A 57,671-nucleotide genomic window follows, 5' to 3' on the forward strand; every position below is an offset into this window, starting at 1 on the left:
AAATCTCAAACTCCAGCCAAATCTCAAACTCCAGCTAAATCTCAAACTCCAGCTAAATCTCAAACTCCAGCTAAATCTCAAACTCCAGCCTCTCCCCCAGAAATCAAACCCGATCGCCAATCTCTCGATCTCAAACCCATGCTGGGGGAATTAGAAACCGCCGCCAAATCTTTAAGCGAAGAAGATATGACGCGACTGCACGGGACAATTGAGGAATTGGAAGATAAATTGGCTGCCCTCGAGTATCGGGTTGACGAACCTACTGAAGTGATTAACCCCCTCGTGCCTCTGATGGTACAACTGCTGAAAATGAAGGTAGGAGTCTCTCAAGAAGCAGTTATGGAAGTGGTCGTCCCGATTATTGACGAAGTGATTCAGAGGCGTACCCAACAAAATCCCGATGCAATGAGTTCTGCGATCGCCGATCTGATTCCCGAAGCGATCGCCAAAGAAATTCGCAATTCTCCCCAAGAAGTCGCGAAAGCCTTGGGACCCGAAGTGGCCTCTGCTATTTGTGAACAAATCAAAGTGGATAAAGATTCCATCTCCGAAGCCCTCGGACCCGAAATGGGACGGGCGATCAAGCAACAAATCGAAGTTGAAAAAGATGCGATGGTGGATGCCCTATACCCCGTCATTGGTTCTACCGTTTCAAAATATATGGGAGAAGTCGTTGCAGCGATCAATGACAAAGTGGAAAAAACCCTCAGTCCAGAAGGCATAATCCGCAAATTTCGCGCCAAACTCCAAGGGGTATCCGAGGCAGAATTAATCCTGCAAGAATCCATGCCCGTCACGGTGCAGGCAATTTTCCTCATTCATAAAGCCTCGGGATTAGTTATTGCAGAACTGCAACCCGCCCTAGAACAGCGCCTCGAAGCGAATATGCTGGCAGGAATGCTCACAGCAATTCGCAGTTTTGTCAATGACTGTATCGCCCAATCCGGAGCAATTGCCGAACTGAACGAGATCGAGTATGGAGATTCTCGTATTATTTTAGAAGTTGCCGGGTATTGCTATCTCGCCGTTGCTGTTAAAGGTGAAAACCCCAAATCCTTTATCAAGCAAATGCGGCGTACCCTCGGTCAAATCGTCCAGAAGTACGATCGCGAAATTGAGGAATTTGAAGGAGATTCCGACACCATTCCCGCAGCCATCCCCGAGTTACTAGAAAAATTAATTCCTACTCCCTCCTCAGAACAGCAAAAATCACCAACAGCATTGCTGGGTTTATTGGGAGCAATTGTTTTCTTTATCCTTTTACCGTGGGGTTATTTTCAAGTTCGCGGTTACCTCGATCGCCGCTTAGAAACTCGCATTGAAGCAGCATTAGTAGACTTAGAAGCATCGTCTTATACCGAACTCTCCTCCGAGGTTCGCGGCAAAAAAGTTGCCCTCACCGGACGAGTTCCCTCAATGGAAATTAAAAGTAATGCGACGACGATGGTACAAGGAATCAACCCCAAACTTGAAGTTGACAATCAAATTGCTGTCGTACAAGTCCCTCCCGATCCGGCTTGGGTGGCCACTTCGATCGAATTGGTAACTTCTTTGCTCAACCGCGATCGCGATATTGATATTACCGCAGCATATTCCCCCGGTAAAGTCATTTTGCGCGGTGGTGTCGCTCGGTTGGAAGATTACGGTATGATTCTCAATGCCTTCCAAAAATTACCGGGAATCGATATTGTCGATCGCTCCCAATTGCTTCCGGAGGTATTGCAAAAGCGCCTGTACTTTGAAGAGGCTTCTTCTCGATTGACCTCGCAGGAGATATCGGGAACTCTCGTTCCCATTCAACGGTTTCTTAACGAACATCCTGAATTGCGTTTGAGGATTATCGGTCATGCAGATCCCACGGGACAATCGGAAAATAATGTCGTTCTTTCATCAGAACGCGCGATCGCGGTACGACGGGAATTAGAACGTCGCGGCATCGATGCCGAACGCCTCGAACACCTTGGCGTTCCCGAAGCACCTCCGGACGTTGCTGCCGAACAACCGTTAAAATGGAGTCGCTGCGTTCGTTTTGAATTGGCGTTCTCGGAAGACTAATTATAATCTCTAGAGGAATCTTGCGGTTAAGCAATCTATGGGTAACGTTGTCAGAAAAATTTGTTTGGTTGGAGATTTCAGCGTTGGCAAAACCAGCCTCATTCGTCGGTTTGTAGACGATCAATTCAGCGATGAATATCTATCGACCGTAGGTGTAAAACTGTCACAAAAATCCGTGAATCTGAAAGGAGAAGAGGGACAAGATAAACCCGTCACTCTTTTCATTTGGGACATTGAGGGGCAAACTCAATTTAAAGGGATCGCCCCGAGCTATCTTCAGGGTGCCAAAGGTGCAATTATTGTTGCTGATGTCAAGCGTCAAGAAACCATCGAACATTTACGGGCTCATCTGGATTTATTTTTTAAAATAAATCCCAAAGGATGGGTCATTGTGGCTTTGAATAAATCGGATTTGGTCAGTGAAGAGAAAATTGAAAAGCTCTTGAGCTTAAATCAATTTCAAGCTGATTATCCTCAAACGATTGGGACTTATGCCACTTCAGCAAAAACAGGAAAAGATGTGAATGAAATTTTTCGAGAATTAGCATCCAGCATGATTTTTTCGACTTAGTTGGTTATTAGTTATTGGTTATTAGTGATTGGGTGTCGGTTGTTAAAACAACTTTAAGAATAATTACTAATAGCGAGTAAAAAATAAAACGTAACTAGTATATTTCTCATGTACGATATTATCGTTCCTCATCACATTCATTATCTGGTTCTCGCGCCAGATTTGACAATTCTGGCGCGATCGCAAGGCGTTTGTCAATTTGTTGATGAAGCCGATGCGATTGAGATTGGGAGAGAGATTCAAGACGGATTTCCAGAATTATTTGGCTGCGAGGAGGTTTTAGAGGAAATTTTAGCAGGGGAACGAGAAAATTTTGCCCTGCAAGGAATTACCCGCCTTAGCGATCGCGGCACAAATTTATATATTGATTTGTATTTTCAAGCTGAGGAAAAAAGCGAGCAATCTCAACACGCCTTAATTTTGTTTGTTGAAGATGTCACCGCAAAAATGGCCCTCGAACAAACTTTAGTACAAGCCACCAATGAAACAAAATTACTTAATTCGGCACTGACTGCTTCGCGCAATTATATCAATCGTATTGTGACTTCAATTGCAGATGCTTTGATCGTTACCGACACCCAGCAAATTATTCAAACCATTAATGGAGCAACGGAACGGTTATTTGGTTATGAAGAACAGGAGTTAATCGATCGCCATCTTTCTTTGTTAATTGAAGAAGGAGAGCTGATTTTTGCTCAATTGCAAGAAAAAATTGCTCGATATGGAGAATTAAACAGTAATATTGAGGTAATTTGCCGGACTCAATCCGAAGCAAAAATTACGGTTGCTTTTTCTTGTTCGCTGATTCAAATTGGCTCAGAAAATGAAGCACAAGATTTAACATTAACGCCAGAAATTGTTTATATTGGGCGAGATGTTACCGAACGCAAGCGAACTCAACAACGACTGGCCGCTCAATATGCGATCGCGAATATTTTATCGGAATCTTCTTCTTTAGAGACCGATACTCAACGGATTTTAAAAGCGATCGGGGAGATATTAGAATGGGATGTGGGAGAATTATGGCGACCCAATTCGGAAGAGGAGAATCAAACAATAGCAACGCCTAATTTTGCTGCTACATCTCCCCTTGAGATCGAGGAATTATCCCCGCATTCCGGTTTGCGTCGCGTGAATTTATGGACGAATCCTGAAGCAACGGTGAGTGAGTTTATTCAGATTACAGAAACCGTAGTTTTACAGGTCGGAATGGGTTTGGCTGGACGCGTGTGGGAGAATGGATACCCGCAATGGATTGCCGATCTCAGTGGCGATACCGATTTTGGTTTGCATTCTTCGGCGGCGCGATCGGGTCTGCGATCGGCATTTGCTTTTCCCATTCAAAGTGGCAATGAAATGTTAGGAGTCATGAGTTTTTTCGGTCGAGAAAAATTGCCTCCCGATGAAAATTTGCTGCAAATGATGGCCGCAACGGGAAATCAATTGGGGCAATTTATCAAGCGAAAACAAGCGGAGGTCGCACTCCGAGAACAACAGGAAAAAAGCGAAATGTTGCTTTTAAATATTTTACCCGAACCCATTGCCGATCGCTTGAAAGAAAACCAGACTATTGCCGATAGTTTTGATGAAGTAACGGTATTATTTGCCGATTTGGTCGGGTTTACGGAGATGTCAGCCCAGTTATCGCCGATTGAAGTGGTCGAACAATTAAATGCGATTTTTTCAGAGTTCGATCGCTTGACCGAATGTTATCAATTAGAAAAAATTAAAACCATTGGCGATGCTTATATGGTAGTGGGAGGATTGCCGGAAGTGAGGGGGGATCATGCAGAAATTGTGGCAGATATGGCCTTAGGAATGCAGGCTGCGATCGCGACAATTAACGAGGAAAATCAACAAAATTTTGCTATTCGCGTTGGCATCAATACTGGGTCAGTAGTAGCGGGAGTGATCGGCATGAAAAAATTTATTTACGATCTCTGGGGTGATACAGTCAATACAGCCAGTCGGATGGAATCCCATGGGAAAGCAGGGTGCATTCAAGTTACCGAACAAACTTACGAACGGTTGCGCGATCGCTATGAGTTTGAGGAACGAGGTTTGATTCCTATTAAAGGGAAAGGGGAAATGAAAACTTATTGGTTAGTCGGTAAGATACACAGAATCTCTCAATAATTTAGCATTTCTTGAGTGAATTTCCGATCGCGTTGCGATCGGAAAAACTTCTCTCGATTTTATCTGGATTCCTCACAAAATAAAGAGATTGAATGCGATTATCGACAATTTCCATAGCAACAATGGTTTGAACCACTCCTTCAACAGAGTAGACGATACCCGATTGACCATTAACTCGTACCAACTCAGCTTGGGAAACCTTGCCGAGTTTGCCCTCGAGTCGATAGATAGCCCGCAGAAAGCCAGCGACTTTCCTTGCACTCTGTAGAGGTTTGAGGAGTGCGTTAACCTTCCCACCACCATCCGACCAAAGCACGACATCCTCAGCAAGAAGGTCGATAAATCCCTGTAACTCCCCTTGACTAAAGGCTTGCATAAATTTTTGCGTTAATTGCTCCTGCTTCTGAGGAGTTGTCGGAAAGCGCGATCGCTGGCTTTGAATATGTTTTCGGGCGCGTCGGGCAATTTGACGACAGTGAGTCGGATTTTTCTTCACAATCTCTGCGATCGCGTTGTATTCGTACTCAAAAACCTCTTTTAAAAGAAAAACCGCTCGTTCGACCGGAGATAAACGTTCCAATAAAATCAGAAAGGCGATCGATAAAGAATCTGCTAATTCTTCCTTTGCCATAGGTTGGATTGATGCTTCTGTAACAATAGGTTCGGGTAACCAAGGACCTACATACTGTTCCCGTCGAACCCGTGCCGATCGCAAGTAATCGATACAGAGACGAGTGACGATTGTGGTGAGATAGGCTTTGGTAGACTCGATCTCTTGCTGGGAGGTTCGTTGCCAGCGCAGAAAGGTTTCTTGGACCATATCTTCGGCATCCATAACACTTCCCAACATTCGATAGGCGATCGCAAATAATAACGAACGATAGCGATCGAATGTTTCCAGAGAGTTTTTTTGCTGTAAAGCCATCTCGCGCATTATCGTCTCCTCTTTCTATGCAGCTTGGTTCACTTGATAGCTACCCGGAACTGAATGAGTGGTTTTCATAATTCGATTCCAAGCATTAATTGTTGCGATCGCCATAACTAACTGTACGATCTGCGCGGGGGTAAAGTAGCGGCTAACTTCTTCATAAACGGCATCCGAGACTTCATTACCCGCAATTTGTGTCACTGCTTCAGTTAAGGTTAAAGCAGCCCGTTCTTGAGAGGTAAAAAAGGGAGTTTCGTGCCAAGCACTGAGGGCATAGAGACGCTGTTCGCTTTCCCCTGCTTGTCGGGCATCCTTGGAGTGCATATCGAGGCAGAAAGCACAGCCGTTAATCTGAGAGGCGCGCATTTTAATCAATTCAAGGATGGTTTTATCGATGCCACTGTTACGAACATAATTCTCTAATGACATCATAGCTTGCATTGCAGCCGGTTCAACTTTGCCAAATTCAACTCGTGGGCTCATGATTGATACTCTCCGTTTGAGGTCTTCTATAAAGGAAGACGAGATCGGAGCGTCTGGCGTGACAGATAGAGAATATTTTTTTCGCACTCTGTTTTAACAACTTGCGATCGCACTTCCTCCAAACTCTGCAAAAAAGCAAGTAGGAGACTAGCAGTTTTTCTCGATCGTCCCATCACCAATATATTTAAATTGTACCTCTCCAGACCTAGACCAAATTTAAGCAATTTTCGTTTTCTGATGTGAGATGAGAAGCAGTTTGCGATCGCCAAAAACTAACGATTTTTCGTCCCACAGGGTGTGGATGGAAATAGTGGAAAAAGTGGCGACCCTCTGGATATTCCCATAGCACATCAGAAGATTTCAACAAAGGTTGCCATCGTCGCAGGGCATTAATATCGGTGATAATATCATTGGCACTGCCACAAATGAGTAAAGGTGATTTGATTCCTCCTTGAGGAATGCCAACTCGCTTGTAGAGGGAGTGGGGCGAGGGAGAAGAAGCGAGATCTCCTTCGAGGAGAGTAATTAAGCGATCGGCAGTATAACGATCTTGATGCCCAAACATATTCCACACCATTTGCCTTAACAGTGTATGACGGCAACAAGGTAAGATTTCTTGTAAGGAAAAATAGTGAGATTGCCAATCTACCGCCGGATTGACTCCAATGCCCAAGAGTGTTAGAGATTTTACTCGTTCTGGATATCTTCGCCCATAAAGCCAACCCAGTAAACCCCCTGTTTCATGACCGATGAGATGAATGGGGCGATCGCACTGTTTTAAATAATCGTGAAGGAAGGTGAGGGCAATTTCTAAAGAACTAGCCTCGTCTTCATCTTGATGATACGACCATACAGCAGTCGTCGTATACTTGGCAAGATACCGCACCAGAGGAGCATGAAAGCGAGAAAAACTCGGATTAGCATCGAGCCACAAAGCATGAGGAAATATTGTCATTGTCTTGAAGAATTGAGTGTAATTGCCTAATAATTAGTTTTAGTTTTTGACGATCGATCGCCGATCGCGATTCATTGATAATTGTTCAATCGTAATGGGTTCAAAATCGCGACAGCCGATCGCTTCTTCGGATAAGGCTGTATAAGGATGAACTGTACATTTCAGTCGATAATCCCCCGTACAAAAAGTACAGCGAGAACAGGGAATTTGATGAAGTCTTTGAAGATAAGTAAAACCCTGTAATGTTGTTTTAAAACAACTCCAGCCCAATAAAGCAACAAACGACCAAGCGAAAAAGAATCCACAAGAAATAATGAGAATTGACATAATTCGATTTGAAGTGTGGGTTATTTGCGATCGGCTATTACTGAACCGATCGCGAATGTTTAGAGTGCGATAGCTACAAAGATGAATTTGTTTTCAGTACGCTTTTAAATTGAGAATTCAGATTTTAATTGAGTTGCCCATTTTTGAATGCGATCGCTTGTTTTTTCTGATTCATTATCGTCATCTAAAGCCAAGCCGACAAATTTGCCATTTTTAACTGCTTTTGAGGCTTCGTGTTCGTAGCCATCCGTCGGCCAGTGACCGACTGTAACACCACCTAATTCGGAAATTTTTGCTTCTAAAATTCCCATTGCATCTTGGAAATTATCGGCATAGCCAACTTGATCGCCTGTGCCAAAATAAGCAACTTTTTTACCGCTAAATGAAATCTCATCTAGCTCATCATAAAATCCTTGCCAATCGGCTTGTAATTCACCAATATCCCAAGTTGGACAACCAATAATGAGATAATCATATAACTCAAAATCACTCGCAGAAACCTCAGAAACTTCATGGAGCATCACTACAATCTCTCCACCCAATGCCTCCTGAATTTCTTCAGCAGCCGTTTCTGTTTTTCCAGTAGTTGAGCCGTAGAATAAGCCAATCTTTGCCATCGTTATCTCCTTAGCTTGATAGTGTTGGAATAGCAGTATTGCTCTGCTTTAGATAGATCGAGGGTTACAATCCTTCTCTCTTCTATAACTGGCATCTCAAAATGACAGGAAGGACAAAAACAATTGAGATGAGTTCCTCGGAACTGGCGGACTAAAGCATGAGAACAGCAAGGACAGTTTTTAAGCTGATTTTTTATCATTGAGTTTTTCCTCTTCAATTGTTTTTTGTTTTGCGATCGCATGGCGATCGCATCCATTTCCAGTCAAAAGTTTCCGAAATGCCGATTTTACTTTTCTTGTCTGCGATCGCAGGAATTAAAAAATGAAGAAAAGATTGAGAGTTGAGGTTTCTTCCAATCTCAACTCTCAAGTTTTTGAGAGAAGAACACACTAAATATAGATTACCGCTTATTGAGATAAATTGTCAAGTAAGAAACAAGATTATTTTTGTCAAATTTAGAAAATCAATAAACAGGAAAAATTAAGTAGTTGTAACAAACTACTTAATTAAAATTAACTGAGTAAAAATCGTTATTTGACCGAACGAAAAGCAACGTTTTCTGTTTCAGTTACAGAAAGATTTTATCCATTATTTAGAATGGTCTGCAACAGTTCTAAATTATTGAGAATCAAGTAGGCAAAAATTGCCCCGCCGACTCCACCAACCAGAAAAGTTGCTGAAAATTGACTCCAGCCGTCTATTGTTTGCAGAGATTCGGGAACATTAGGAACAGTTGTTGTCAGGCGCGGCCGAGGTAAAGTTTCAAATCCTTTTTTAAAGGTCGCCGTCCCATAAAGAGATAAACCAACCGTGAGGATAATCACTAAGCCGATCGCAGATAATAGTCCAGCCAAATTAGCAAGTTCCGAATCCCGCAAAGGTCCTAATTTAACAAAAGGGCCAATTAAGAAATAACCGTGAGCCATACCGATTTCTAATCCCCTTGATAAAGGCGAAAGTCCGGGGCGGTAAATTGGTAAATTCTTGAGGAAAAGTAGAGTAAAATCCGAGGAATTAATAAAGGTTGCTAAATTCCCCACTTCTACATTTCCTACATAAGGAGTCACCAGTTCACCTTTGCGAAGATCGAATCCGGCTGCCGTTGCACGAGCGCGAAGGGCATGCCAAATGTGACCGCTTAACACCAAAACGGCAAAGACAAAGTGAAACCCTGCCAACCAACCCCGAGGCGTAACGATTCCTGTTGCCGTTTCAATCAGTCCAGTCGGACCATAGAATACTTCTGGGTAGGCAGTATCGTTAACTAGGACAAAATAAGCGGCAAAAAAGCCCATATAAGCCAACGCCCCTAAACTGTAGGAGAGATAAGCCTCTCCCGAATAAACGAGAAGTCGTCGCGCCCAGTCAAAAGGTTGCGTGAGAATGTGCCAAATTCCTCCACCAATGCAAAGTAAACCAACCCAAATATGACCGCCGACAATATCTTCAAGATTATCTACCGCAGCCATCCCTGCATCCCCCGATGCACCAACGAGATAGCCAAAAATAGTGACAGGGTTGAGTGTTGGTTGGGTAACGGTGCGGATATCTGCGATCGCAACATCGTACAATCCTCCCCAAAACATCGCTTTAGCGACCAATAACCACGCACCTATCCCTAAAAAGATGAGATGAATACCGATAATCGAGGTCATTTTTTTGCGGTCTTTCCAGTCATAGCCAAAAGACCCCGCAAATGTGCCATTGTTTTCTAAAACATCAGGACCTAAAAGTGCGTGATAGAGTCCCCCTGCAGCTAAAACAACAGAAGAAATGAGATGCAGCACCCCAACGACAAAATAGGGATAAGTATCAGTAATAGCACCGCCAGACCCGACACCGATACCCAAACTGGCAAGATGAGGCAGCAAAATCAACCCTTGTTCGTACATCGGGATATCAGGGTTTAAGCGAGAAATTTCAAACAGAGTAAATGCCCCAGCCCAAAGCGTAATTAACCCTGCATGAGCCACATGAGCGCCGAGTAATTTCCCCGACAAATTGATAAAGCGACCATTTCCCGCCCACCAACCGAGAGGGGGAATTTTATCCTTGTACGGATTTTCAGCAATAATGGCTGTCATTGTTTGACCTCCTTAAGAATTATTTGCAATAATTTGAGAAAAGAATTAGAGAGACTATTCTCTAAATAAGAAAGATTCTCAATAAATTGAACGATCTGCCCTCAATATTGAGAGAATTTAAGGAGCAGATTGAACCCGTCCCGTGCGGAAATCAAATCCGGCGGCTTTGAGAGCGTGCCAAATATGACCTTGTAGGAAAAAGAAGGCCAGCCAGAAATGAGCGTTAGCTAACCAAGTGCGACTGGTGAGGGCATGAGGATCGGGAGAGGCAAAATAGGGGAAAAGCCCAAATTTAATCTGCAACGCTTCTCCGTAAAAGGCTTCCGGATAGACAAGGGTATTCACGGCAACGAAATAGGTGGCAATAAAGCCCATGAGTGCCAAAGCACCCAAACTGTAAGATAAATATGCCTCTCCCGACCAAACAAAGAGGCGTTTTGCCCAAGGGAAAGGCTCCGTGAGAATATGCCAAATTCCCCCAGCAAGACACAACACACCGATCCAAACATGACCGCCAACGACATCTTCGAGGTTGTTAACTCCTGCGAGCCAATCTCGTCCTGAAGCTCCGAAGAGATAGCCGAAAATAGTCGCGGGGTTGAGGGTCGGGCTATCAATGATTCTGACGGCACTCAGAGATGGATCGTACAAGCCTCCAAAAAACATGGCTTTTGCAACCAGCAGCCACGCCCCAATGCCCAAAAGCATGAGATGAATGCCGATAATACTGGTCATTTTCCGCGCATCCGCCCAACTGTAGCTGAAGAAAGCAAATTTTTCTTCCAGGACTTCGGGACCGAAAATAGCATGAAAGATGCCACCAAAACCGAGAAATGCGGAGGAAATCAGATGAATTGCGCCGATCGCAAAATAGGGATAGGTCGCGATCGCGCCATCGTCCCCAATCCCAAAACCCAAGGTTGCCAAATGAGGCAGCAGAATTAACCCTTGGTCGTACATGGGTTGCGTCCCGTCAAAGCGAGACACTTCAAACAGGGTCATCGCTCCTACCCAGAAAACAATTAACCCCGCCTGAGCAACGTGCGCCCCGAGTAATTTTCCCGAAAGGTCGGTCAACCGGGCATTGCCCGCCCACCAAGGGATTTTGGCTAGATTTGCTGCGATCGCAGTCATTTTTTCGATCCTCCTTGACAATTATTGAGAATAATATGCAATAATCATTTCAATCCAGCTTACACGATCGCTTTCTTTATTGAGAATTATTTTCATTAAAAAATGTTAACGTGGGAGCAAGGAAATCAATCTTGATGTTGTAATCAGAAACAGCATCAAAACCCTCTGAGGGAGTCTTCCTCCAGAGGTCGATTAACACGACCCAAGATAAAAAACTATGCAAGCATACGGAAAATCTGTCGTGAAATACGACTGGTGGGCAGGAAATGCTCGCTTCGTCAAACTTTCCGGCATCTTTATCTCGGCTCACGTTGGCCAAGCGGCCTTAACCACCTTGTGGGCGGGAGCGTTTACCCTGTTTGAACTTTCCAACTACGACCCAGCTTTGCCGATGGGAGAGCAAGGTCTGATTTTGCTGCCTCACTTGGCAACTTTAGGTTTGGGTGTCGGGGCTGGTGGTGCGGTAACGGATGTTTATCCTTACTTTGTTATCGGTGTCATTCATCTGATTTCTTCGGCAGTTTTAGGCGCAGGCGCTTTGTTTCACTGCTTCAAAGGCGAGACAAATTTACAAAATGCCCAAGGAATGGCTCGGCGCTTTCATTTTGATTGGGACGATCCGCAACAATTGGGGATGATTCTCGGACATCATCTATTATTCCTCGGAGCTGGGGCATTGTTGCTCGTCGCTAAAGCGATGTTTTGGGGCGGACTCTACGATACAAACATCGAAGATGTGCGAATTGTCACCGAGCCGACTTTAAATCCTTTAACGATTTATGGCTATCAAACTCACTTTGCTCAAGTTAATAACTTGGAAGATTTAGTGGGCGGTCATGTTTATGTCGGGTTAATGCTCATCGGCGGCGGAGTTTGGCATATTCTTGTACCGCCTCTCGATTGGGCAAAGAAAGTTCTCACTTTTTCAGGGGAAGCAATTTTATCTTATTCTCTCGGTGGAATTGCTTTGGCTGGCTTCGTTGCTGCTTATTTCTGCTCGGTTAATACCCTTGCTTATCCCGTTGAATTTTACGGGCCGGTTCTCGATGTGAAATTGGGCATCACTCCCTATTTTGCCGATACGGTGGAACTGGGACGAGGAGTGCATACGGCTCGCTGCTGGCTGGCGAATGCTCATTTCTTCCTTGCATTTTTCTTCTTGCAGGGTCATTTGTGGCACGCTTTGCGAGCGATCGGCTTTGATTTCAACCGCGTGACCGAATCTTTAAATAATGCGGGAACGCCCCAACCGGTGCGAATGGCTCCCGATCCTTCACCAGCAACGGCTGAATAGTCTCCAAAAAAGATAAGAAATAGGGGTAAAGCACCCTTGAAATATTGGGATTCCTCCCATCTTCCTCGGGTTGGCTTTACTCCTATCAACACAAATATGTTCTAGCCAAATTATAGCGATGACCAGTGCAATTCAAGGAACGACACTGACAAACAATCTAGATTGGCTGGCGGGAAATGCTCGCCTTATCGATCGCTCGAATCGTTTGCTCGGCGCTCATGTTGCCCATGCTGGGTTGATAATGTTTTGGGCAGGAGCAATAACCCTCTCGGAGATTGCCCACTATGTTCCCAGTCTCCCTTTAGGAGAACAAGGATTTCTCCTGCTGCCCAATTTAGCGCGGTTGGGGTGGGGAGTGGGGGCGGGGGGTGAAATTGTCGATCTCTATCCCTATTTTGCGATCGCAATTTTACATTTAGCTGCTTCGGCAGTTTTAGGGGCAGGGGGACTGCATCACGTTTTCAGAAATGAGGACAAGTTAGCAGAGTCCGCAGGGTTGGCCGCGCAATTCCACTATGAATGGAAAGATCCTCAAAAACTGGGGCTGATTTTGGGCAGTCACCTCATTGTTTTGGGGTTGGGGGCAATGCTCCTCGTTCTCAAGGCGGTGAAGTTTGGGGGGATTTACGATCCTCCTTTAGGAGAGGTACGCCTCGTCAGCGAACCCACCTTAAACCCTTTGGTGTTATTGGGCTACCTCTTGGGATTTTCTCCCTCGGGCTGGACGGCTTTAGGGATGGCAAGTGTTAACAATCTCGAAGACATCATCGGGGGACATTTGCTTATTGCTGTGTTGCTTATTGCGGGAGGCATTTGGCATATTACTACGCCTCCGTTTCAGTGGGTACGCGATCGCGTGATTTTTAACGCTCACGGAATTCTATCCTATAGCCTTGCCGGAGTTGCCTTAGCTGCTTTCATTTCTAGCTATTTCGTTGCTTTCAATACGACAACTTTCCCGATTGAATTCTACGGCCAAAGTAGAGAAGCATTTGCCGGAATTCAAGTTCTCCTCGGGGTGGTTTTCCTTGGGGGTCACGTTTGGCACGCTTTGAAAGCGCTGAAATTAGAGGGGCGTTTGTCGAGTAAGTGGGATTATCTCGGCACAGCGATCGCAAGTTTTACCTTTTTAGCGATCGCTTCTGCTTCTTTAGGGCTGTTAGCTCTGTCTTAAAATCTTTCGTTTTTCCGACTCTCCAAGCTGTTGCACTCTCTTGCTGGCAACAGCTTTTTCTTTGGTTTCTCTGTGCGATCGCTTGAGGTGCGATAAATATAGAGATATAAATTCTATAGCTACCGATACCACCATCAATCAAGGCAATTCTGGCGATCCCCTAGTCAAGAACCGCTATTGACCCTTCGGGTGCAATAGCGGCTTGAAAGAATCAGTCTGCAAATCCATTGACGATCTTTCGGAAAATAGACATCGTGAAAGTGTAGGAGTTAATAATCTGGTTGCTGTTGAATAATTGTGCTACTTTAGTACATAATCATTAAATTAAAATTCTATTGTTCACCGTCCCCCAATCTCAACTATGCCTGCTCAATCCGATCCCAATAATTTAGGAACCGATCCGAGCCTTCTCGATACCTCTGCGATCTTGCATCCCGCTTCGGATTTGCACGATCCTTTTACGAATTCTACCTCAGCCGCAAGTAATATCCCTGTCTCACCTCCCAATACTTCTCCCGGAATGAAGCCTGGTGTCGCTCGGGTGCATCGCTTGGGGACGGATCGGAGCGATCGCTTCCTCGATATTGCCTTGAATAATCATTCTAGGTCTAGCTCCTATAGTGTGGGTTATACGATGGGGCAACTGGCAAACTCGACAAGCGGCGATAAAGATGTGGTCATTGCCCACAACGATTACGGTAACATTGATTGGAAACGACAGTATGGCGGTGTGGGAGATGATGTCGCCACTGCGATCGCCTCACCTTCTCCCGGTTCGGAATTATGGGTAGCGGGCTACACTGATGGGGATTTTGCCGGGGTTGGATTGGGAGGTAAAGATGTTTGGTTTGGAAACTTCTCTCATCATGGAGATATCATAGATTCTTTTCTGTTTAAATGGGGATCGGCTGGAGATGATGTCGCGGAAGCGATCGCATTTGACAACAACTACAATATTTATCTGGCTGGCTACACAACAGGTGACCTTGTCGGGAATAATGACGGCGGTAAAGATGCGTGGGTGGCGAAGTTCTCTATAGAAGGAGATCTTGAATGGACTTACAAAGTCGGCACGTCGGGGGATGATATTGCGACGGGGATTGCCGTTGACAATGCTGGCGAAGTCTTTGTAACGGGTTACAGTACCCACGGCTGGAGTGATAATAACACAGGTAATAGCTCATCTAGCGCTTGGGTCTTCAAACTCGATCGCGACGGGATGCGAGAATGGCAAGATTATCTTGTCGATGGCGATACGAAAACCTATGATATTGCCGTCAGCAACTATGGCGATGTTTACGTCACTGGAAGTACCACGGGTGATTTAGACGGCACGAATGCAGGCGGGATCGATGGGTGGGTAGCCCGTTACGATCGCCATTTTTACGATCCCTACCGTCAGAATGAACCCCACTGGATCGAACAATTCGGCACCGCCGGAGATGATATTTCTCACAGTATTGCCTTAGATGAAGGAGGACGCATCTATCTCGCTGGCTCGACTACCGGATCGATGGCTGGTCGTGCCGTTGGCGGTAAAGATGCGTGGTTTGCCTCCTACGATCCCAATTCTAACCCCATGCAGCCCGAATTACGCTGGCAGCAACAACTGGGAACGACTGGAGATGATATTGCGACAGGCATCACGGTCAACAATTATGAGAATAGTTATTTTCTTACAGGCTATACCAATGGACAATTGGGCAATCACGAACACTACGGTTCCGATCCCATTGGTGGCAACCAAAGCGAAGATATGTGGAGTGCAGAATATAAGCGACATAATCGAGCGCCAGAGAATTTACACTTTAACTTGAATCATATCCATTATCAGCAGCAAGATACGTTGGAGATTTACGGTGAAGTTTGGGAACGAGATACAATCTACGATATTTCTCATATTGAATTTAGCTTGATTAAAGCTGACGGGACGGAAATCTCACTGCCCGAGATTACCAATATTACTTCGCGGGATTGGCACAATGAACGAGGAGAATTTACCTATAATCTCAACTTAAATCGCTATGGATTAGAGCAAGGGGATTATACTTTGCGCGGAATTGCTCGCGATCGCGCCGGACATCCCGATGGTGCAACATTCGAGCAAACATTCTCCATTACTTCACCTCTAACCAATCAAGCTCCAGAAGGATTAGAAGTTCATTTCAAAGATGAGTGGCAAGTTTTCACCCCAGGACAAACCCTTGAGGTAGAATATGGGCGAGTTTTCGATTATGATGGTGCTTCTAACTTAACCCGTATTGCCTTTGAACTTATCGATCCCGACGGCAACATCATTCAACTTCCCGACGCAACGCAAATATATACCGAATCAACCTATCAGCACGATCCTCACGCTCGTTTTGATTATAACGTCCAATTGCCGACGGATTTGCAGCGATCGGGGCAGTATCTCTTAAAAGCAACAGCTTATGATGGTTCGGGAGCAACAAGCAACACCTTTGGACGCTATCTTAACATTGATGTTCATGGGAGTTTTTCTCACGGCCCCCACTTCAACCTCGATCGCTACGATTACAAGGCTTACGAAACCATCGAACTCGAAAACGTTCACATCCGCCATCCCGACGGCATTGATAAAATTGAATCCGTGCAGTTCTTCGTGCGTGACAATCGTAACAACGCAGAGATAGCTCTTGGAAAAGTAACGCAATGGACCAATTCCGGCTCTTCCAATGGGAAATTTAATTACAACATTAATTTGGGTGCTTTGGGCTTAGAAGGTGGCGGCTACGAACTCTTTGCTCGTGCTTACGATATCTCCGGACGGACATCAGACCATCCCAATATACAGAGTTTCTACGTGCAGACAAGTCCAAATCATCATCCTTTCCCTTTAAATTTCCAACTGGCCAAAGATCGTAACGAGTACAAAAACACGGAAATCATTAGTATCAAAAATGTTGACATTCACTGGCGTGACGGCATCGAAAATATTTCGAGGGTTGATTTTCGCTTGCAAAAGATAAACGGCGACTACAGGTTGGGCGACTACCAGTTTATCGATCTCCCCGATGTCACAGAATTTACCTTGCAGACAATGCTCAATGCAACTTTTGAGTATAGTGTTAATTTGAGCCAGTACGACTTAGACATCAATCAGCAATATTCTTTGTGGGCAATGGCTTATGATACGTTAGGAAACTCCAATTCTCCTGTTTCCTATCAATTCTACCTACAAGAAAATCTGGCACCGATGGGGATTTCCTTTAATCTCAATGATAGTTATCTTTCTACAGAAATCATTGAGATTAGTGATGGCATTATTCACGATCCCAACGGGAGTGCAGATATCGATCGCATTGACCTCCAGTTATGGCATGCTGACGGCACCATTCTCGATCTGATGGATATTGTTGATTTTACTCCCCATCCCGCTACCTACGAGGAAGCCAGTTTTACTCACAGTATTAACTTGGGGAACTACAATCTCGATCCCGGTTCCTATACCTTAATTGCCACGGGTTACGATATTGATGGGGCAATGGGACATCTATTTGAACAATATTTTGACATTCTTTCTCCCAACTCTAGCCCCGAATCTCTGCGTTTCAGCCTCGATCGCAGTGACTACAAACCCACAGATACTTTACGGATTAAAGATGGCTGGGTTAAAGATTCCGATGGGGCGCAAGATATCTTCAATATTCGCTACGATCTTCGCAAAGATGATGGGACTCTCGTTACGAGTAATGCGATCGGCGATCTGACGGCAGCCGCTTGGGATCCCCTTTGGGTGGGTTTTGCCGGAGAGATTAATCTCAGTGCCTTGAATTTAGCTGATGGGATATATGCGATCTCTGCGATCGCTTACGACATCGCCAATACTGCCAGCAATCTTTTCGAGCGATCGTTTACCGTTACCGCACCTCCTCCTAATGCTGCCCCATCTAGCTTAACCTTTAGCTTGGATCGCAGCACTTACAAACCCACAGACACCATCAATCTCGGCAATGGTTGGGTACGGGACGAGAATGGCGCAAATACCCTCGAATATATCGATCTTCGCATCATTACCGAACAAGGTGACACCATTGAAATTAGTGATGATATCGCCAATTTCAACGTTGCCAGTTGGAATCAAGAATGGGCAAGTTTTCAACATGGTGCGAACTTACAGGGCTTAAACTTACAAGAAGGCTCTCACAAATTGATCGGTATTGCCTACGATGTAGAAGGCGCAGCCTCCGGACAGTTCGAGCGCAGTTTCTTCCTTGAAGTTCCCCAACCCAACCTCAATCCCACGGATTTGAGCTTTACTCTCAATCAAAATACTTATAACCCCACCGACACCCTCACTCTTGGCAATGGTTGGGTTCAAGATGGCGATGGGGCGAATGACCTCGAAAGCGTCTCCTTCAAAATTGTTGCCGGTAACGGCAGCGAAATTGACTTGGGGGCGATCGCAAACTTCACTTATGCCAGTTGGAGTCCGGAATGGGCGAGTTTTGCGGGTAGTTTCGATCTGAGCCAATATAATCTCAGCGAGGGCAATTATACCCTTGTAGGCATTGCGCGAGATCAATCTGGCGGTCAAAGTCAGACCCTTTCTCGCGGGTTTACGATCGAAATTCCCCAAACGAATAATACGACTCCAGCAGGGTTACAATTTGGTTTGAGCGGCAATACTTTCTCAGCCAGCGATACTCTCGAAATTACCAATGGTTGGGTCTACGATGAGGATGGTAATAGTGACCTTGTCGGGGTAGACTTCGAGTTAGTCGCAGAAGATGGGACGGCGATCGCCCTTGAGGATAGTTTCGATTTGAGTGCGGCGACTTGGGATTGGTCGAACCAATGGAGTAGTTTCCGGCATAGCATCGATTTCAGTGTTTTGGGATTGACTTCGGGACGCTATACTTTGCGCGGAAAAGCCTATGACCAAGCCGGAGAGTATAGCAATACCTTCTCTCGCTCCTTTACCTTCGTTTAACGCTCGGCAGGAATGTAACTAACATTTTGTGTCCCTATGTTTTTCAGCGTACAATAGTATAACAACATTCAAACTCGCCTCTACCATCCTCCTCATCTCCCCAATTCAATCATGCCCGATCCATCCAACTCCAATAACCTAGGAACAGATTCGAGCCTTCTTGATTCTGTGGCATTTGTAAACCCTGCTTCAGAATTCGATCTCCCTTTCTCGAATGCCCTTTCGGCTGCGAGTAACAATCCCATGCCACCACCACCGGACGACAATACACTCGGCCGTGCGAGAGTGCATCGCTTGGGAACAGAAAATAACGATCGCTTCCTCGATATTGCCACCAACGATTCATCTGATTTTGGCGCTTATAGCGTCGGTTATACAATTGGGAAATTGAACAATTCGACCCATCTCGATCGCGATATCTCGATTGCCTACTACGACGATCTCGGGAGCAATATTGTTTGGAAGCGCTACTATGGCAGTAATGGCAGGGGAGATGACGTTGCTAATGCCGTTGCTCTCAATCCCTACTATTCCGATTTCTTCGTTGCGGGATACACCGATGGAGATTTTGGCGGAGTCGGTTTTGGCGGTAAAGATGTTTGGTTTGGGCGTTTCAGTCCCAATGGGGAATTGGTGAATTCTTTTCCGCGTAAATGGGGATCTGCGGGAGATGATGTTGCCGAAGCGATCGCGATCGACCGAGAGGGACACATTTATCTTGCCGGGTACACCACGGGGGATCTTGTCGGCCAAAACCAAGGTGGAAAAGATGCGTGGATCGCAAAATTCAATCCGGACGGAGAATTGCAATGGAAGAATAAAATCGGCACATTAGGCGATGATGTAGCTACTGGCATTGCTGTAAACTCTAATGGAGAAGCCTTCGCGACCGGCTATAGCACCAGTGCTTGGCAGGGGGACGACCGGCATAATGGTTCGTCTAGCGCTTGGGTTCTCAAATTTGATAGGACGGGACTGCGCCGAGGTTTTCAGAATACGTCTCAAGGATACGACTATATTGTTGGCGGCGACACGAAAGCCTATGATATTGCGATCGATCCCGATTATCCCAACGCGATCGCGATTGTTGGCAGCACGACAGGAAACGTCGGGGGAATGAATGCAGGGGGAATTGATGCGTGGCTTGCTTATTATTACGATGATAGTTTCCGCGATCCTTATCAGCAAACCAAGCCTGTTTGGATCGATCAAATCGGTACGGCAGGGGATGATATTGCCAATAGTGTTAGTATAGTTGGCAATCGCATCCTTTTAGGAGGCTATACGACCGATTCGATGGCCGGTCGTTCGGTGGGTGGGAAAGATGCGTGGTTGGCAATGTACGAAATCGATTTTAATGTGCAACTCCAACTCCAACAATTAGGAACGGCAGGAGATGATATTGTCACGGGGGTTGACATAAATCGCGATGGCGATACCTACTTCCTTGCGGGTTACACTGACGGACAACTCGGCAACCACGAACATTACGGACCCGATCCCATTGGCGGTTCTCAAAGCGAAGATATGTGGATGGCAACCTATCGCCAATACAACCAAGCCCCAAACCACTTGGATTTTAATTTGTATCGCACCGATTACCAGCAGCACGAGCCTTTAAATGCCTTCGTTTCTGTATGGGATTCCGATACAATTTACGATATTTCCCATATTGATTTTCGTCTGATTAAATCTGATGGCACGGAAATCGATCTTCCCGATGTGACGGCCGGTATCATATCGAATGACCGACAGAACAAACAAGGCTCTTTCAATTACAGGGTTAACCTCAATCGTTACGGTTTGGAACAGGGGAATTATACTCTCACGGGAAGGGTTATCGATCGCGCCGGACATACGGATGGTGCAACCTTCGAGCAAATGTTTTCGATCGTCTCTCCTCTCACCAATCAAGCACCGGAAGAGTTAGATCTCCGCATCAAAGATGAGTGGCAAACCTTTGCCCCCGGACAACTTCTCGAACTGGAATACGGACGAGTTTTCGATAACGACGGCGCCTCGAATTTAACGCATATTGCCTTTGAGTTAATCGATCCCAGTGGCAATACCATTCAACTTCCCGATGCAACGCAAATATACGCGGAATCGGAAAATTTTCAAGATCCGCGCGCTCGTTTTGATTATCGCGTTCAATTGCCGACGGATTTGCAACTATCGGGACAGTATTTCCTCAAAGCCGTTGCTTATGACGGATCTGGCAAGAAGAGTAATATCGTTACGAATCATTTGAACATCTATATTTTCAGAAATTTATCTTACGGTCCGAACTTCAGCCTCGATCGCTATGATTATAGGACAGATGAAACGATCGAACTCAAAAACATCCATATTCACCATCCCGATGGCATCAATAAAATCGAGTCTGTGCAATTCTTTGTCAAGGACTATCGCAACAACGCAGAAATTGCCCTCGGGAAAGTAACGCAGTGGACGGAACAAGGCTTCTCCGATGGAACATTCAATTTTAATATTAACTTAGGCACTCTGGGTCTCGGCTACGGAAACTACGAACTTTTTGCTCGAGCTTATGATATCGCCGGACGGACTGCAGACCATCCCCAAACGCAAACTTTCTCCGTGCGATCGCGGCAATCTTCTGACTTTTTCTTAGATATCCCGGGGAGCGATCGTGAACATAAAAATACCCAAATTATTACCATTAATGACGGTCATTTATTCTATCAAGACAGTATCGAAGGGGTCGATCGCATTGATTTCCGCTTGTCGAGCAATGACTGGACGATCGATGTCCCCGATGTAACGGAATTTGCTCTCCAAGGAACTTCCGATGCAACTTTTGAATATCGTTTTGACTTGAGCCAATACGATTTAGAAGTAGGGCAGCACTATACCCTAGCAGCACTGGCTTTTGATGCTTTGGGATATTCTACCCGTAACTCCATTTCTTATCAATTCGAGTTTACGGAGAATCGCGCGCCGATGGGAATGACTTTCAATCTCGACAAGAATAGCTATCTAGCGACAGATATCCTTGAAATTACTGAAGGATTCATTCGCGATCGCGATGGTCGCGAAGATCTAGACCGGATTGACTTCGAGTTAATCGATGTAGATGGAATGATCGTCGATCTTGCCGATGTTGTTGAGTTTAGCCCGGATGCAGACCGATACGACGAAGTTCGTTTTACCCATACCCTTAACTTGGGCAATTATAATCTCGCCTCGGGTGCTTATACCCTCAATGCAATAGCTTACGATCTCGATGGGGCAACAAGCGATGTTGTCAGCAAGAATATCGAGATTTTCCCCTTTAACTCCAGTCCCGCATCCTTGCGTTTCAGTCTCGATAAAATTGACTATAAACCTACAGATACCTTGCACGTTAAAGATGGTTGGGTGCAAGATCCCGATGGGGCGCAAGATATCTTTAACATTCGCTACGACCTTCGCAAGGATGATGGCACGATCGTCAAGAGTGACATTATCGGCGACCTGACGGCGGCATCTTGGGATCCCCTTTGGGTGAGTTTTGCGGGAGATATTGACCTCGATGCCTTGAATTTAGGCGACGGGATCTATACGATCGCGGCGATCGCTTACGACATCGCCAATACTGCCAGCAATCTTTTCGAGCGATCGTTTACCGTTACCGCACCTCCTCCTAATGCTGCCCCATCTAGCTTAACCTTTAGCTTGGATCGCAGCACTTACAAACCCACAGACACCATCAATCTCGGCAATGGTTGGGTACGGGACGAGAATGGCGCAAATACCCTCGAATATATCGATCTTCGCATCATTACCGAACAAGGTGACACCATTGAAATTAGTGATGATATCGCCAATTTCAGCGTCGCCAGTTGGAATCAAGAATGGGCAAGTTTCCAACATGGCGTGAACCTAGATAGCTTAAACTTGCAAGGGGGTTCTCACAAACTGGTTGGCATTGCTTACGATTGGGAAGGAACAGCCAGTCAGCAATTCGAGCGCGGTTTCTACCTCGAAACCCCTCAACCCAACCTCAACCCTACGGATCTGCGCTTTACTCTCAACCAAAGCACTTATAATCCTACAGATACTCTCACAATTGGTAATGGTTGGGTACAAGATGGTGACGGTGCTAGCGATCTGGAAAACATTACCTTTAAAATTATCGCTGGCGATGGCAGCGATATTAATTTGGGTAGCACGAACAATTTTACTCACGTCACTTGGAATCAAAACTGGGCGGCTTTTTCCGGTAGTTTCGATTTGAGTCAGTATAACCTCAGCGAGGGTAACTATGCTCTTATCGGGATGGCTGTAGACCAATCTGGGGGAGAAAGTCAAACCCTATCGCGCAGTTTTACCATTCAAGCCCTGCAAACAAATAATACCGCTCCGGCTGGATTACAGTTTGGTTTGAGTGGCAGTACTTTCTCGGTGAATGATACTTTGCAAATTACTAATGGTTGGGTGTACGACAATGATGGGAATAACGACCTCTCGGGGGTTGAGTTCAAGTTAGTGACGGAAAACGGTACGGTTATTGATGTTAGCGATGCTTTGGCATTAACTCCTGCTACTTGGGATTGGTCGCGACGGTGGAGCAGTTTCCGTCATAGCTTAAACTTGAGTTCGTTGGGTTTGAGTACGGGACGCTATACTCTGCGCGGCAAGGCTTACGACCAAGCTGGAGATTATAGTAATACCTTCGCACGGTCTTTTACGATTGTTTAAGCGATCGCGATCGCATCATCATCATTTAATCTCGAGTTGAGATAATGGGGGATAGTTTAATTCTATTCCCCATTATTATTCAGGGTAGCTCTGCGATCGCCTATAGCATTACGCAAATACATTAGGACATGAAGAAAATGAACCACAGAGTCACAGAGAAACACAGAGAGAGGGATCAGCCATCGTAACCCTCAAGTGCCTAAAATGTAACGCGACACCCAATTTTCACTTACAACTAAAATTGGTATTGACAATTTTAGTTGTAAGTTGTAAAGTATAAATATGGCAAACTTGCAACATATCGCAAGCAACACCCCGAAATGGTCACTTGACGAATTGGTGGAGATGGCCAATAGCCTTCTCCCTCAATTTCTTCCCTCTCAAAAAAGTCATGGGAGGGTAAAAGAAGGCGTAACGCCTCGTTTAGTGCGCCATTACACCAGTGCGGGCATGCTTGACGAACCCCAAAAAAAAGGCGGTCGTTATGCAGTATATGGCTATCGTCATCTATTGCAACTATTAGTCGTGCGACGACTACTCGCCGAAGGATATGGAACAAATGCCATTGGCGATTTAGCGATCGCCACAGATAACGCACATTTAGAAGCCCTCCTCCAAGGTGGCGTACAACTGACCGTAACTCCTGCGAATCCTGCTTTAGGATTCTTACAAGAGATCAAACAGCGTCGAGGTGCAGCACCCGTAGATTCTCCATCTCTCTCTCCCCAACGCCCGCACAAACAAGAAATTCCCGTGTCTCAGCCCGAAACTCACTGGACGCGCATTGAAATCGTGCCGGGTTTAGAACTTCATATTCGTGAAGACTTTAATCATCCTAAAAGTCCACAAGAACAACAAAATTTATTACAACATATTGCCCAAAAATTATTTAATTTGGGAGGACAAAAACATGAAAACACCTAAAATTGAATTGATTTCCTTACGAGATGCGACCAGCACGGAATCGACCACGACTCTCGATCTATTAGTAAGAATCGTGCCTCCCGAAGCTGATACGATTAACAATCGTCCCCCTTTAAATCTTGGTTTAGTCATCGATCGCTCGGGATCGATGCGAGGACTCAAAATTGATTATGCTCGTCAAGCCGCCCGTTTCGCGATCGAGCAATTACTACCCAGCGATCGCATCAGCGTCACGATTTACGACGAGCGCATCGAAACCATCATTCCCAATACCCTAGCGATTGATAAAGCCAGTATGTTGAGTGCGATCGATCGCATCCATTCTCGAGGTGCAACCTCCCTCCATGACGGTTGGCTAGAAGGTGGAATTCAAGTGAGTCAGCATCTCGATACCGAACGCTTGAATCGAATCATTTTACTTTCCGATGGCTTAGCCAATCGCGGCGAAACCAATCCCGATATCATTGGGACGGATGTAAAAGGATTGGCGCAACGCAGTGTCAGTACGACAACAATGGGCATGGGAGAACATTACAATGAAGATCTATTGGAACTCATGTCTCGTCGTGGAGATGGCAACTATTATTATATTGAATCGCCAGAAGAATTGCCCGCTATTATCCAAAATGAAATGCAAGGTATTTTGGCAACATTTGGGAGAAAAGTAACTTTAAGAATCGAACCTCAAGGTGATGTCGAACTTGTTGATGTTTTTAATCGTTTTGAAATTACCCATCAGGGAGAATATAAATTGCCAAATTTGATGAATGGGAGTCCGTTTACCATTGTTTTGCGGTTAAAAATTCCGCCTCTGGCTCAATCGACTCCTTTGTGTTCCTTCCGATTGACTTGGGAAGGAGTAGAAGGAAAAGAACGACAAAAAATACGCACTTCCTTAGAATTACCCGTTGTCACCGACGAGCAGCTCGAGGCCTATCCCTTTAGCGATCGCGTGCGCCAACAGGTTATGATTATGATGTCTGCGTTGTCCAAAGAAGAAGCCGTTAAATATCTCGATACGGGGGATTACGAGCAAGCTGAGGCGGTTCTCGACAGCATGAAAGCGGAAATAGAACGCACCTCTCAATCCCCATTCCTCGAACCCGAAAAGCAATCTCTTTCCGATTTGCAGGCAGATATTAAAGCTCGGCGAATTCGTCAGGGTCGCAAACGCGCTCGTTATGAATCTCACTATCGACACCGCACATCTTCCGATCCAGAAGCAATGGAAGAATATTACTTGAATCGTTATTTACAAGGGCATGGGAAATATTTGGAAATTGTTAAGGGTGATATTACCGAGCAGCAAGTCGATGCGATTGTTAATTCTACCAATACCGATTGTTTGGGGGGAATTGGCATGGATGCAGCCGTTCATCAGGCTGCCGGACAGCAATTACGTCAAGAATGCGATCGCATTGTCCCCCTTGCTTTAACTGAAGCCAAAATAACCTCGGGGGGCAACCTTCCCGCTCGCTGGATTATCCATACCGTTGCCCCCACTTGGAAAGGCAGTGAGAACGATCGCGAGTTGTTGGTGCAATGTTATTTGAATATTTTGCAAGTGGTTAGCGATTGCGCCCCTCAAATCAAAACAATTGCTTTTCCAGCCATTGGTACGGGAATGCGCTGTTTTCCTATCAGTATGGCCGCTCGGGTCGCCCTCGGGTATGTTTGCCCTCGCTTAGATTTGTTTGAGAAGGTATTTTTTGTTTGCGATCGACCCGAAGTGTACGATTGCTATCGAGCGATCGCGCAAAGATAAAGGAAGGCAAGAGCGATCGCTATCTCTGCAACATCCTTGTTAACCTTACCTTGACCTCAAGCGATCGCAATTCTGTTGGTTCAATTGTTAAAATTGAAGGATTGCGATCGCAATATTCCGAGGCGATCTCGATAATTCTCTACCTTCGTCTAGGTCATTATTTAGGCAGATATTTTCACAGTAGATCATAATTAGATATCTCCATCTTAACTTTTGCCCACTCATGAGTCGTCATTATCAGCCTCGAACTTTTTCCCCACAATCTTCTTCGGAAAACAAACAGCCTCAGTTTAGCGCACCCCCTGTTATTCAACCCAAAACGGTGAAGAAACTAGAGGCACAACTTCCAGAGTGGAAACCGGGAGGAAGCGGCGTATCAAGTGCGTTGGAGCGACTCGGAGATGCTGCCGCAGTACAAGCAAAATTGACCATCGGGCAACCGAATGACCGATACGAGCAAGAAGCCGATCGCGTTGCCCATGATGTGGTGCGACATATTAATTCTCCCACAGGCGATCGTTCCCAGTCAGAAGGAGCAGTACAACGAGAAACAGAAGAAGAATTGCAGATGAAACCTCAACTGCAACGACAGGAGAACCTCGGGGGAGGGGAAGCCTCCTCAGAATTAGAATCGTCCATTAATCATGCCAAAGGAGGCGGACAACCCTTAGATTCTGGGTTGCAACAGTCTATGGGACAAGCGATGGGAGCAGATTTTAGCGGCGTGAAAGTTCATACTGATAGCCAAAGCGATCGCCTCAATCAATCCATTCAAGCGAGGGCATTCACCACCGGACAGGATGTATTCTTTCGGCAAGGAAATTATAACCCGGGCAGCAAAAGCGGACAAGAACTCATTGCCCACGAGTTGACCCATGTGGTGCAGCAAGGAGGAGGGGTTCAACGGCAAATTCAACGCGATGCGATCGCGACTCCCACCTTTACAATTCAATCTGTTGCTCCCAACATTATCCAACGAGATCCAAGCTTGGATCTCGAAAAAAAATGGCCGTACAACGGTAAGAATATCGCAAAATACGATCGAAAGTTTGAGGATGTCAATATGCGCCAAACAGGAGTCAAAAGCGGAGGAGACAAAGGACTGGGAACTTTGGGCTTAGGTCCTTGTTGTGCTTTGATCGTGGCTTGCAAGGTTCAAGGAGAAGGCTGGGTCGTGGGAATGCACCATTACTCCGGCATTAATACGAGTGGGCGAGAAACCAACATTACGGATACCTATAACAATTTGCTGAATGAAGTTACGACTTCTGCTCAGAGCAAAGGAACGATACAATATACTCGCAAATATCTCATTCCCGGTACGGGATCGGCAGCACACACCGAATCAATTGAAGAATTCGAGCAGGCAACTACGTTTGATAATGATTGGCGACAAATGCTCGCGAGTTATGAAACGGACGGCCATGTAGGCTCGATTTCGGTGACGATTGAAGAGGTCGGCCACTGGTTTAAACCCAACGATCTCAACATCAAATATTACTACACCGCATAAACCGAGGCGGACGATTTTGAGAGGAAAGTCATGCGATCGCACCTCTTCTAGCTGAATTCTTGCTGTTGGAAGACGCAACAATTCTATACTTTTGTCTAGGTCATCTTTCTCAATTTGGACTTATAAAGGAAAATAAAGACATCAGTTGTAACCCTTGCTCGCTCATGAGTCGCCAACACCAAACTCGGATTTCTTCCCAGAAATCATCATCGGGAAAAGAACAACCTCGTTTTACCGCACCCCCCGTCATTCAACCCAAAGCAGCAACGAAACCCAAGGCGCAACTCCCTGAATGGAAACCGGGAGGAAGTGGGGTCAATCCGTTGGCACGACTCCAAGAGACAGCAGCAATACAGGCAAAATTGACGATCGGGCAACCGAACGATCGTTACGAGCAAGAAGCCGATCGCGTGGCTCGTAATGTCGTTCGGCGTATTAATGCTCCAGTGTCTGATGCTCCGCAACAGGAAGAAACGGTACAAAGGGAAACGGTAGAACAGGATAATAAATTACAGACTAAACCCATGCTGCAACGACAAGAAGCGGTGGATGGGAGCGAGGCATCCTCAGAACTAGAATTGTCCATCAATCGTGCCAAAGGAAGTGGACAAACTTTAGATAAAAATCTGCAACAATCAATGGGACAGGCGATGGGAGCAGATTTTAGTAACGTCAAGGTTCATACAGACGATCGCGCCGATCGCTTAAATCAATCCATTCAAGCGAAGGCATTTACAACCGGACGGGATGTATTCTTTCGACAAGGAGCGTATCAACCCGGAAGCCAAGGCGGACAAGAATTGATTGCCCACGAGTTGACCCATGTGGTTCAGCAAGGAGAAGCAGGAATTCAGAGAACTTCAGAAATGGTCGAGTCTGAAGGGCATTCCCCGAACAAAACAGGACTGCCTCATAGTCTCAAAGCAGGAGTAGAAGGTCTGTCGGGAATATCTATGGATGATGTAAACGTGCATTACAACTCTCCAAAACCCTTCGAGATTGGGGCTTTAGCCTATACATCAGGCACGGAGATTCATGTTGGCCCCAAACAAGAAGAGCATCTGGCTCACGAAGCGTGGCACGTTGTACAGCAAAAACAAGGTCGTGTTTCGGCGAATGCCCAACTCAAGGGACTTGCACTGAACGATAGTCAATCATTGGAACGCGAAGCCGATGTAATGGGTGAAAAAGCAATTGCTTATAGTACTTCGGAATCCTCTCAATCCTTGCAGTCTAAAACAATTCAGCGCTCGGTCATTCAAGCTCGCGTACCCGAACTTACCTATTTGCAAGTGCAAGAGAATCCAGAAGTAGTGAGAGAAATATTATTACATGGCGTTAGGTATATAAGCGAGGAAGAACTAGGCGTGATGTGGAGAGGCATACAAGAATCAGAAGATGTAGAAGAAGACTACGATTTGACTCCAGACTTACTGATTTATGCGATCCGCACTGGTGGTGTTGACACTCTCTTTCAAGCCTACGAATGCTATAAAGCCTACATGGGATCTGAAAAACAGTTTACAGAAGAGTCAGCAGAAGAGACAGCACCAAGTGTAGATACGACTAAAGCGATCTTGACCCAGTTGCCCGGACTCGTTCGCGAAATCGGTCAATTAGTAGGCCGAGCGGATATTTTGGAAGCCGTATTTGGTGTTGACAGCGTAGGAGGTATTGTTGCTACCTATCAAAAGGCTATGGCTAGTATTTCCGAACATATTACTCACCAAACTTCTCCGATAACCTTAGCTGGAAATAAAGATCACAATCAATGGGTAGGGGTTGGTGGAATGACCAGTTTTGGCTCTCCTACCGTTCAACTCGGTCAGGGACCCGCGCAGAAGCTAGCTGGTGGTAACCTTTCAGGTAAAGGAACGTTGTTACATGAATTTACCCATGCTGCAGGCAATACCCAGGATCATGCCTATGACTTGGCGGGATGTGCAAAACTAGGTCCGAGGCAACGAGTCAATAATGCAGAGACCTACGTGCATGGATATTTAGAATTTATGGGCCAACATAACACTCGGCATATCTACGATGCCGAACTCTCAGCCGGGAAACGTAAAGTAAAGGCGAGTGGGGAGTTAGAGAGTGAAACAGCACAAATTCGGAAGAAAAAATTTGGAGGTGTTAAGGGATTAATTGCGGAAGTCTGGAATCATACCGATGATGCTTACTTGGCAGCCCAGCGCATACTATCCGGGAAACTCAGATTAGAATTAGCTCTAGAACAAAAGATAGTTCAAGCAGCTACCATACCTCATAACTTGATCCCCAATGATAGCAATAAGCAGATGGTTTTGGCACTCATTGAGGATCGAACGTTGGCGTTAAATGAGGTCAAAAAAGAGCTTAAGAATGGAATCAAATCAATTGATTTAAGCGACTTGAAGAAATGGGATGCAGAGGAGATTCTTGCAGAGTTGATGAGAGATAAGTTGAATTTAGACTTTGATACGGCAAGACAATGGGTTTACTACATGACTAATTTAACTCGTATAGATTGGTAAATATAACACGATATACCTCTGGTCGGCTGGATAGAAATGCGAAACCCAGCTTTTTCTGCTGCGATCGTTTTGCGTTCGCATTGAGATCGACAAATATAGCGCTACGTGCTAGGGATTAGAGATTAGAGATTAAAGAAATCGCTATTCCTAACGTTAACTAAGAGACATTCCACCCACAAGTTTCAGTACTGGTGAGCGATCGCCCCAATTTTAAATACTCGGTTTTAGTTGCTGCAAGGATATGTTTCATCATCACGGATTCGTCAGCATTGGCGGCTAAAAAGGCAGCATTGAGGGCAATGGATTTGATATTACCCCCCGTAACATCCAGTTGACCCAACAGAGCGAAATTTAGCCCTTCCGTTGGTGCTTGCTTCGGAAAAGCGCGTTGCCAAATTTGAGCGCGCTGTAGGGCTTTAGGATAGGGGAAAGTAACCACAAAACGCAAGCGACGCAGGAAGGCGCGATCCAAATCGTCTTTTAAATTGGTGGTGAGAATTGCCAACCCTTGATAAGCCTCCATCCGTTGCAGGAGATAGCTCACCTCGATATTGGCGTGGCGATCGTGAGAGTCTTTCACTTGCGTGCGCTTGCCAAAGAGAGCATCGGCTTCATCAAAGAGCAAAATTCCGCCCCCAATTTCTGCTGCATCAAAAATCCGGCGCAAATTCTTCTCAGTTTCGCCAATATATTTGCTCATCACCGCACTGAGATCGATACGAAACAAATCTAACCGAAGTTCATGGGCCAAAACTTCGGCGGCGGTGGTTTTCCCCGTCCCGCTTGCCCCAGCAAAGAGTACAGTTAGACCCAAACCTCGTTGATTTTTATCGGCAAACCCCCAATTTTGGTAAACTTTGGCTTGTTGGTGTATTTGAGCGAGAATTTGTTGCAAAATCCCCGTTTCTCGTTCTGGCAACACGAGATCGTTCCAAGTGGCACGGACATCAATGCGTTGAGCTAAGCCCTCCAATTGCGGTCGCGCTTGCAAGCGACAAAAATCCCAGAGACGTTCGTGCAGCGTGGCTTTAGCCGTATCGCTCCATTCTTCCGGTGAGGTTGGAGAATGCGATCGCACTGCCGCACTGGCGGTTTTAATCATGGTTGCCGATAAGCGAAATTGTGCTGCCAAACGTTCGAGATAATTGTCGCGATCGCCTTGATAATCTTGCCACGCAGCTTGCCAAAGTTCGAGTTGTTCTGCATATTCAAGTCCCACCACATCAAAGGTGACAACGGACGGATGGGATAGTTGCAATCTTTGGTCGGTTGCGATCATCACTGGAACCTGTGCCGACTCTAAAAATGCGTTGAGCAGAGAGGCTTCCTCGCTTTCTCCCACAGAAACCGATTGATTGACCTCGACCAATAATAAACTGGGAGCAAGAGTAAACCATCTCTGCCAGCGCATGACTAAATTCTGGAGTTCGTCGCGCTTTTTGGGAATAGCATTGCTCGAGAGGCGATAGAGAGGAAGTTGAAAAGATTGGCTGACTCGATAGGCGATCGCCCGTTGAGATTCTCTGAGAGTTCCGCACAACTGGGCGATCGATCTTTTCCCTTGGGATGAATGCAAGATCGCGACGACTTGTTCGACAATTTTTTGGTGAGATACTTGCAAAGGCTCTCGAGGGGAAGAATCTGGGTAGCGAGCGAGCGTTTTCGACAGGAGCGGATCTCGATAAGGCTCTCCCATGAGATAGTGCAGAATGGCCTCGTCAATTTGCAGGCAAGCACGGGGTAATTCTGGACTGTTGGCACAATGAACGAGTTGCCATTGGCGCAAAGGGCGACTCTGGGTTAACGCATTCCAATGAGGAGTAGGAAAACACTGATAGGTCAATTGAAAAGTTGGATAGTTCAACTCGGCTTTATTATGAGCGATCGCAAAGAGATTGGGAAACTCTGGATCGATGGCTTGTCCCACGCAGCAGAGCAAAATCTCCCGCTCGAAGGGCGAAAGTTCAAATATCTGACAAATTCCCTCGAGGGCTGGAGAAGCTGGCATTGTACTGGCGATCTCGTCTAATCGTTGGGAGTTAATCTCTATGACCGAATTCTCTTCACCTCGAGATTGGGCAATATGGCGATCGAGGAACGCGCGCGCGATCGCGATCGCCTGTAACAAATATGTAATATTAGTGGCTTGCCAATCTGGATGAGATTGCTTTATCCTGCCTTGGTATTCTGTGGTGTTTGGCTTCAATTTGAGATTTTTCCTCTCTTCTCGATTGCTGACACCCTCAATGGTCATTGATAGTTACTCCGCTATCTTCAAGAGATTACGTCATCGTAATTCTATCTCAATTTTAATCATGCGATCGTTCAATTCGATCCAAGTCATCCACTTAAGGCGATCGCGACAAGTCTTTCTTCGCAAAGTTCTCAAAGGAAACCCGATACTAATCTTTGACCCAATGGCCACTGCAACCGATCGCACTGATTTTTGTTAAATTGGCGGATATTCTACTGGGTAGAGGGTAAATTAAGAATGATCCCTATTGATTTCCCGCAGCGCTTCTTATGACTCCAGATCGAATCCCTGTCAAGCTCATTCTCGACACCGACCCAGGCGGTGATGATATCTTTGCCTTATTTTGGATTCAAAGTTTAGTTAAACAAGGATTTGCCGAATTGGTGGCCGTGACGACTGCTGAAGGGAATGTTCCTGCTGAGCATACCTTTAATGCGGCTTGTCAGATTCTCGAACTCGGAGACTTAGAAAATGTCCCCGTCGGTCGGGGTGTTGATGTTCCTTTCAAACAATTTGACGACGCTTCCCACATTCACGGTCCCGATGGAATGGGCAATCTCTCTCGCACTTTACCGGAAGTCGGGCGGAGTTTTGCCGATGCACCTTCCTCTGACGATCTGCTGATTGAAAAGCTCGAAGCAGAACCCGGCGCGATTACAGTTGTTGCGATCGCGCCTCTCAACAATCTGGCGGCAGCCGAAGCGAAAAGACCGGGGATCCTCACTTTAGCGCGAGAAATCATCATTATGGGAGGCGCTTTTCAAATGCAAGGCAATGTTACCCCTTATGCCGAGTTTAATATGGCATTCAATCCCCAAGCTGCGGAACGAGTTTTTGATTCGCGCAATGATTTGGTGATTTTTCCCCTTGATGTGACGCGGCAATTAGTGTTTACGCGCAATATCATGGAACAGATCGTACAGGTCAATCCTCAAGGACAATTGACCCAATTTATGAAAGAATTGGCGGAATTTTTAACCCAAAGTTCGCTACAATATCGAGAAACAAAAGGTGAATATGGTTTCTTGGTTCATGATGCTCTCACGTTAGCTTATTTGTTTTATCCGGAAACTTTACAGTTTAGCCGCGCTCGCGTCAGCATTGAAACCAAAGGAGAATTTACGACGGGTCAAACCTTGATGGATCTGCGTCACTCCCCTAAAGATACGGCCAATGCTTGGGTGGCGGTTGATGTTGACGTACCGGGTTTCTTTACCTGTCTTTTAGAAGATTTAAAAACCTTAGTTGGGATTACTATCGATTAATATCAATTCGTAATTGGGATAGAGAATATATCTTCATATCATTGCGGGTTCTTTCTCGCTTTCGAGAATATAATTGGGAATGCAGTTTTCCTGCATATAAGTATGGTAATCGCTAACAGCGCGATCGCATCGTTCTCGACTCCAACCACAATAGCGCGAAAGAACCTCGATTGTGACGGGCAACGCATCTAAACCATAATTTTCCTGCATGGCGATCGTGGTGCGACGGCGCAAAATATCGACGGCTGTTTCGGCCATTTCCGACGCGACTGCATAGATGATTTGTGCTTTGATATCTGGGAGATTAGGAGAAATGCGATCGCTCAATTCGGGATTTTCTCGGGTTAGGGCTAAAACGGCTCGTGCTTTTGAGCCGTAAAGACTGAAAAGATGGTAAATCGTGTTTGCAGAGATGCGATCGCCGTATTCTTGCAAGGTTTGTTGCAGGCGAGGATCGGTAGCAAGGATGCAACCGGGAAGCGGAGCATTTAAGGTGGGACAAGTCAGTGCGTTGCGCCCCATTTTTTTCAAGGCTGCATTCACCATTTCTTCTCCGACATGGCGATAGGTGGTGAGCTTGCCACCAATGAGAGAAATCATATTTTTAACGCCTTCTTTTTGGTGATCGTAAAGGATATGTTTGCGCGTCAATTCTCCCGGTTTTTTCCCTTCTTGGTAAGGGAGAGGACGCACGCCACAGTAGGTAAAGATGATATCTTTGCGGGTTAAATTAGCGGTGGTAATAATATTGTTGGTTTCGGTTAACAAATAATCGATCTCTGCATTGTCGGCTTTTACCCGATCTAAATCGCCGTTAAAGGGAAGATCGGTGGTGCCGATTAATACTTTATCCAACCAAGGAATAATAAAGAAAGGGCGACCGTCGCTTTTCGCTTCTACATATAAACTGGTATTGGGAGCGCCGGGGAAGCGATCGACAATGATATGGCTGCCTTTTGTGCCGCCGATCTTGCGTTTTTTCGCGATCGCAACCTTGATTCCGCGTTGGCAAACGCGATCGACCCAAGGCCCCGCCGTGTTAATAATTATTGTATTCTCGCCCCCAAAAACAGTAAATTCTTTGCCGTCTAGAGTATCCTTGCAATGGAGTTGGGCAATGCGATTGCTTTCTCCGACCAATTCTGTGACTTCAACATAGTTTAAAACCGTGGCCCCGGCTTCTTTGGCGGAGAGAATATTTTCCCAACACAATCTTTCCGCCCGAGTCACCTGTCCATCATAATATTGAGCACCTCCCGATAGCCCTTCGGGATCGAGAGAGCGAAAAACCTGTTTGAATTCTGCTCGAGGAAACATTCGATGAGGAGGGACGGTTTTATCGTAACTGAGAAGGTCGTAGAGGAACATTCCCGCCCAGATTTTCCAATAGGGGCGCGATCGCTGAGTATAAATAGGAATGGTTAATAATAAGGGTTTAACGAGATGAGGCGCAGTTTTTAATAAAATTTCTCGCTCCCGCAAAGATTCCCTCACTAAGGGGACTTCAAAAGATTCCAGATAGCGCAAGCCACCATGAATTAAGCGACTCGACCAACTTGAGGTCCCACTGGCAAAATCGCCTTTTTCGATTAAGATAGTTTTTAAGCCTCGCAAAGCGGCATCTCGCGCCACTCCTGCACCGTTAATGCCCCCTCCGATAACAATTAAGTCGTAAGTTTGCTTTTGGATATTATGGAAATTCCGCACGATTGACTCCGCTCGCTACATGGGAAATGCTCCCAATTCCATCATAACCACACTGTTGCGGGGAATTCTTGTCTTCTACAAAAGAAAATACAAAAAAAATTTGCCCCAATTCGGAATAAATGTGTTATTATGAGAAAAGCGCAATTTTTCGCGGGTGTGGTTTAATGGTAAAACCTTTGCCTTCCAAGCAAAAGACACGGGTTCGATTCCCGTCACCCGCTTTTTACAGTTATCAGTGAACAGTTATCAGTTATCAGTGAAGAGTTATCAGTGAACAATTGGTTTCTTTGAGGGAAGAATGTAGAGGAAACCAGAAATTAAGGTTAATGTTACGGCTAGCCAAAAGAGACAGAGGGTGAAAAAGTGCCAAGAGTTGGGTAATGGTGCCATTAAAAAAGAGATGGCAGCAATCTGTACGACTGTTTTGAGTTTGCCCCAGATATTGGCTCCGGAAATTGTGGTTTGATTGATTCGCCAGCCGGCGATCGCGAGTTCTCGTGCCAAGATTAAAAAGACTCCCCAAGCGGGTACGACTCCCCATTGAATGAAGATGAGGAAGGGCGCAAATACTAATAATTTATCGACGAGAGGATCGAGAAATTTACCTAAGTCGGTGATTTGATTGAGTTTGCGAGCTAAATAGCCATCTAACCAGTCGGTTCCGGCTGCGAGGAGAAAAATACCTAGGGCGATGAGACGATGGCGATCGCTGGGATCTTGCAGAAAAAGGAAGAGAAATGGCACTCCTAGGAGTCGAGAAAGGGTGATCCAAGTGGGTAAATTAATGCTTTGCATGGCGATCGCGAGAGTAGGCTGACAAAATTATAGAGGCGTTGCGAACAACGCCTCTAGCAATAGAAAGAGAAATTTGCTTGATAGTAAAGACTCTCTAACGACGAGAAGAGAGAGCCATCAAAATCCGCAGCATATACCAGAATAGTAAGGCAACTGAGGCAAAGAGTTCGAGAGAAGCTGCAACGTAATGCTGGGTTGAATAGTGGTTCATGACTTTGGAGGTATCGTAAAGAATGGCTGCCGAAGCAAAAACAACCATCACCACTGAGAATAATAAGCCTAATGTAAAGCCAAAAATAGCGCTACAAATAATTAAGCCCAGTGCGACAAAGCCTCCTAGTTTTAAGATCCCTCCGAGGAAGGTAAAATCTTTACCCGAGGTAAAAGCGATCGCGGTTAAACCGCCAAACATTAACAAAGTGAGTATCCCCGCCGTCGGAATAACAGTGGGATCGGAGAAGGCCGCAGCAATATATAAAAGAGGTGCAAAGAGGAGGGCTTCACCGACCACATACAAACCGAGTCCCATATATTGAATATTCGGTTCGTTGGCTCGAGCGGCTAATCCTCTCGACATCCAACCCAGTACAGCAAATCCACCCAAAATTAACAGCCAGCTAAATCGGCTGGAAAAAGCAAGTTGGGCCATTAAGCGAGCAATACCGATTTGAAAAAAGATAAATTCGAGGGCGATAAACGCGCCGATCGCTCCGGCTAGATGGGTATAGGTTTTTTGAATAAATTGAGCGCGTTCGTTGGGTCGTGCCTGTGCAACGGTAATCATAATTGTGTTTTTCGAGTCGATAATGAAATGTCAATCTCACGCGATTCCCATTTTAACGAAATTTCCTAGAGAACGCTTACAACAAAAATATTAAATTTCTTGACGAAAAGAGATAAAGAAGGTTTGCGATCGCGTCATTTCAGTTATCAGTTATCAGTTATCAGTTATCAGTTCCGATCGCTAAAGTGGGAGGCTTGAGACCTTATTATTTTGGCTATTGCAACAAGAGTGCAGTCTTTATATCTTCTGATAAAGATAATAAGTAACCATTCTTTTTCTGATTTTTTGTGAATTTTTAAGCGATTGTTGTTAAACCGTCGAGATAATCTTGCAGTTGGCGATCGTGATCGTGACTGAGAGTTCCTAATGGTAATTCTTCTCGGGTAAAGGCTCGAGCTTCGGAAATTTCAATCGTATCCTCAATTTTTAAATTTCCCGTTGCGCGAACTTCTAATAACATACTAATAGAATGAATTCTCGGGTCGCGATCGGGAGCCGAATAAATTCCCACCAAGCGTCCGAATTTATCTAAATCTAATCCTGTTTCTTCTTTCAATTCTCGCCTTGCTGCGGTTGGCAAATCTTCTCCCCAATCAATAATTCCTCCCGGTAGTCCCCATGTTCCTGTATCGCGGCGACGTACTAAAACGATGCGATCGTCCGGTAAAATGGGGATCAGTGTTGCTCCGGCGATGGGATGACGGAAAATAATACCGAGGACGGTCGAGACAAATTGCCAATATTGACGCATGAAAATTAAGAGGCGAAGACGCATTAATTATACGATCGCAACGAACCTAAAGATAGACGCGATCGCTCTCTCTATTATCGTCATTAACTAGGGAAATGATATCTGTTGGAATGTTCTTGAATCATTTTCAAGTTTCCTTGATTTAAAAGTTGCCAAAAATGACGATCGCTTCAGGAATATCTCCTTTTTGCAAGGCATCGATACTTTTACCTTCTTGAACGAGATAGCGATATTGTCGGGTATCATTTTTAAGAAAGTTACATTTAGGCTGTCCCAGTATTGCTTGTAGATCGATTAAGTCTGTAAATTCCAACCCATTAGCGATCGCTTGTCGTAAAGTTTGCGCTTTGGTTAGCGACACTTCTGAAACCGTCGGATCCACAGAACCTTGGGGACAAATTGCCAAGCGATTATCACTTAATTGGAGAGAGGTAAGATTAAAGGGAGATTGTTGAGCATTGGGAGAATTTTGGTTTGCGTTTGGCGTTACGGGTTTTTCGCGATTTCGATCGCGAAAAAAATCAATATAAGGCGAGAGATCGAAAGCTCGATGAGAATCACTTAATGCCGCTCCCACAATACCAGCAACGACGATTAAGACAGAAACTCCGATCGCTCCTTTTAAGAAGTCATCCATCTTCTGATAGTCTCTGTTTAGGAGAGTCTATTGCGATATCTCTATTTTAGTGCATATGAACTGCTTTGCCTAGAGTTAAAAAATTAATCTTCAGTTAATTTTGGCTAATTTCTACATTTTCCCTACAGTCCGTACTAAAATCTCAAACGGGTACTTTCAAGAGGGGAGCAAATTTTGCTCAATGTCTCAAAAGGTGACTCTGCGCTGATTCTTGAGGTGCGATCGCAATAGGATGAAACATGAACGCTAAATTGCCAGATGGATATCGAGAACGGTTATGCGGCTTGCTCCAAGCAGAATGGCATGGTGGCGAGAGCTATACTAAGTTTGCCGCTCGCTTGGATTTAGGTTCGGGAAAGACCGTCAAAGCGTGGTTAACGTTAGATTTTCGCGCCGAACCCGATCCGCAAAAATTGCGGAAATTGGCGCATCATCTCGGTTGGGAGTATTGGCAGTTAATGTGCTATCTCGATCGGGGGGATCGTCCCAACTTGCCTGCATCAATTGAGAGCAATCTCACTTTTAACACAGATCGCCAAGGCACGATCCCGATCGCGGTGTCGGTATTAAAACAGATGTCCGGTTTAGCCACCCAAGCGATCGAATTGCTGGACAAGCCTAATTCTCACAATTCAAATTCTGAATCTCCTTCTAAAAAACTTCCTTCAACTCAAGTGCCTAAATTGAAGAACTTAACTCAAGCGATCGCAGACTGTATTGAGCGATCGCGTCAAACCACCTCTCAGATTGAATCTCGAATTCGCGATATCCGCTATTACGGTTCCTCGGAGGTTAAACTCACTTTAGAAAAATTTGAAGCTATTCGGTGCGGGGAAATCTTACCAACGAATGAAGTGACGATCGAGGCAATCGCGGATGTGGTCGATCGCGATCGTGAGGTATTTACCATTCAAGATTGGTTGAGTGCTTGGATCGTCTCTATTTATGAGAAGTCTGCAAAGATAGAAACCAAGGTAGTAGAGCCTTGTCAAAGTGCTGACGTTGCTTCCTAGGAGTTTCAATTGAGCTTCTGTGGGATTTTAGGCGATCGCCATCAACTCATAAAAATACTTTTTGTGGATGTTTGCGATCGCCAGTGAGTTAGAGTTTATTCTGAGGTTGGATGACCGCAAGCACTACCTTTTTCCTCTTTTTGAAAGGCTTTTCGGAAGAATGACTCATGGGGAGAAATATCCTGTGAATAAAAATTGTAAAGCGATCGGGTTTGTCGATAAGCGACTTGTGTGTTCTCTTCTACTGCATTATCCCACAATTGGTTTTTTTGAGCATGATGGATCGAGCCATTAAAAAGCATTTTACAATCGCACGCATATTTGCGAGTATCTTGCAAGATGTGTTCGTGCCAAACGAAATCGACTTCGTGGGAAGGAATGAGAATTTGGGAGGGATGCAGGTAGGAGAGAAAGAGAAAGTATAAATAATGAGCGATCGCGAGGTTGGCTCGTTGGTGCGTCCATCCCGATCGCATCAGAGAGGTTGCAACCGCACTCAGATCGAGTTTCTCGAGTTTTTGCTGCATTTCACCGCGATCGAGTTGGTATGATATTTGGGCGATGCGATCGGCTTGTTGAGAATTGTCAAGGCACTGTGTAGAAGCACGTTTGAGAGTAGAATGCAAAAGGGAAGCAATGCACCGATAATCAGAATGTAACATTACAGAATCTCCGTCAATATTAATCAGATGGAATAGTCGTTAGTTGTCAAAAGAGTGCTGTTTTAGGGTTGAGAGCAATAACACATCGAGGATTTTGACGAAATTGAGATGCACTTTTTCAATTCCTTGAATTGCTGCTTTTTGGGAGATTGTACCGGACCACATTAGACCGATTCCGGTGAAACAGAAAATCGTACTTGCGATCGCGAGAAAACAGGTCAAATAAAAGCGAATCCGTAATTGTCGCAATTGTTCTTTTTCTAATTGGTTCATGAGATTTACCTCTTTACTTCTGTTCTCATTATCTTTTGCGTGTTGCTGACTTGAGTGCTGACTTATGCTCGATCTAAATTTGAGAATTTTACGATTGATGAGTTATAGGTGACTTTGTGATGGATAGGTGACTTCTTCTTGACTATCGAGAAATTCAGAGCGATCGGGATATCATCAGAAGCAAAGGAATTAAGAGGAGTGTATCAATGCCTAGATCGCTGAGAGTTGCTAAACATTACATTGAAACAACAAAACTATCAGTTCAGAAAAATGGTTTTGCTCGTCAAAAAGATTTAGCAGAATATTTACGTCTCTCTTTATCAACAGTCAATAGTTTTCTTAATGGTAGACCCGTGGATTATCTGAATTTTATCGAAATTTGCTTTGCTTTGCAACTAGATTGGCAAGAAATTGCAGATTTTCACAAACAGCAAGAAATGAATCATACAGACTTTATGCACATCTGTAATGAACTGGAAGAATTTCCAACCTATATCGAACGCCCTCCCATTGAATCACATTGTTATCAAGCAATTTCACAGCCGGGAGCATTACTGCGAATTAAAGCACCAAAACGAATGGGAAAATCATTACTACTGAACAAAATACACGAATATGCTCTAAAAGAAAACTATGCTTACGTTTCTTTAGATTTGCTTTTAGCAAATAATGGTATTTTAACCAATTCAGACACATTTCTCAAATGGTTCTGCTGTGTTATTGGTCAAAAATTAAAACAGCCCAATAAATTAACTGAGTTTTGGGAAAACGATTTAGGGGATAACTATAACTGTACGGTATATTTCGAGGAATATTTGTTAAAATCTCTGCAATCTCCGCTTGTTTTAGCATTGGATAATATTGAAATATTGCTCAATTATCCTGAAATCGCGGAAGATTTTTTTAAGATCCTGCGAGCTTGGAATGAGCGGGCAAAAACCCAACCGCTTTGGAAAAATATACGGCTTATCATCTCCTACTCTACGGAGATTTACATTAAACTCAATATTAATCATTCACCGTTTAACGTAGGGATTCCCATCGAATTACCAGAGTTTACATCAGAGCAAATTGTAAAATTAGCACAATATTACGATTTGAATATAGCAGAAGATAGTCAAGAGTTAAAGGATTTGTACGATTTGGTTGGCGGACATCCGTATCTCATTCAGCGAGCAATTTATTGTTTAAAACAACAACAGCGCAATCTCAAAGAATTGTTGGAAACCGCATCTACCGATTCAGGCATTTATCGCGATCATCTTCGAGGACAGTTCGTTTATTTGAAGGAGTTTCCCGAATTGGTAGAGATGATGAAACAAGTTATTCGAGAAAGTCAAGCAGGTGTCGTTCAACTAGAACCTATTTCTGTATTTAAGTTACAAAGTTTAGGATTAATTAAACTTAAAGGTAAGGGAGTTAAACCTACTTCTAAGTTATATCAATCCTATTTTGCTAGATACCTTTAGTTTTTGGAATTTCTGTTTCATTGTTAATCATTTTATCACATCTTTCCTTTGGGAGTTATTATGGCAAGTTCAACCTATCAATATCAAGTGGGTGGCAGCTTAGAACCTGATGCACCGACTTATGTAGTGCGTCAAGCAGATCGCGATCTTTACGAAGGTTTGAAAGCGGGAAAATTTTGCTATGTACTGACTTCTCGACAAATGGGAAAATCGAGTTTGCGTGTTCGCACAATGAAACGATTGCAAGATGAGGGTGTTAATTGTGCTGCGATCGATTTGACGTTAATTGGTAGCGATGATGTTGCTTTAATGGGGTGGTACAGAAGTTTTTTTTATGAGTTAACAAAGAGTTTTGAGTTAAATCCAGAATTTAATCGTCGAATTTGGTGGAATCAGCAAGAATTTTTAACACCAATTCAGCGATTGCGTTTGTTTATTGAAGAGATTCTTTTTGTTCAGGTTAAAGGAGATATTGTTATTTTTGTAGATGAAATTGACAGCGTCTTAGCTTTGAATTTCTCGACTGATGATTTCTTTGCTTTTATTCGCGCTTGCTATAATTTACGTGCAGATAATCCAGAGTATAAACGAATTAATTTTGTTTTACTTGGTGTTGCAATTCCTTCTGATTTAATTAAAGATAAAGAACGAACTCCTTTTAATATTGGGGAAGCGATCGAATTATCTGGCTTTGAATTAGATAATGCACAGCCTTTGATTAAAGGATTAATTGAAAAAACAAATAAACCACAAGCTGTGTTACATCAAATTTTATTTTGGACAGGAGGGCAGCCATTTTTAACTCAAAAATTATGTCAGCTAATTAATTCTTCTGATAATTTTTATATCGCCAAAGGAAAGGAAGGACGATGGATTGAAACTTTAGTTCAGTTACATATATTGGAAAATTGGGAAGATCAGGATAATCCAGAGCATTTAAAAACAATTAGACTTCGTATTTTAAGCAATGAAAAATTTGCTGTTAGAAAACTTGGTTTATATCAGAGGGTTTTGCAAAAAAAAGATGTCATAGCAGATGATACAATAGAACAAAGAGAATTACAAATATCAGGCATTATTAACAAAAAAAATGGTCATCTTAAACCCTACAATCCAATCTATAAAAATATTTTTGATTTAGTATGGGTTGATAAAGAATTGGAAAAATTACGCCCATATTCTGAAGATTTAAAAAAATGGCTAGAATCTGGATGTAATGATGAATCTTGCTTATTACGTGGTGAAAATCTAAAAAGTATATTGGCTTGGAAACTAGGAAAGAGCTTGAGTATTGAAGATGAGCAGTTTCTTCATGCTAGTCAGAGTTTAGAAAAACGAGAATTAGAAATTGAATTGCAAGTAAAAGAAGAAGAAACTCGTATTCTCGCAGAAGCTAATTTTACGCTTAATCAAGCACAAAAAAAAGCTAAAAGAGTAATTAAGTTTGGTGTTTATGGATTCGCAATAGCTTTAATTCTAAGTTTTTCTATTATCTCCTTGTCTGTATTTCAACTCAAGAGAAAAAATACTGAATATTATTCTGTGTTATTTGAAGTTGCAAAACAAGAGTACAATCAGGCTTTGATTGAAGAAAATTGGGAGATAGAGATTCAACCAAATGTAAGAGAGATAAAAAAGCAGAGACGTTTGGAGCGTTTAAACCAATCTTTAGAGAAAATCAATGGCATATTGAATAATAGTTCTAACAATCCAGAAGCTCTTTTTTATCAAGGGTTAGTATATGAAAGGATTGGAGATATTCAAAATAATCCTGATGATTATCAAAATGCTGTGATTGCTTACCAACAAGCAGTAACTTATGGTATGGAGACAGGATATAGCAGACTAGCACGTTTGTATTTATTAGGAAAAGTTCAGAATAAAACACCCAACGATGCTATTGCTCTACTGTCAGATCGCTGGCAAACTGTAAAGGAAGCGGAAGTACAGTATGCAATGCTTAAAAATATAGGATGGGCGTATTATAAACAGGAGAATTACGATGAGGCGAAAATTTATCTGCAAGAGGCGATCGCATTAAATGAAGAAAAAAATCTTAAACGTGCGCCAGCTTCATGTATTTTAGCAAAGTTATGGGAAAAGGAAGGTAATATAGAGGAAGCAAGAGAACAATGGAACACTTGTTTCCGTTATGTTACTCCGCTTAACTCTCCAGAAGAGAGTTATTGGTTAAAACAGTCATCTGAACGTATTCGTCAAACTTAGCACTTATGAAATTACGAGATTCCATTTTGCTGATTCTAGGCACAATTTTAGTGGTTAACCTAGATTGGAATCCTTGTATTTCTCTAAGATTGCGATCGGGACTGGCTTTTGAAAGTACCCCTCTTGCATTAATATATGATTTTGAAGGTGAGATTTATCTAGTAGATCTTAACGATCCCGAACGTCATTTTTCAATGAGAATTAAGAGAGGAGATGCTATTTATGATGGTTATGCTCTTCAAAGCCCTCAAGACGGGTCAAGTGTTAAGATAAAATGTTCCCAATCAGGTAACATTCTTCCTCCGAAAGAGCTACAAAGCAACATTCCTTTCAGAGTAGAAAACTGTTGTGTAAGACAATCTCCTAGCACAGTTTCTTTGGCTCCACCTAGAGCCCAAATTTCTTCCTCTGCTTATAATCAAAACAATATTTATTTATATAATCAGCCACATTATTTATTTATTTATGTTGATCAGAGAGAAATTCCATACAGAATACAACAAATTTCAGAGCTAATGTCTAACCCGAAAATTGAAATTCTGAGACTTGAAAGTGAAGGTAAATTTTTGATAAAAATTGGCTCTTTATCTAGTCAAGAAGAAGCAGAAAGATATAAAATCTTATTAGAAAATAGATTAAGAATCTATGTCGCAACTAATCTTGAATTCTAAAACTTGGTTAATCGTGTGAATCTATTTACCTAAAAAGCGATCATTTTTGAATGGGATCGTCTGAAGGTGGATGACAACCAATTTCTAAATCTGCTGAACGAATTTCGAAATGCGCGATCAGTTAAAATCCAACATGATACCTGACTAACTTTATGTTAAATAAAGATTGCGAATGGTACGATTAACCCAACTCAAATAATCGTCTAGCTCTTCATAATAATCAAGTTCTTCCTCTTCACGATCGCTTAAACTCAATTCCTTCTGTTTGTTCAATAATGACTCAATTTGAGATTGAATCTCTTGAGAGGCGCGAAAAATTGGAATTCCTTCCACCAGATCGAGACTCACCGCACTTTCTTTCGGAAAATTATCTGGTAAGCGTTCTAATTGTCAAGGGAGATGAGTCATCATAATGTTAACGTTGTTTGGAGTTCAATTCTATTTTACTAAACTAGAATCATTTTAGGACAGGACTCGCGAAAATAAATTAATAATTTGCGATCGCACCATCTCTAAAAAGCGATCGCAATCAAGATAAACTATTAGAAAAGAAAACCAACTTTCCTAAAACTGTTAACATTCCCGTCACCAAAATCCCAACAATACCAAAAAATCCAATTGTAGTGCTATTAAGTCGAGCATTTGTATCATCAATACGTTGATTAGTATCATCAATACGTTTCTCTAAAGAAGACTGCATTTTTTCCATTTGCTTCTCTAAAGAAGCTCCTGTATCATTAATCCGTTGATTGGTATCATCGATACGTCTGTTGGTATCATCAATACGCTTTTCTACATGACCAATTCTCTCATCAAGTCGTTTAATTTCTCCACTAACTTGAGTAAAACCTACCTCAATTATTTTCTCTAAGCGATCCATCCTTTTTTCAGCTTTTATATCCATTGTGAGAATTAACTGTCTTAATTCCTCAATATCTGTTTCTGCTTTACTGGCCATGGTGTCATTACCTCAAAAACGGTTGGGGATATTTTGTTAGGAAATGCGATCGCAATAATTTTTCATTCTTATATTTTAGCAGTTTGACGCGATCGCTAGTATAAAAAAATAGAGACAATTTCAAAATTGAGTCTAAAATGAAAGTAAGGAAATCTTGCCATTTCTGCTCTCATGCAGCATTTTGTAACAATGCGCCTTTTACCCTACGAGACCTTCACCATTCACAGCCGAGAATCCCTTGCGGATGTTATCGATCGCTTAAATCTTCATATCGAAGCACCGCGCGTTTTTTCTCGCTGGAACTCTTCTCGCGATCGCATCATCTATGCCGGTAAAATCTCTGAGACAGGGTTTGAAGTGCGTCGCGTTATTCACTATCGTAACTCATTTTTACCTAATATTCGCGGGCGTTTTGAGTCATCATCGACAGGAACGGATGTTCATATCACAATGGGTTTACATCCCTTTGTTACTATTTTCTTATTATTTTGGTTTTCGAGTTGGTATAGTATCTCAATTCCTATCTTTTTCTTTGGGGGATTGGGTTGGGAAGCCGGATTATTTTTAGGAATACCAATTATTATTTTACTGGTATTTCGGTCTGCTTTTGGGTATGAAGTGAATCGCAGTCGTCGAGAGTTAACAGCAATTATTTTAGGACGATCGCTTGAAGCAGAAAAGATAATCTCTCAATCTGCCTCGAAACGAATTTGGGCGATCGCGATCGCCGTCGGTCTTATCTTCAATATTAGCGTATTCAGTGCCTTTTTCTCTTCTCAACAAGACTCGCAATCTTCTGCGGTTTCTTGTCTCAAAGAGGAAACTCAATCTCCCTATTGCAATTTCTCCCTCTTGCAAACTTTAGACGGACATCCAACAACTTCTACGATCGCACTCAGTCCGGATGGTAAAATCCTTGTAAGTGGAGGAAAAGATAAAGCAATTAAAGTTTGGGATCTGCAAACCGGAGAGTTAAAAAGAACCTTGCAAAGCGACTCGGGAGAAATTAAATCCCTCGCGATCGCACCGGATGGAAAAACTGTGGTTAGCGGTAGTGGCGATCGCATGGTACGGATCTGGGATATGACCTCAGATCGGGCTCCAAAAATGCTCAAAGGTCATCGGAATTATGATGTTAGCAAAATTGCTATCTCAGCCGATGGGAAAGCGATCGCGAGTGGGGGTTATGATGAGATTAAAATCTGGGATTTGGCAACGGGAGAACTGAAAAAGACATTACCCGAACCCACTTCAACAGAATTTAAGCTCGGACCGATTACACTGGAAAATAATGCGCCTTATTGGAATCTTTACGATCTGAGTCCAGATGCTAAAACAGCTTTAGTTGAGTTGGGAGGTAAATTTGTAGCTTGGGATTTAGAAACTAATACTCAAACTATTTTACCTAAAAATGGATTCGATCGCATTAATAATGCTAAAGTTAGTTGGGATAATAAAACAGTAATTGCAACTTCTTATCGACAGCCACAAACTTTTCTGAGATTGTGGGATTTAACAACAGGAACGCTTAAAATCACTCAAAGTATCTCTTCCTCGAAATATTACCGGCCAAATATTGCTCTCAGCCGCGATCGCATTATCGTCCGCACCCGAAGAGGATTGCAAGTTTTTAATCTCCAAACTGCTGAATTAGAAGCTATATTGGATAATCTCGAATCCATCCATAACTTTATTATCAGTCCTGATGGTAAACTTCTGGTTGGGATTACTGGCGATGCGGCGACAAAAGATGTCAGAATCAAAATTTTTAGTCATGAGTAATCCCATCCCTAATCATTACTCATCACTCCCTCTCGTGCTAAAATTTGATAGCATTCTTCAACAGAAGTTCTTGTTTCCATTGCTTTAACTAAGGCTTCGTAAGCGAGTTTATACTTTTCAATCAATGTTTTCGCTTGCAACTGTCCCCATTTTTGCTTATTCGTAGATTCGCGAGAAGAATAACCCAAAAGAACGAGAGTATCGGTGACTTTTTGGCGATCGTCCTTGCCCCCTTCTGCGGTTTTATAAGTGAGGGTTTCCGCCGCGATGCCAGCCATCCACATCGTACAAAAGCGATCGCAGAATAATTGGCGATCGCCAGCATTTTTCCCCTTCAATAACGCTTCGGTATCAAAACGAACCCCTCCTATTCCCTGTTGTCCGCTTTTCAGTGCCTCCCATGCCGTTAAATCGTAACCTGTCACGGGAATACCGAGATAATACGCTGCGAGAAAATGCCCTGCTTCGTGACGCAGGACGCGATCGCGATGTTCGGCGGAAAAACGCGATACGGTATCGAGGAGTAAGGTTAAGCCTTTTCCTTGCCAACCAAAGCGATCGGCTGTAAGAAAAGCCAACACGGAGAAAGTTGCGATCGCGGGGACACTCTGGGGAAGATGTACGAGAGGACCCAATAACACGGAAATGGTCATCAGGAAAATGGCGATCGCGATTAAATTTAAAGCAGTTTGTTGCATTAAGCGTATAAAAGTTAAACAGTAAAATAGTCGATCTCGAAAATGCGATCGCCTGCGGGATAGGTGAATATTTTTACGAATTATACAGTTTTGCCAGAATCTCGCATCCACTGAAATGAGACAATATTGAGTAGCACCCCGATCGCAAACAAAACCACCATCAGAAATAATTGATAGGTTGGGACTCTCACAACCACATCGGCAACAAAATGGATGAAGTTGCTGACCGTATATGCTAACGTCAGACCAAAATGAATGACGCGGTAGCGTTTGGAATGGTAAAAAGCTGTAGCCGCGATCGCGCCGACTGGCAACAAAAATACAATGAGCATAAACCACAGAATAGTGGGTAAACTCACGAACTCATGAGTGTGGGATTCGAGAACCGGAAGACCATGAAATAGGGGCATTAAAGCCAGTTGAGTGTGAAATAACAGACCCAATAAAAAAGCAGTCCAGAGGGCAATAATTTTTAATTGAAAATGAATAGTTTTAGAGGAATAACCTGTCATGACTCACCTTTAAATTTCCTCTTTTGCAGGCAACTAAACACCACTATAGCACTACAGGAGTACATTAGGATGTTAAGAAAATTAACCCCAGAGAACGCAGAGAGAGCAAGATATCCTGTAGTGCGATATAGCTTAAATTTTCCATAAAAATAATAGGGAATAGAATTGCTTCCATTCCCCATTATCGATTCTCAATTCCTCGAATTAATAAGCATCTTGCAACTCGTAAAAATCCGGTGAAATGTAATCCTTGCGTAACGGCCAGCCGATCCAATCTTCCGGCATTAACAAGCGTTTGAGATTGGGATGGCCTTCATAAACGATGCCATACATATCGTAAGTTTCTCGTTCTTGCCAATCCGATCCCTTCCAGATCCAATAGAGGGAAGGAACTTTAGGATTTTCGCGCGGTAAAAAGACTTTCACCCGAATTTCTTCTGGTTTGTCAACATTATCATCGACCTTAATCAAATGATAAAAACTGACCAACTCTTTACCAGGGCCAACATCATAGCCCCCCTGACATTGCAGACAATTGAAACCATAGGCATAGAGTGCCGTGGCAATGGGAACCAGAAATTCTGGTTCTACCTTAATGACTTCAACTCCCAGATGGTCGCGTTCTAAGGACTCGTGACCGAAACCATTTTCCGTTAACCAACTGGAAACTTGACCCGCTTCGACAATTTGGGTTTCTTCTTCGCTCACTTAAGCCTCCTCTTTTTCTCTTGCTTCTTCTAGTGCCACGGGCATTCCCATCGCAGCAGCCAGTTCTTTCGGGGGAGCTTTGCGGGTAGGCGAGGCTAAATAGGCCCCCGTGAGAATCGGCTCGACAACCTTCATTCCGTGGGTGGTACTGTAATAACGATGAGTTTGGTGCAGGACTTGTTCGCGTTCTTGAATAGACTCATTCGCCACCTTCTTCCGCAACTTGACGATCGCATCCATAATCGCCTCGGGACGGGGAGGACAACCGGGAATGTATACATCAACGGGAATGAGCTTATCCACCCCACGCACGGCACTGGGAGAGTCCATACTGAACATCCCGCCGGTAATCGTACAGGCTCCCATCGCAATGACATATTTAGGATCCGGCATCTGTTCGTAGAGACGGACTAAAGCCGGAGCCATTTTCATCGTAATTGTCCCTGCCGTGATAATTAAATCTGCTTGACGGGGACTGGCACGGGGTACCAAACCAAAGCGATCGAAATCGAAACGGGAGCCGATCATCGCCGCAAATTCAATGAAACAGCAAGCAGTACCGTACATCATCGGCCACAAACTGGACAATCGCGCCCAGTTGTGCAGATCGTCTACGGTGGTTAAAATGAGATTTTCCGATAACTCTTGCGTGACCTGAGTGCGGTCTACAGGATTAAGAATTTTTTCGGTTTGTCGGTTGTTTACGACCATTCCAATGCTCCTTTGCGCCAAGCGTATACGAGAGCTACCACGAGGATTGCAATAAAAATAAGGGCTTCTATAAAAGCTAAGAGTCCCAATTGGCTAAAAGCAACCGCCCAAGGGTAGAGAAAGACGGTTTCTACGTCAAAAACGACGAAAACCAAAGCAAACATATAGTAGCGAATATTAAATTGAATCCATGCGCCCCCAATGGGTTCCATGCCGGATTCATAGGTGGTTCGCCGTTCTGCACCGCCGGTTCGCGGTCGCAGGAGAAAAGAGGCCGTCAGTGACAAAATGGGCACCGAACTGGCTAAAATCAGGAATCCTAAGAAGTATTCGTAACCACTGAGGTGAAACACGCGCTCTCCTCGCTATTTTGTGTAACAATCGTTCGCAATTTTGGATTATAGGGGTTTTTGGCGGTGAAGGGAAGAGTTATGCGATCGCTCGTGCTTTTCTGCCAATCTTGAGGAGAGAGAATGCCGGGAATTGCCATATCTTCCCGACAACATATTCAGTCTGAGCTTTTAACCTCTGACTTCCGGATTGTCCCAAAATCCTTCGGTATAAAACAGATTGCTTGCTTTTCTTAATGCCTGATATTCATCCTCTGTTATATTTTGGTCTGCCTTATTCACTAAGCCTACAAGCTTGATACGAATTAAATCCGGATTGCGACTAATAAACTGTTGAATGATATCCAAATGATCGTCAAGCAACTCATTCGCTCCATCTGCAACACCGCTCTTTGAAGCATTGATAGTATAACTTCCATCTTCATTTTGCTTACAAGCTCGAGTAATATCATAAAATGCGTGGCCGCCGTGTTTTTTGAGATCTAATAGTCCTGCGTGCAGAACTTGAATTTCACCAAAAATAACCCCTCCTGCAATGCGTTGCTCTGGCTTTGTTTGGTTGAAACGTTCAAAGCCCATGGGCATATAATATTTTATGTCTCCATAACCCTTCTCTTGTTCATCAGCCAAGGCTTGAGGGTTGTAAGAATCTTTGATTAGATCGTTAATACCCAGTTCAACCCCTTGTTCTGCAACTTTATCTCTCAGTTGGTCTCCTAATTTGTCTTGAACTTCATGTATAGCCCTCTCACTTGTACAGGAAATAGTTCCGCGAAGAACATCCATTAGTGCATAGGCAACACCTTCACCCCATTGTACCCCTATTCTCTCTGCCTTCTCTTGCGCGCTTTTTACGGTCTTCGTAATAAATTCGTACCCTTCATATACACATATTTCCTCACTTGCCTCTTGATTGATTGTATTGACGACCTTATGCAGCAGAGCCGCAAATCTGTCAGCAGCAATATGTGCGGCTACGATTAAAGAACCAACTTGGGCAGTTCGCTCGATACCCTCGTTATCAACTTCCTCTGCATTCATTCCACCCGTAGCACCTTGTGATTGTTTAAGCGCGGGTCTGCCATCCCCCTCAGTTGCTTTTTCGTCCATTTCAGTTGCTTTGTCGTCTATATCCATATCCATATTTCGATCTTGCATTGTCGCGAGGACATAGAGTGTCTGCAAATCTGTCGTCTTTTTCGGTTCCGGTGTAAATTTCTGAACGACTTGCAGTGCAATGTTTTCTGGAATTTCTCTGGCTAATAAGTACTTAACTGCATCTTCTAGATTGACTTCTTTTGCAGAATCCCCCCAATGGTCGAATATAGTTCTTTGAATAACTCCATCTTCTTGACGCTGCAAGCTACCCGTCTGCTGTACTACATGGGTCAATTCATGGGCAATCAATTCTTGTCCATCTTTTGCATTGGGTTGGTATGCTCCTCGCTTGAAAAATACATCTCTTCCTGTCGTAAATGCCTTGGCTTGTATCGACTCGCTTAGATTGTTTGCTGTCGAGTCTGCATGCACCTTCACGCCGCTAAAATCTGCCCCCATCGCCTTGCCCATCGATCGCTGCAAGCTTGAATCTAAGGGCTGTCCGCTACTTTTTGCGCGGTTTAAGGTGCGATCGAACTCATCGCTCGTAGTGCCTCCTTCCGCCCCATCTGCTTGCAGGATTGGTCGCCAAATTTGTTGAAATGCTTCGGCTTTACATTGTAGGGAGGGTTCTTCAGAGGTCTTATTAGCGAGGGTTGGTGGTTCGGAGGCGCGAATGCTCCGGACAACTTGCTTTGCAGTGCGATCGGCTTCTTGTTCGTACTTATCATGCGGCTGCCCAATAGTGAGTTTAGGCTGCACGAATTCTCGCGGTGGCGTTGCGGGGGTTTCTTGGTTTGTCATTGCCCGCATGACATTATCTAACATCGCACCGGGCGCGACATTGGCAACTTCTAAAGGTTTGTTGCTCTTGGGTGCGGAAGATGGATCTGTTTTTTTGGTTCTTTGGCTGCGATCGGGTTGCCAAGACGATTGTTGTCGAGCGTATTGTTGAGAAGACATCGGTAAATCTCTTGAATTTTGCCAGAAGTTGAGAACGATCGCTTTTGCATCCATGCAAAAGCGATCGCTTAGATAACAGCGAGGGTTTTTTGCATTCGCGTTCTCTACTTCAGTTGTTTGGGATTCTAAATAAACAATGTCAAGAACTCGACAAGATTTCGCAAAAGTTGAAATTTGTGCGATCGCCGAGACCGATCGCAACGGATAAACCTTCAGTAGCGATCGCCGAAACCAAAAGAAAATTCACCACAGAGTCACAGAGGTACGCAGAGAGGGAGAAGTTGTCTTTAATCTACTATCGTAATGCGACTTCGATTGGAGAAACGATCGTCTTTGCATTTGAATTACCAAGGGCTGCCAATCATCACAAATCCACTCCAATAATAAGGATGAGTAAAATTGATGGTGTTTTGGTGGGAAATAACGGAAGGTAACGGAAAATTGCTTTCCGAGGTCAATAATTGTCCGGCTTCCATCCGCGTTTCTCCTCGCAACATCGAGAGTTGCGCCCGTCGCAAGGCTTCGGCTTTAATCGTTGAATCACCAAATCCCTCATAAAACGAAGTCATCAAACCGAAGGATCCCAAACCTTCATAAAAACCTGTCATCAATCCCAAAGTTCCTTTATCGTTAACATACCAAAGACTGCCTAAAGCAGATTTAACTCCCGTGGCTAAAGCTAACCCCGCAAACCCCAATTCAGCTTCAGGATCTCCTAAAGCCGTGCGACAGGCACTCAAGACCAATAGATCGACAGGAGGCTTATCAAATCCCAATTCTTTGAAGCGATCGAGGGGTAATGGTTGCGAGTTAAATTGAATGTAAGAATTCTGGGGCTGTCCCGGTTTAAATTCCGCATGGGTGGCTAAATGAACGATTCTAAAATCTCGTGTTGCCCGAGCGCCAATTAATTTTTCTGGGGTAAATTCTTCATTGAGAAAAGACTCTCCTTGCCAGAGGCGATCGCTAATTACTTCTAATTCTAGCGAAACTGCGGGTAAAGGGTCGTGATTGGCAAAGGTGTCGGCACCCATCGCCAAAACTTCAGCCCCTTCGAGTTGGCGATATTGGGGATCGATCAGAGACAAACTGGGAATGAGACCGAGATTATAGTCTTCGATCAAAAAGTTTTCGCCATTGTGCAACGCTGAGAAGGGTAGCGATCGCAATCCAGCATCCAAGATAAAGACAAGATTGTCAATACCCCGTTCTTGCAGGTCTTCTTCGATAGGTGCAATCAACCATCGATAAAGTCGTTGAGAGGGTTTGAAAAACCCTCCCGGACGACGCACATTAGTTATGGTGCGGCGAAATTGACGCGCTTCTGCCAGAACTTGCTTGCGCGTCAATCCCTTCATGGGACGACGCAGGATATCTCCGTCTTGCGAGACTAAAACAATTTCTAATTCATCGCTATCTTGTTGTCGAGAGAGAGGGCTAACAAAATCTTCAGGGTGAGCGTTGAGGGAAGAATCATTGAACTGCCATAATAGCGATCGCGCTTCGAGAGAGCCAGCACGAGCGGGTTTAAAGAAAATATAGACGAGAGCCGGGGTAAAATTTGTTTCAGCGTGGATATTGGCTAAGATTTGTCGCGTTTCTTTGAGGCTGATAGTTTCAGCATTTTCAATGTCTAGATAATCTTGAAAATGCTGTCCTAATCCTTCTTCCAGTTGCTCGAAGAGGATTTCATCAGCGATCGCAGTCTCGAAACTGAAGACAGAAGCAAGGGAAAATGGCGAAGAGAGTGAAGAAAAAGGATAGGGAAAAAAGAATAAATTTGTCGGTAGGGTCGCTAGTTCGCTGTTGGCGCGATCGTCGATCGGATTGCTATTTTCCCCCACAAAGGAGAGAATCTGACTGGAAAAGGTTAATGTGGCTGGGTTGAGACTTGCTTGTACTGTTCCCGTTAAATTAAGGTTTGCTTGGTTATCTGCTGCGATCGTATTAAAACTACCATCGAGCGCGTCAATCGTCCAAGTTGCCAAATGAGGTGTAGAATCATTCCCTAAAACCAGATCGACATTGCCTCTCGAAAAAGTGATATCATTCAAATTAATTTGAGCGTCGAGAAAATTGGCGACGATCGTTCCTCCGACTGCATCGGGACCGTTATTGGTAACGATCGCAGAAAAGGTTACAGACTGTCCCGCACTGGCTAAAGGTTGAGAGATAATCTGTTGAATGGCTAAATCTGCGGTAACTTCGGTTGCACCTATATCCACTTGCGTCCCGCGAGACAAACCTCGTTGATCCGTTGCCAGTCCCCCATTCATCCCAGCATCGATCGCCGCACTACCGGGGAGAGGAACGTGAGTTTGAGTATTGCCACCATAGTTGCCAAGGGGGGATAAGTTGGCATCGACTCCCGTAATATTACCCGTGCCGAGGGTCAGGTTTGTCGTTCCGGCAGTGCTGCCGATGAGGTTAAAGTTAAAACTGCTCCCCGCAAAATTTCCCGCCAGATCGTTACCCGTATTTTGAGCAATAATGGAGTTAGCGATCGCAAATGTTCCGCCCTGACCTTCGATACCACCGCCTTGATTCTCGGTAATGGTGCTATTGAGAATCGTTCCCTCCCCTGCGGTCATTCCTCCTCCTGTGGTGCTTATATTCCCAGAAATCGTACTATTGGTTAAATGAACCGCGCGATCGGTATAAATGCCACCGCCGTTAGTGGTTGATACATTACCCGATACCGTACTCTTGGTTAGATTAATATTTCCCCGAGCAAACAAACCACCACCGTTGCCATTGGCAACATTATTGGCGATTGTACTCTCGACGAGAGAAATGTTGCCACCGACTCGGGCATTCAAAATTCCTGCCCCCACTCCATTCGTCATATTGTTAGCGATCGTACTATTCGTGAGCGATGTAGAGTTATAGCTATAAATCCCACCTCCTCCCAAAATTGCCTTGTTATTTGTCACCGTACTGCTAACGAGATTAACATCCCCATAACTATAAACCCCTCCCCCTCTCAGTTTGGCATGACTGTGGGTCACTGTACTGTTAGCAAGAGTCAGCGTTCCCGAACCGGTATGATTGATTCCGCCTCCATTTCCGATTGTCGTGCCATTTTGGAGGGTAACATTGCGAATGGTTGCGTTCGTCGCATTAGTGTTAAAGACTCTCGAAGTTGCCGTACCATTAATAAAGAGGCGATCGCGCCCGATTCCCTCTATCGTTAAATCGTCCACGCTCCAAAAAATTTCCGAGGCAAGATTAATGGCTTGAGGATTGACAAAAACTCCCGTCGTATCGAAGGTAATTAAATCGCCATTGCCAGCATTTGCGATCGCTTTTCGCAAAGATCCCGCCCCCATATCTGCTGTGGTGGTGACGAGTTGCACGGCCAATTTTCCTTCCCATTGACTCAAGGTTGGTAACGTAAAGGGATTTTGCGTTTCGATCGCCCCTGTAGCATATTCTAAGTCCCAGTTTCCTTGATAATAAACGCTTCCCGTTACATCTGTGGAGGCAGCAACATCGGCTCCTGTGGCACTGGCAATATTCTGCACGAGATCTTCTCCCGTTGCCCCCAAAGCGGTCAAGCAACTGTAAAGTAAGATATCTGCATTGCGAGTGAGAGACTGTCCCCATGTTTGCAATTGTTCGCGATAGATTCCGCCTTCTGCTACGGTTTCCGGGGTAACGAGGGCATTTCCCAACCAAAAGTAACCTTCATTGCCCTCTGCCACAATATTCACCGCATCAATTTCGACCCCTTCTGCATCGATCGCCGCTAAGCGATCGCCAATCAATGAGATCCCATTATCCCGGGCAGTCACGAGGGTGGCGATCGTACCGGCTTCCCCTCCATAGAGCAGTTGATAAGGGTTATCGGCTTTCTCGTCAATAAACGTATAAGCAAGGGGATCTTGAGGTTCATTGGCAAATACCATCACCGTTGGTGCGTTTTCCGTCCCGTCTCCCGTGCGAATGAGATCGTAGTCTGTGGGGTTAACGCGATGGGTGGCAGCTAAATTTACCGTCGCGGCACTTACTTTTCCCGCAATGAAAACATCGCCATTATCGAGACTAGGGATAGGTGCATTCGCGATCGCTTCTGTAACTCCGGGGGTTGTTAATAATTCGGGAATTTTTAGAGGAGTGATGCCTCGAGCGATTTCTTCTTCGGGAAGTTCGAGACTCAATAACATTCCTGCTTGAGTGAGGCGGACTAAATTGGTACCGGGGACGGCGGCGAGAGTAATATTGCCTTGAGGAGCCGCGATCGTGCCAGTATTGATAATCGTGCCGCCAATTAAAGCCAGATTTTTCCCCTTGGAAACGGCTAAATTTCCCCCATTAATAATCGTTCCCGGTTGTTCGCTTAAAAATGCAAATTGATTGGGCGTACCCAGCAAATTTTGATAATTATTATCTCCTGTAGCATTAAACCAACCACCATCAAAACCAATTTTATCGGCTGTAGTGGCGAGAAAACTCCCGGGAACGTTTAAACTTGCATTGGCTCCAAATACCATGCCTGCCGGATTCATTAAATAGAGGTGAGAATATCCCCCTAAAACTTGAATCGTGCCGTTAATCACTGAGGGATTGCCGCCGGTAACTCGTCCTAAAATATTTTGAATTTGAGGGGTAGAATGAAAATTAGCAACTTCATTCGCATTGAGTCCGAGTTCTTGAAAACTATGGAAGAGATTTGCACCTGCTTGAGTTCCGCCCTGAATATTATAAATATTTCCTTTTTGATTGATAGTCGTCCCTGCACTGCTAGTATCTACAACAATCGATTGCGCTAATACCGAGCGCATATCGATAAATTGATAAAAATAAAAGGGAGCAAATATAATAAATAGATTCTTAAGCATTTTATCTCTCCAGCGATCGCGCAGTAGAGCCAGATAGCTGTAAATTTAGATACAAGTTTGGATACAAGCCGGCCGAGATACACCCTTTTTATTTTTTAACATTAATCTTTGTCTTTTTTAACCCTGATTTTGACGGAAATCATCTCTAAGATTTGACGGAAAACGAGATTAATTTCAGGTTTAAATTCTCTTCAGGAAGAATTTATCCTTTTCTATATTGAGTATACTGGACATTTTTTTACTCTCCCGACAAACAATGTAAATCCGTGAATATAAGGATTTACATTTTGTTACCTTGAAGAAGAAGCGATCGCAAACTAGGCTTTTAAGTGTTCAGTTTTAATGCGATCGCTTTATCATAATTGTCCGAGATGACATAAAAACATAAATCGAAAGCTGGAAAATCGCCATTTG

At 44.2% G+C, this 57,671-nt stretch carries 43 protein-coding genes, 1 tRNA gene and 1 pseudogene; 18 read left to right on the forward strand and 27 right to left on the reverse strand.

All coding sequences use genetic code 11. The annotated features are described in order from the left end of the window. The 3 genes from AC6RV6_RS15115 to AC6RV6_RS15125 all read left to right on the forward strand — a co-directional run. Nucleotides 1-2,055: OmpA family protein (locus tag AC6RV6_RS15115; protein ID WP_500241699.1), on the forward strand; the 2,055-nt coding region annotated here is incomplete at its 5' end. A 37-nt stretch (nt 2,056-2,092) separates the two neighbouring features. Beyond that, nucleotides 2,093-2,626 (forward strand): Rab family GTPase, encoded by a 534-nt coding sequence (locus AC6RV6_RS15120; RefSeq protein WP_500241700.1) that lies wholly within the window; start codon nt 2,093-2,095, stop codon nt 2,624-2,626. Between the two features lie 108 nt (nt 2,627-2,734). Beyond that, nucleotides 2,735-4,762, forward strand: coding sequence for an adenylate/guanylate cyclase domain-containing protein (locus AC6RV6_RS15125; RefSeq protein WP_500241702.1), 2,028 nt, complete (start codon nt 2,735-2,737; stop codon nt 4,760-4,762). 1 nt (nt 4,763) lies between these two features. On the opposite strand, the gene AC6RV6_RS15130 is transcribed toward AC6RV6_RS15125, so the two are convergent. The 8 genes from AC6RV6_RS15130 to AC6RV6_RS15165 all read right to left on the reverse strand — a co-directional run bounded on the left by AC6RV6_RS15130 (nt 4,764) and on the right by AC6RV6_RS15165 (nt 11,291). After that, nucleotides 4,764-5,687, reverse strand: a complete 924-nt coding sequence (locus AC6RV6_RS15130) for an RNA polymerase sigma-70 factor (RefSeq protein ID WP_500241703.1) — start codon at nt 5,685-5,687, stop codon at nt 4,764-4,766. Nucleotides 5,688-5,711: 24 nt separating this feature from the next. Next, nucleotides 5,712-6,173, reverse strand: coding sequence for a carboxymuconolactone decarboxylase family protein (locus AC6RV6_RS15135; RefSeq protein ID WP_500241704.1), 462 nt, complete (start codon nt 6,171-6,173; stop codon nt 5,712-5,714). 205 nt (nt 6,174-6,378) lie between these two features. Continuing rightward, nucleotides 6,379-7,128 carry an alpha/beta fold hydrolase gene (locus AC6RV6_RS15140; RefSeq protein WP_500241705.1) on the reverse strand — a complete coding sequence of 250 codons (750 nt, stop codon included), beginning with the start codon at nt 7,126-7,128 and terminating at the stop codon, nt 6,379-6,381. A 39-nt stretch (nt 7,129-7,167) separates the two neighbouring features. Further along, complete coding sequence (locus AC6RV6_RS15145) at nt 7,168-7,455, reverse strand: hypothetical protein (protein ID WP_500241706.1); 288 nt, start codon at nt 7,453-7,455, stop codon at nt 7,168-7,170. 104 nt (nt 7,456-7,559) lie between these two features. Beyond that, a complete protein-coding gene (gene fldA / locus AC6RV6_RS15150) occupies nt 7,560-8,072 on the reverse strand; it encodes a flavodoxin FldA (RefSeq protein ID WP_500241707.1) in 513 nt (170 codons plus the stop codon). Between the two features lie 214 nt (nt 8,073-8,286). Then, on the reverse strand, nt 8,287-8,442 hold the full coding sequence (locus AC6RV6_RS15155) for a hypothetical protein (protein WP_500241708.1): 156 nt from the start codon (nt 8,440-8,442) through the stop codon (nt 8,287-8,289). A gap of 212 nt (nt 8,443-8,654) precedes the next feature. Continuing rightward, the gene (locus AC6RV6_RS15160; RefSeq protein WP_500241709.1) at nt 8,655-10,157 is read right to left on the reverse strand and encodes a chlorophyll a/b binding light-harvesting protein; all 1,503 of its coding nucleotides are present in this window, start codon (nt 10,155-10,157) and stop codon (nt 8,655-8,657) included. 117 nt (nt 10,158-10,274) lie between these two features. Then, nucleotides 10,275-11,291: a chlorophyll a/b binding light-harvesting protein gene (locus AC6RV6_RS15165; protein WP_500241710.1), complete on the reverse strand. Its 1,017-nt coding sequence runs from the start codon at nt 11,289-11,291 to the stop codon at nt 10,275-10,277. Between the two features lie 217 nt (nt 11,292-11,508). Here AC6RV6_RS15165 and AC6RV6_RS15170 point away from each other — a divergent pair, with 217 nt between their 5' ends. The 8 genes from AC6RV6_RS15170 to AC6RV6_RS15205 all read left to right on the forward strand — a co-directional run bounded on the left by AC6RV6_RS15170 (nt 11,509) and on the right by AC6RV6_RS15205 (nt 30,129). Beyond that, nucleotides 11,509-12,585: a chlorophyll a/b binding light-harvesting protein gene (locus AC6RV6_RS15170; protein ID WP_500241711.1), complete on the forward strand. Its 1,077-nt coding sequence runs from the start codon at nt 11,509-11,511 to the stop codon at nt 12,583-12,585. 118 nt (nt 12,586-12,703) lie between these two features. Next, nucleotides 12,704-13,759 (forward strand): chlorophyll a/b binding light-harvesting protein, encoded by a 1,056-nt coding sequence (locus AC6RV6_RS15175; protein ID WP_500241712.1) that lies wholly within the window; start codon nt 12,704-12,706, stop codon nt 13,757-13,759. A 361-nt stretch (nt 13,760-14,120) separates the two neighbouring features. Further along, nucleotides 14,121-18,713: an SBBP repeat-containing protein gene (locus AC6RV6_RS15180; RefSeq protein WP_500241713.1), complete on the forward strand. Its 4,593-nt coding sequence runs from the start codon at nt 14,121-14,123 to the stop codon at nt 18,711-18,713. 111 nt (nt 18,714-18,824) lie between these two features. Further along, nucleotides 18,825-23,414 carry an NHL repeat-containing protein gene (locus tag AC6RV6_RS15185; protein ID WP_500241714.1) on the forward strand — a complete coding sequence of 1,530 codons (4,590 nt, stop codon included), beginning with the start codon at nt 18,825-18,827 and terminating at the stop codon, nt 23,412-23,414. A gap of 282 nt (nt 23,415-23,696) precedes the next feature. Next, nucleotides 23,697-24,338 (forward strand): MerR family transcriptional regulator, encoded by a 642-nt coding sequence (locus tag AC6RV6_RS15190; protein WP_500241715.1) that lies wholly within the window; start codon nt 23,697-23,699, stop codon nt 24,336-24,338. Further along, nucleotides 24,325-26,103, forward strand: coding sequence for a macro domain-containing protein (locus tag AC6RV6_RS15195; protein ID WP_500241716.1), 1,779 nt, complete (start codon nt 24,325-24,327; stop codon nt 26,101-26,103). Before AC6RV6_RS15190 ends, AC6RV6_RS15195 begins: the two co-directional genes overlap by 14 nt. A 223-nt stretch (nt 26,104-26,326) precedes the next feature. Further along, nucleotides 26,327-27,616 (forward strand): eCIS core domain-containing protein, encoded by a 1,290-nt coding sequence (locus tag AC6RV6_RS15200; RefSeq protein ID WP_500241717.1) that lies wholly within the window; start codon nt 26,327-26,329, stop codon nt 27,614-27,616. 164 nt (nt 27,617-27,780) lie between these two features. After that, nucleotides 27,781-30,129: an eCIS core domain-containing protein gene (locus tag AC6RV6_RS15205; protein WP_500241718.1), complete on the forward strand. Its 2,349-nt coding sequence runs from the start codon at nt 27,781-27,783 to the stop codon at nt 30,127-30,129. A 157-nt stretch (nt 30,130-30,286) separates the two neighbouring features. On the opposite strand, the gene AC6RV6_RS15210 is transcribed toward AC6RV6_RS15205, so the two are convergent. Further along, entirely contained in the window at nt 30,287-32,383 is a 2,097-nt protein-coding gene (locus tag AC6RV6_RS15210; protein ID WP_500241719.1) for an ATP-binding protein, read from the reverse strand. A gap of 33 nt (nt 32,384-32,416) precedes the next feature. After that, a complete protein-coding gene (locus AC6RV6_RS15215; RefSeq protein ID WP_500241720.1) occupies nt 32,417-32,569 on the reverse strand; it encodes a hypothetical protein in 153 nt (50 codons plus the stop codon). An 83-nt stretch (nt 32,570-32,652) separates the two neighbouring features. Here AC6RV6_RS15215 and AC6RV6_RS15220 point away from each other — a divergent pair, with 83 nt between their 5' ends. Beyond that, nucleotides 32,653-33,648, forward strand: a complete 996-nt coding sequence (locus tag AC6RV6_RS15220) for a nucleoside hydrolase (protein WP_500241721.1) — start codon at nt 32,653-32,655, stop codon at nt 33,646-33,648. A gap of 33 nt (nt 33,649-33,681) precedes the next feature. On the opposite strand, the gene glpD is transcribed toward AC6RV6_RS15220, so the two are convergent. Next, entirely contained in the window at nt 33,682-35,355 is a 1,674-nt protein-coding gene (glpD, locus tag AC6RV6_RS15225) for a glycerol-3-phosphate dehydrogenase (RefSeq protein WP_500241722.1), read from the reverse strand. A gap of 150 nt (nt 35,356-35,505) precedes the next feature. Between glpD and AC6RV6_RS15230 the strand changes: the two genes are divergently transcribed. After that, nucleotides 35,506-35,576, forward strand: a tRNA-Gly gene (locus AC6RV6_RS15230). Nucleotides 35,577-35,622: 46 nt separating this feature from the next. Here AC6RV6_RS15230 and pgsA read toward each other — a convergent pair. From pgsA to AC6RV6_RS15250, 4 genes are all read right to left on the reverse strand, one after another. Then, nucleotides 35,623-36,141, reverse strand: coding sequence for a CDP-diacylglycerol--glycerol-3-phosphate 3-phosphatidyltransferase (gene pgsA, locus AC6RV6_RS15235; protein WP_500241755.1), 519 nt, complete (start codon nt 36,139-36,141; stop codon nt 35,623-35,625). A gap of 103 nt (nt 36,142-36,244) precedes the next feature. Beyond that, a complete protein-coding gene (locus AC6RV6_RS15240) occupies nt 36,245-36,934 on the reverse strand; it encodes a Bax inhibitor-1/YccA family protein (RefSeq protein ID WP_500241723.1) in 690 nt (229 codons plus the stop codon). 295 nt (nt 36,935-37,229) lie between these two features. After that, nucleotides 37,230-37,685, reverse strand: coding sequence for an NUDIX hydrolase (locus AC6RV6_RS15245; RefSeq protein ID WP_500241756.1), 456 nt, complete (start codon nt 37,683-37,685; stop codon nt 37,230-37,232). Between the two features lie 142 nt (nt 37,686-37,827). Beyond that, a complete protein-coding gene (locus tag AC6RV6_RS15250) occupies nt 37,828-38,322 on the reverse strand; it encodes a hypothetical protein (RefSeq protein WP_500241724.1) in 495 nt (164 codons plus the stop codon). Between the two features lie 239 nt (nt 38,323-38,561). Here AC6RV6_RS15250 and AC6RV6_RS15255 point away from each other — a divergent pair, with 239 nt between their 5' ends. Beyond that, nucleotides 38,562-39,335 (forward strand): hypothetical protein, encoded by a 774-nt coding sequence (locus tag AC6RV6_RS15255; protein ID WP_500241725.1) that lies wholly within the window; start codon nt 38,562-38,564, stop codon nt 39,333-39,335. A gap of 95 nt (nt 39,336-39,430) precedes the next feature. Here AC6RV6_RS15255 and AC6RV6_RS15260 read toward each other — a convergent pair whose 3' ends face one another. Together AC6RV6_RS15260 and AC6RV6_RS15265 are read right to left on the reverse strand one after the other, a co-directional pair. After that, a complete protein-coding gene (locus tag AC6RV6_RS15260; RefSeq protein WP_500241726.1) occupies nt 39,431-39,997 on the reverse strand; it encodes a glycine-rich domain-containing protein in 567 nt (188 codons plus the stop codon). Nucleotides 39,998-40,036: 39 nt separating this feature from the next. After that, complete coding sequence (locus AC6RV6_RS15265) at nt 40,037-40,270, reverse strand: TRADD-N-associated membrane domain-containing protein (protein ID WP_500241727.1); 234 nt, start codon at nt 40,268-40,270, stop codon at nt 40,037-40,039. Nucleotides 40,271-40,476: 206 nt separating this feature from the next. Here AC6RV6_RS15265 and AC6RV6_RS15270 point away from each other — a divergent pair, with 206 nt between their 5' ends. The 3 genes from AC6RV6_RS15270 to AC6RV6_RS15280 are packed head-to-tail and all read left to right on the forward strand — an operon-like array spanning nt 40,477 to nt 44,636. Beyond that, on the forward strand, nt 40,477-41,739 hold the full coding sequence (locus AC6RV6_RS15270; RefSeq protein WP_500241728.1) for an AAA-like domain-containing protein: 1,263 nt from the start codon (nt 40,477-40,479) through the stop codon (nt 41,737-41,739). Between the two features lie 60 nt (nt 41,740-41,799). After that, a complete protein-coding gene (locus tag AC6RV6_RS15275) occupies nt 41,800-43,965 on the forward strand; it encodes an AAA-like domain-containing protein (protein ID WP_500241729.1) in 2,166 nt (721 codons plus the stop codon). Between the two features lie 5 nt (nt 43,966-43,970). Then, the gene (locus AC6RV6_RS15280) at nt 43,971-44,636 is read left to right on the forward strand and encodes a hypothetical protein (protein ID WP_500241730.1); all 666 of its coding nucleotides are present in this window, start codon (nt 43,971-43,973) and stop codon (nt 44,634-44,636) included. A 150-nt stretch (nt 44,637-44,786) separates the two neighbouring features. Here the strand turns inward: AC6RV6_RS15280 and AC6RV6_RS15285 are convergent, their stop codons facing one another. Beyond that, on the reverse strand, nt 44,787-44,984 hold the full coding sequence (locus AC6RV6_RS15285) for a hypothetical protein (protein ID WP_500241731.1): 198 nt from the start codon (nt 44,982-44,984) through the stop codon (nt 44,787-44,789). Between the two features lie 181 nt (nt 44,985-45,165). After that, nucleotides 45,166-45,297: pseudogene (locus AC6RV6_RS15290) on the reverse strand (DUF4164 domain-containing protein); the annotation flags it as partial. A gap of 468 nt (nt 45,298-45,765) precedes the next feature. Here AC6RV6_RS15290 and AC6RV6_RS15295 point away from each other — a divergent pair. Then, a complete protein-coding gene (locus tag AC6RV6_RS15295; RefSeq protein WP_500241732.1) occupies nt 45,766-47,376 on the forward strand; it encodes a WD40 repeat domain-containing protein in 1,611 nt (536 codons plus the stop codon). 8 nt (nt 47,377-47,384) lie between these two features. On the opposite strand, the gene AC6RV6_RS15300 is transcribed toward AC6RV6_RS15295, so the two are convergent. The 8 genes from AC6RV6_RS15300 to AC6RV6_RS15335 all read right to left on the reverse strand — a co-directional run bounded on the left by AC6RV6_RS15300 (nt 47,385) and on the right by AC6RV6_RS15335 (nt 57,257). Further along, on the reverse strand, nt 47,385-48,074 hold the full coding sequence (locus AC6RV6_RS15300) for an ATP-dependent Zn protease (RefSeq protein ID WP_500241733.1): 690 nt from the start codon (nt 48,072-48,074) through the stop codon (nt 47,385-47,387). A gap of 80 nt (nt 48,075-48,154) precedes the next feature. Continuing rightward, nucleotides 48,155-48,586, reverse strand: a complete 432-nt coding sequence (locus AC6RV6_RS15305) for a hypothetical protein (protein ID WP_500241734.1) — start codon at nt 48,584-48,586, stop codon at nt 48,155-48,157. Between the two features lie 204 nt (nt 48,587-48,790). Next, complete coding sequence (locus AC6RV6_RS15310; RefSeq protein ID WP_500241735.1) at nt 48,791-49,294, reverse strand: NAD(P)H-quinone oxidoreductase subunit J; 504 nt, start codon at nt 49,292-49,294, stop codon at nt 48,791-48,793. After that, the gene (ndhK, locus tag AC6RV6_RS15315) at nt 49,295-50,005 is read right to left on the reverse strand and encodes a photosynthetic/respiratory NAD(P)H-quinone oxidoreductase subunit K (protein ID WP_500241736.1); all 711 of its coding nucleotides are present in this window, start codon (nt 50,003-50,005) and stop codon (nt 49,295-49,297) included. It abuts the gene before it with no gap. After that, nucleotides 49,996-50,358 carry a photosynthetic/respiratory NAD(P)H-quinone oxidoreductase subunit C gene (ndhC, locus tag AC6RV6_RS15320; protein WP_500241737.1) on the reverse strand — a complete coding sequence of 121 codons (363 nt, stop codon included), beginning with the start codon at nt 50,356-50,358 and terminating at the stop codon, nt 49,996-49,998. Before ndhC ends, ndhK begins: the two co-directional genes overlap by 10 nt. After that, nucleotides 50,325-50,495: a hypothetical protein gene (locus AC6RV6_RS15325; protein ID WP_500241738.1), complete on the reverse strand. Its 171-nt coding sequence runs from the start codon at nt 50,493-50,495 to the stop codon at nt 50,325-50,327. Before AC6RV6_RS15325 ends, ndhC begins: the two co-directional genes overlap by 34 nt. A gap of 31 nt (nt 50,496-50,526) precedes the next feature. Then, complete coding sequence (locus tag AC6RV6_RS15330; protein ID WP_500241739.1) at nt 50,527-52,617, reverse strand: eCIS core domain-containing protein; 2,091 nt, start codon at nt 52,615-52,617, stop codon at nt 50,527-50,529. A gap of 143 nt (nt 52,618-52,760) precedes the next feature. Beyond that, nucleotides 52,761-57,257, reverse strand: a complete 4,497-nt coding sequence (locus tag AC6RV6_RS15335; protein WP_500241740.1) for a CHAT domain-containing protein — start codon at nt 57,255-57,257, stop codon at nt 52,761-52,763. Nucleotides 57,258-57,671 lie beyond the last annotated feature (414 nt).

Source organism: Spirulina sp. LEGE 11439 (genome assembly GCF_059821285.1).

Bases quoted from the DNA above. Each gene is read 5' to 3' on its own strand.
- AC6RV6_RS15120 (WP_500241700.1), top strand. From the start codon at position 2,093: ATGGGTAACGTTGTCAGAAAAATTTGTTTGGTTGGAGATTTCAGCGTT.
- AC6RV6_RS15125 (WP_500241702.1), top strand. From the start codon at position 2,735: ATGTACGATATTATCGTTCCTCATCACATTCATTATCTGGTTCTCGCG.
- AC6RV6_RS15130 (WP_500241703.1), bottom strand. From the start codon at position 5,687: ATGGCTTTACAGCAAAAAAACTCTCTGGAAACATTCGATCGCTATCGT.
- AC6RV6_RS15135 (WP_500241704.1), bottom strand. From the start codon at position 6,173: ATGAGCCCACGAGTTGAATTTGGCAAAGTTGAACCGGCTGCAATGCAA.
- AC6RV6_RS15140 (WP_500241705.1), bottom strand. From the start codon at position 7,128: ATGACAATATTTCCTCATGCTTTGTGGCTCGATGCTAATCCGAGTTTT.
- AC6RV6_RS15145 (WP_500241706.1), bottom strand. From the start codon at position 7,455: ATGTCAATTCTCATTATTTCTTGTGGATTCTTTTTCGCTTGGTCGTTT.
- fldA (WP_500241707.1), bottom strand. From the start codon at position 8,072: ATGGCAAAGATTGGCTTATTCTACGGCTCAACTACTGGAAAAACAGAA.
- AC6RV6_RS15160 (WP_500241709.1), bottom strand. From the start codon at position 10,157: ATGACAGCCATTATTGCTGAAAATCCGTACAAGGATAAAATTCCCCCT.
- AC6RV6_RS15165 (WP_500241710.1), bottom strand. From the start codon at position 11,291: ATGACTGCGATCGCAGCAAATCTAGCCAAAATCCCTTGGTGGGCGGGC.
- AC6RV6_RS15170 (WP_500241711.1), top strand. From the start codon at position 11,509: ATGCAAGCATACGGAAAATCTGTCGTGAAATACGACTGGTGGGCAGGA.
- AC6RV6_RS15175 (WP_500241712.1), top strand. From the start codon at position 12,704: ATGACCAGTGCAATTCAAGGAACGACACTGACAAACAATCTAGATTGG.
- AC6RV6_RS15180 (WP_500241713.1), top strand. From the start codon at position 14,121: ATGCCTGCTCAATCCGATCCCAATAATTTAGGAACCGATCCGAGCCTT.
- AC6RV6_RS15185 (WP_500241714.1), top strand. From the start codon at position 18,825: ATGCCCGATCCATCCAACTCCAATAACCTAGGAACAGATTCGAGCCTT.
- AC6RV6_RS15190 (WP_500241715.1), top strand. From the start codon at position 23,697: ATGGCAAACTTGCAACATATCGCAAGCAACACCCCGAAATGGTCACTT.
- AC6RV6_RS15195 (WP_500241716.1), top strand. From the start codon at position 24,325: ATGAAAACACCTAAAATTGAATTGATTTCCTTACGAGATGCGACCAGC.
- AC6RV6_RS15200 (WP_500241717.1), top strand. From the start codon at position 26,327: ATGAGTCGTCATTATCAGCCTCGAACTTTTTCCCCACAATCTTCTTCG.
- AC6RV6_RS15205 (WP_500241718.1), top strand. From the start codon at position 27,781: ATGAGTCGCCAACACCAAACTCGGATTTCTTCCCAGAAATCATCATCG.
- AC6RV6_RS15210 (WP_500241719.1), bottom strand. From the start codon at position 32,383: ATGACCATTGAGGGTGTCAGCAATCGAGAAGAGAGGAAAAATCTCAAA.
- AC6RV6_RS15220 (WP_500241721.1), top strand. From the start codon at position 32,653: ATGACTCCAGATCGAATCCCTGTCAAGCTCATTCTCGACACCGACCCA.
- AC6RV6_RS15240 (WP_500241723.1), bottom strand. From the start codon at position 36,934: ATGATTACCGTTGCACAGGCACGACCCAACGAACGCGCTCAATTTATT.
- AC6RV6_RS15245 (WP_500241756.1), bottom strand. From the start codon at position 37,685: ATGCGTCAATATTGGCAATTTGTCTCGACCGTCCTCGGTATTATTTTC.
- AC6RV6_RS15250 (WP_500241724.1), bottom strand. From the start codon at position 38,322: ATGGATGACTTCTTAAAAGGAGCGATCGGAGTTTCTGTCTTAATCGTC.
- AC6RV6_RS15255 (WP_500241725.1), top strand. From the start codon at position 38,562: ATGAACGCTAAATTGCCAGATGGATATCGAGAACGGTTATGCGGCTTG.
- AC6RV6_RS15260 (WP_500241726.1), bottom strand. From the start codon at position 39,997: ATGTTACATTCTGATTATCGGTGCATTGCTTCCCTTTTGCATTCTACT.
- AC6RV6_RS15265 (WP_500241727.1), bottom strand. From the start codon at position 40,270: ATGAACCAATTAGAAAAAGAACAATTGCGACAATTACGGATTCGCTTT.
- AC6RV6_RS15270 (WP_500241728.1), top strand. From the start codon at position 40,477: ATGCCTAGATCGCTGAGAGTTGCTAAACATTACATTGAAACAACAAAA.
- AC6RV6_RS15275 (WP_500241729.1), top strand. From the start codon at position 41,800: ATGGCAAGTTCAACCTATCAATATCAAGTGGGTGGCAGCTTAGAACCT.
- AC6RV6_RS15280 (WP_500241730.1), top strand. From the start codon at position 43,971: ATGAAATTACGAGATTCCATTTTGCTGATTCTAGGCACAATTTTAGTG.
- AC6RV6_RS15295 (WP_500241732.1), top strand. From the start codon at position 45,766: ATGCAGCATTTTGTAACAATGCGCCTTTTACCCTACGAGACCTTCACC.
- AC6RV6_RS15300 (WP_500241733.1), bottom strand. From the start codon at position 48,074: ATGCAACAAACTGCTTTAAATTTAATCGCGATCGCCATTTTCCTGATG.
- AC6RV6_RS15305 (WP_500241734.1), bottom strand. From the start codon at position 48,586: ATGACAGGTTATTCCTCTAAAACTATTCATTTTCAATTAAAAATTATT.
- ndhK (WP_500241736.1), bottom strand. From the start codon at position 50,005: ATGGTCGTAAACAACCGACAAACCGAAAAAATTCTTAATCCTGTAGAC.
- AC6RV6_RS15325 (WP_500241738.1), bottom strand. From the start codon at position 50,495: ATGGCAATTCCCGGCATTCTCTCTCCTCAAGATTGGCAGAAAAGCACG.
- AC6RV6_RS15335 (WP_500241740.1), bottom strand. From the start codon at position 57,257: ATGCTTAAGAATCTATTTATTATATTTGCTCCCTTTTATTTTTATCAA.